36 protein-coding genes (1 of these 36 cut by a window edge) are annotated in these 57,671 nt (G+C 74.4%); 21 read left to right on the top strand and 15 right to left on the bottom strand.

The features are described 5' to 3' along the window. Nucleotides 1–1,243 carry the 3' portion of an FAD-dependent monooxygenase gene (locus ACFY15_RS28120; RefSeq protein ID WP_390826294.1) on the top strand. It extends 344 nt beyond the left edge of the window, so only the last 1,243 of its 1,587 coding nucleotides appear in the window; the start codon falls outside the window, past its left edge; it ends in the stop codon at nucleotides 1,241–1,243. A 184-nt stretch (nucleotides 1,244–1,427) separates the two neighbouring features. Here the strand turns inward: ACFY15_RS28120 and ACFY15_RS28115 are convergent, their stop codons facing one another. Further along, nucleotides 1,428–2,276 carry a hypothetical protein gene (locus tag ACFY15_RS28115; protein ID WP_390690399.1) on the bottom strand — a complete coding sequence of 283 codons (849 nt, stop codon included), beginning with the start codon at nucleotides 2,274–2,276 and terminating at the stop codon, nucleotides 1,428–1,430. 70 nt (nucleotides 2,277–2,346) lie between these two features. Next, the gene (locus tag ACFY15_RS28110) at nucleotides 2,347–3,477 is read right to left on the bottom strand and encodes a hypothetical protein (RefSeq protein WP_390690398.1); all 1,131 of its coding nucleotides are present in this window, start codon (nucleotides 3,475–3,477) and stop codon (nucleotides 2,347–2,349) included. Nucleotides 3,478–3,830: 353 nt separating this feature from the next. On the opposite strand from ACFY15_RS28110, the gene ACFY15_RS28105 reads away from it, so the two are divergent. Next, on the top strand, nucleotides 3,831–7,757 hold the full coding sequence (locus tag ACFY15_RS28105; RefSeq protein ID WP_390826293.1) for a type I polyketide synthase: 3,927 nt from the start codon (nucleotides 3,831–3,833) through the stop codon (nucleotides 7,755–7,757). A gap of 152 nt (nucleotides 7,758–7,909) precedes the next feature. Next, nucleotides 7,910–8,533 carry a TetR/AcrR family transcriptional regulator gene (locus ACFY15_RS28100; RefSeq protein WP_390690396.1) on the top strand — a complete coding sequence of 208 codons (624 nt, stop codon included), beginning with the start codon at nucleotides 7,910–7,912 and terminating at the stop codon, nucleotides 8,531–8,533. A 66-nt stretch (nucleotides 8,534–8,599) separates the two neighbouring features. On the opposite strand, the gene ACFY15_RS28095 is transcribed toward ACFY15_RS28100, so the two are convergent. The 3 genes from ACFY15_RS28095 to ACFY15_RS28085 all read right to left on the bottom strand — a co-directional run bounded on the left by ACFY15_RS28095 (nucleotide 8,600) and on the right by ACFY15_RS28085 (nucleotide 11,354). Then, entirely contained in the window at nucleotides 8,600–9,445 is an 846-nt protein-coding gene (locus tag ACFY15_RS28095) for an alpha/beta fold hydrolase (RefSeq protein ID WP_390690395.1), read from the bottom strand. After that, nucleotides 9,442–10,029, bottom strand: coding sequence for a TetR-like C-terminal domain-containing protein (locus ACFY15_RS28090; protein ID WP_390690394.1), 588 nt, complete (start codon nucleotides 10,027–10,029; stop codon nucleotides 9,442–9,444). The genes ACFY15_RS28095 and ACFY15_RS28090 overlap by 4 nt, the downstream gene beginning before the upstream one ends. Nucleotides 10,030–10,130: 101 nt before the next feature. Continuing rightward, nucleotides 10,131–11,354, bottom strand: coding sequence for an FAD-dependent monooxygenase (locus tag ACFY15_RS28085; protein WP_390826292.1), 1,224 nt, complete (start codon nucleotides 11,352–11,354; stop codon nucleotides 10,131–10,133). Nucleotides 11,355–11,443: 89 nt separating this feature from the next. Here ACFY15_RS28085 and ACFY15_RS28080 point away from each other — a divergent pair, with 89 nt between their 5' ends. Both ACFY15_RS28080 and ACFY15_RS28075 read left to right on the top strand, forming a co-directional pair. Further along, on the top strand, nucleotides 11,444–11,587 hold the full coding sequence (locus ACFY15_RS28080) for a hypothetical protein (protein WP_390690392.1): 144 nt from the start codon (nucleotides 11,444–11,446) through the stop codon (nucleotides 11,585–11,587). A gap of 217 nt (nucleotides 11,588–11,804) precedes the next feature. Next, complete coding sequence (locus tag ACFY15_RS28075) at nucleotides 11,805–12,488, top strand: LmbU family transcriptional regulator (protein ID WP_390826291.1); 684 nt, start codon at nucleotides 11,805–11,807, stop codon at nucleotides 12,486–12,488. A gap of 150 nt (nucleotides 12,489–12,638) precedes the next feature. Here the strand turns inward: ACFY15_RS28075 and ACFY15_RS28070 are convergent, their stop codons facing one another. From ACFY15_RS28070 to ACFY15_RS28060, 3 genes are all read right to left on the bottom strand, one after another. Further along, nucleotides 12,639–13,463, bottom strand: coding sequence for a dimethylarginine dimethylaminohydrolase family protein (locus tag ACFY15_RS28070; protein ID WP_390690390.1), 825 nt, complete (start codon nucleotides 13,461–13,463; stop codon nucleotides 12,639–12,641). Nucleotides 13,464–14,404: 941 nt separating this feature from the next. Continuing rightward, entirely contained in the window at nucleotides 14,405–17,326 is a 2,922-nt protein-coding gene (locus ACFY15_RS28065) for a BTAD domain-containing putative transcriptional regulator (RefSeq protein WP_390690389.1), read from the bottom strand. A gap of 69 nt (nucleotides 17,327–17,395) precedes the next feature. After that, complete coding sequence (locus ACFY15_RS28060; protein ID WP_390826290.1) at nucleotides 17,396–18,160, bottom strand: SDR family NAD(P)-dependent oxidoreductase; 765 nt, start codon at nucleotides 18,158–18,160, stop codon at nucleotides 17,396–17,398. 223 nt (nucleotides 18,161–18,383) lie between these two features. On the opposite strand from ACFY15_RS28060, the gene ACFY15_RS28055 reads away from it, so the two are divergent. Beyond that, complete coding sequence (locus ACFY15_RS28055) at nucleotides 18,384–18,923, top strand: phosphotransferase (RefSeq protein ID WP_390826289.1); 540 nt, start codon at nucleotides 18,384–18,386, stop codon at nucleotides 18,921–18,923. On the opposite strand, the gene ACFY15_RS28050 is transcribed toward ACFY15_RS28055, so the two are convergent. From ACFY15_RS28050 to ACFY15_RS28040, 3 genes are all read right to left on the bottom strand, one after another. Next, nucleotides 18,920–19,765: a tyrosinase family protein gene (locus ACFY15_RS28050; protein ID WP_390690386.1), complete on the bottom strand. Its 846-nt coding sequence runs from the start codon at nucleotides 19,763–19,765 to the stop codon at nucleotides 18,920–18,922. The two genes, ACFY15_RS28055 and ACFY15_RS28050, sit on opposite strands and share 4 nt — an antisense overlap. Next, nucleotides 19,762–20,184 (bottom strand): tyrosinase family oxidase copper chaperone, encoded by a 423-nt coding sequence (locus tag ACFY15_RS28045; protein ID WP_390690385.1) that lies wholly within the window; start codon nucleotides 20,182–20,184, stop codon nucleotides 19,762–19,764. Before ACFY15_RS28045 ends, ACFY15_RS28050 begins: the two co-directional genes overlap by 4 nt. Before the next feature lie 190 nt (nucleotides 20,185–20,374). Next, nucleotides 20,375–22,210 (bottom strand): protein kinase, encoded by a 1,836-nt coding sequence (locus ACFY15_RS28040; protein WP_390826288.1) that lies wholly within the window; start codon nucleotides 22,208–22,210, stop codon nucleotides 20,375–20,377. Nucleotides 22,211–22,436: 226 nt separating this feature from the next. Between ACFY15_RS28040 and ACFY15_RS28035 the strand changes: the two genes are divergently transcribed. Together ACFY15_RS28035 and ACFY15_RS28030 are read left to right on the top strand one after the other, a co-directional pair. Beyond that, nucleotides 22,437–23,258, top strand: a complete 822-nt coding sequence (locus ACFY15_RS28035) for an endonuclease/exonuclease/phosphatase family protein (protein WP_390690383.1) — start codon at nucleotides 22,437–22,439, stop codon at nucleotides 23,256–23,258. 218 nt (nucleotides 23,259–23,476) lie between these two features. Continuing rightward, nucleotides 23,477–23,713, top strand: coding sequence for an MbtH family protein (locus tag ACFY15_RS28030; RefSeq protein ID WP_390690382.1), 237 nt, complete (start codon nucleotides 23,477–23,479; stop codon nucleotides 23,711–23,713). 87 nt (nucleotides 23,714–23,800) lie between these two features. On the opposite strand, the gene ACFY15_RS28025 is transcribed toward ACFY15_RS28030, so the two are convergent. Continuing rightward, on the bottom strand, nucleotides 23,801–25,147 hold the full coding sequence (locus ACFY15_RS28025; protein ID WP_390690381.1) for a lysine N(6)-hydroxylase/L-ornithine N(5)-oxygenase family protein: 1,347 nt from the start codon (nucleotides 25,145–25,147) through the stop codon (nucleotides 23,801–23,803). Between the two features lie 171 nt (nucleotides 25,148–25,318). Between ACFY15_RS28025 and ACFY15_RS28020 the strand changes: the two genes are divergently transcribed. Next, nucleotides 25,319–26,011 carry an FMN-binding negative transcriptional regulator gene (locus ACFY15_RS28020; protein ID WP_390690380.1) on the top strand — a complete coding sequence of 231 codons (693 nt, stop codon included), beginning with the start codon at nucleotides 25,319–25,321 and terminating at the stop codon, nucleotides 26,009–26,011. 49 nt (nucleotides 26,012–26,060) lie between these two features. Here the strand turns inward: ACFY15_RS28020 and ACFY15_RS28015 are convergent, their stop codons facing one another. Continuing rightward, entirely contained in the window at nucleotides 26,061–26,645 is a 585-nt protein-coding gene (locus ACFY15_RS28015) for an LmbU family transcriptional regulator (protein WP_390690379.1), read from the bottom strand. Nucleotides 26,646–27,011: 366 nt separating this feature from the next. On the opposite strand from ACFY15_RS28015, the gene ACFY15_RS28010 reads away from it, so the two are divergent. Then, nucleotides 27,012–28,166 (top strand): serine hydrolase domain-containing protein, encoded by a 1,155-nt coding sequence (locus tag ACFY15_RS28010; RefSeq protein ID WP_390826287.1) that lies wholly within the window; start codon nucleotides 27,012–27,014, stop codon nucleotides 28,164–28,166. On the opposite strand, the gene ACFY15_RS28005 is transcribed toward ACFY15_RS28010, so the two are convergent. Continuing rightward, on the bottom strand, nucleotides 28,163–29,170 hold the full coding sequence (locus ACFY15_RS28005; RefSeq protein ID WP_390690377.1) for a BTAD domain-containing putative transcriptional regulator: 1,008 nt from the start codon (nucleotides 29,168–29,170) through the stop codon (nucleotides 28,163–28,165). The genes ACFY15_RS28010 and ACFY15_RS28005 overlap by 4 nt on opposite strands. Before the next feature lie 33 nt (nucleotides 29,171–29,203). Next, nucleotides 29,204–29,950: a thioesterase II family protein gene (locus tag ACFY15_RS28000; RefSeq protein ID WP_390690376.1), complete on the bottom strand. Its 747-nt coding sequence runs from the start codon at nucleotides 29,948–29,950 to the stop codon at nucleotides 29,204–29,206. A 410-nt stretch (nucleotides 29,951–30,360) separates the two neighbouring features. Between ACFY15_RS28000 and ACFY15_RS27995 the strand changes: the two genes are divergently transcribed. The 11 genes from ACFY15_RS27995 to ACFY15_RS27945 all read left to right on the top strand — a co-directional run bounded on the left by ACFY15_RS27995 (nucleotide 30,361) and on the right by ACFY15_RS27945 (nucleotide 57,535). Then, complete coding sequence (locus ACFY15_RS27995; RefSeq protein WP_045946089.1) at nucleotides 30,361–30,576, top strand: MbtH family protein; 216 nt, start codon at nucleotides 30,361–30,363, stop codon at nucleotides 30,574–30,576. A gap of 157 nt (nucleotides 30,577–30,733) precedes the next feature. After that, a complete protein-coding gene (locus ACFY15_RS27990) occupies nucleotides 30,734–31,456 on the top strand; it encodes an LmbU family transcriptional regulator (protein WP_390690375.1) in 723 nt (240 codons plus the stop codon). Between the two features lie 110 nt (nucleotides 31,457–31,566). Continuing rightward, entirely contained in the window at nucleotides 31,567–33,132 is a 1,566-nt protein-coding gene (locus tag ACFY15_RS27985) for an amino acid adenylation domain-containing protein (protein WP_390826286.1), read from the top strand. Next, complete coding sequence (locus ACFY15_RS27980) at nucleotides 33,132–33,350, top strand: phosphopantetheine-binding protein (RefSeq protein ID WP_366455414.1); 219 nt, start codon at nucleotides 33,132–33,134, stop codon at nucleotides 33,348–33,350. Before ACFY15_RS27985 ends, ACFY15_RS27980 begins: the two co-directional genes overlap by 1 nt. A gap of 11 nt (nucleotides 33,351–33,361) precedes the next feature. Further along, the gene (locus ACFY15_RS27975; protein WP_390690373.1) at nucleotides 33,362–34,555 is read left to right on the top strand and encodes an NAD(P)/FAD-dependent oxidoreductase; all 1,194 of its coding nucleotides are present in this window, start codon (nucleotides 33,362–33,364) and stop codon (nucleotides 34,553–34,555) included. Between the two features lie 44 nt (nucleotides 34,556–34,599). Next, entirely contained in the window at nucleotides 34,600–42,399 is a 7,800-nt protein-coding gene (locus ACFY15_RS27970) for an amino acid adenylation domain-containing protein (protein WP_390826285.1), read from the top strand. Beyond that, nucleotides 42,396–51,197, top strand: a complete 8,802-nt coding sequence (locus tag ACFY15_RS27965) for an amino acid adenylation domain-containing protein (protein ID WP_390826284.1) — start codon at nucleotides 42,396–42,398, stop codon at nucleotides 51,195–51,197. The genes ACFY15_RS27970 and ACFY15_RS27965 overlap by 4 nt, the downstream gene beginning before the upstream one ends. An 11-nt stretch (nucleotides 51,198–51,208) precedes the next feature. Continuing rightward, nucleotides 51,209–55,018: an amino acid adenylation domain-containing protein gene (locus ACFY15_RS27960; RefSeq protein WP_390826283.1), complete on the top strand. Its 3,810-nt coding sequence runs from the start codon at nucleotides 51,209–51,211 to the stop codon at nucleotides 55,016–55,018. Nucleotides 55,019–55,052: 34 nt separating this feature from the next. Further along, nucleotides 55,053–55,787 carry a thioesterase II family protein gene (locus ACFY15_RS27955; protein WP_390826282.1) on the top strand — a complete coding sequence of 245 codons (735 nt, stop codon included), beginning with the start codon at nucleotides 55,053–55,055 and terminating at the stop codon, nucleotides 55,785–55,787. A gap of 36 nt (nucleotides 55,788–55,823) precedes the next feature. After that, nucleotides 55,824–56,777, top strand: coding sequence for a daunorubicin resistance protein DrrA family ABC transporter ATP-binding protein (locus ACFY15_RS27950; RefSeq protein WP_042811509.1), 954 nt, complete (start codon nucleotides 55,824–55,826; stop codon nucleotides 56,775–56,777). Beyond that, on the top strand, nucleotides 56,774–57,535 hold the full coding sequence (locus ACFY15_RS27945) for an ABC transporter permease (protein ID WP_390690368.1): 762 nt from the start codon (nucleotides 56,774–56,776) through the stop codon (nucleotides 57,533–57,535). Before ACFY15_RS27950 ends, ACFY15_RS27945 begins: the two co-directional genes overlap by 4 nt. Nucleotides 57,536–57,671: the final 136 nt, after the last annotated feature.

Below are 57,671 nucleotides of genomic sequence, written 5' to 3'. Positions count from 1 at the left end.
CCGCCGGCTGCTCTCCCTCGGGGGCAAGGTCGAGCACGGCGTGCGCCTGCTCACCCTCGAGGGCATCGACTTCTCCGGCCGCATCGACGGCACCGACCCCGTCACCGCCGTACTGGAACACTCCGACGGCCGTATCGAGCGCACCCGCGCCCCCTTCGTCGTGGGCACCGACGGAGCCTCCAGCGCGGTGCGCGCCCAGCTGGGCAGCGGCTTCGACGGGAGCACGTACGAGAGCGCCTTCGCCCTGGTCGACGCGCGGATCGAGGGCGACCTGCCGTCCGACCAGGCCCTGTACTACCAGTCGCCCGCCGGGGCCCTCGTCATCGTGGCGCTCCCCGACGGGGTCTACCGCTTCTTCTCCAGCCTCGCCCCCGGCGAGGCGTCCGGCCTGGAGCGGATGCAGCAGATCGTCGACGAGCGGGGCCCGCGCGGGGTCCGTCTCGTCGAGCCCCTCTGGGAGACGGTCTTCCGCATCCACGCCCGACACGCGAGCACCTACCAGCTGGGCCGGGTCTTCATCGCGGGCGACGCCGCCCACGTCCACAGTCCCGCCGGCGGCCAGGGCATGAACACCGGCATGCAGGACGCCCACAACCTCGCCTGGAAGATCGCCGCGGTCGTCCGGGGCGAGGCCCCGTCCGCTCTGCTCCTCGGGTACGGGGCCGAGCGTTCCGCGGTGGTCCGGCGGGTGGTGCGCGACACCGACATCCAGACCCGGGGCTGGCTGGTCCGCGGCCGGCTCGCCGTCGCCGCCCGGGACGCCGCGTTCCGCGCCGCCGAGCGCACCGGCGCCTTCCGGCTCTACGCGCCCGTCATGGCGGGCCGGCGCCTGTCCTACCCCGCCCTCCGTCCCAGTCAGCTGCCGTCCGGCCGCACCGGCTGTGCGGCCCGAGCGAAACTGCCCGGAGCGCTCGAGGTGGGCGCGGTCTTCCCCAGGGAACTGGCCCTCCCGCACGGGATCGCCGGGCCGGCGGCGGAGGCTCCGTCCTGGACCCTCGCCGTGGTCGGCCGGGGCAAGGCCGCGGCCTGGCGCACCCAGCTGCGCGCCCTCGCCTCGCCCTGGCCGCAGGTGCGTGCGGTGGACCTCGCCGCCGGATCGGTCCGGCGTTCGACCGGCTGCGGCCGGACCGGCTACTACCTGATCCGGCCCGACGGGCACATAGCCGCGCACGGCCACGAGCGCGACACCGGCCACCTGCTGGAGGAGCTCACCACCTGGCTGGGCCCGGCCGCGGGTGCCTGACGCCCGGCACGGCACGGACGGCGCCGCCCCCGACACCGCGACACGGTGCCGGGGGCGGCGCCGTGTCGGGGCAGGGACAGCGTTTGGGGTCCCGCCCGGGGGTCCCGTCCGGCGGGCAGCCCGAAGGGGGCGGCCGCACGGCCGCCCCCTTCGTCGGTGCCCGGGCCCGCACGCCCGGGCCGGATCAGACCGCGGCCCGCTCCCCGTCCCGGGCGCAGGACCGCCCGAGGGAGAGCCCACCCGTGGTCAGCAGGTCCAGCAGCTGGGCCAGTTCGCGGTCCTCGGGCGTCGCGGTACGGAAGACGAAGTGCCTCAGCCCCGCCTGCTCGGGACCGCCGAAGAACCGGAAGAAGCCGATGTCCGCGCCCTGCGGAGCGAAGCTCTCGTAGAGGAACACCAGCCCGCCGTCGGCGGTCAGCCCCCGTCCGGCGGCGATCAGATCACCCGCGGCCGCCTCGTACACGATGTCGAAGGAGCCCTCGAAGCCGTCGGAGACCGCGTCCGGGGTCATCACCCGACGGGCACCCAGCCGGGCCACCTCGGCGGCCTCGCCGGCGTCCCGCACCACGGCGGTCACCTCGGCGTCCAGCGCGGCCGCGAGCTCCACCAGCAGCCGGCCGATGCCCCGGCCCGCTCCGGTGACCAGCACCCGGCGGCCGGTCACCGAGCCGGCGCCGCGCACCATGCGCAGCGCGGTCAGCACCGCGACCCGCAGCGCCGCGGCCTGCTCGAAGCTGACGTGGTCGGGCAGGACCACGGCGTACTCGGAGGGCAGGGTCATGCACGATCCCCACTCGGTACCCGTGGCCACGCCCACCACCCGGTCGCCGGGCTGCGGGCTGAACCCCTCGGGGGCCGCCTTGAGGACGACCCCGGCGACGTCCCAGCCCGGCAGCCAGCCCTCGGGGAGCGGCTCGGCCCGGATCATCTCGTCGATTTCGGGGGCCACCGCGCGCACGGCGATCAGGATCTCGTCCTCGGCCTGCTCGGCGGCGCCCTGGAGGGAAGGAAGGGTGGGGGACTGGTAGGACATGGAAGTTCCTCTCGTACCTGGTGGTGTTTCCTCGTACGGCTCGTGATCCAGCGTGGGGTGGGGCGGTGTGTCAGAACTCATCGGCGGCCAGCGCGGAAGTGCCGTCGAGGCGCTCCACGGAGACGACGTCGAAGACCTCGGGCTGGTCCAGGACGAAGGCGGGCAGGCTCAGCCGGCTCTCCAGGACCTGGTACCGGATCCAGTCGTGCGTGTAGTGGTCGTCGGGTACGCCGGGCGCCAGGAGCACCCGGAGCTGCACCCGCTGCCCGCGGCCCACGGCCACCTGGGCGGCCGTCACCTCCCCCGTGGCCAGGGCCGAATCGACCAGCTCCCGGGCCGAGACCCCGCGCCCGTGGAGCCGGAAGTGCGGGTCGGCGGGGCCCAGCAGCCGGATGGCCGGACCCGCGGCGCCGCAGACGCAGGAGGCGTACTCGGCGCGCTCCTCGGTCGCGTACCGGATCAGCGGGGGGTCGCGGCGGGCGTCGAGGGTGGTGACGAGGACCTGCCCGTCGACCACCTCGAGGTGCTGGTGCGGCAGCGGGTGGTAGAGCCCCGTGAGGCAGTGGGGCCCGTGCCGTCCGGCGACCCCGGTGGCCGGAGTCCCGTACAGGCGCCAGACCTGCGTGTACGGGAAGCGGTCGGAGAGCAGGGAGTCGGAGGTGGTGTCGTGCAGGGTGCCGCCCAGCAGCAGGGTGCGCAGCCAGGGGAGCGGCCGGCCGGCCCCGGCGGCGCCCGCCAGCCGTGCGACGGTCTCGGGCGGGGCGCTCAGGGCGGTGACCCCCGTACGGGCGAAGAAGTCCAGCCACGCGTCCTGGGCGCCGTCCGGCAGTGGGCCGAGCGGCAGACAGGCGGCGCCCGACGCGGCGGCGAAGCGGTTGAAGAAGTGGTGGTCGGGGCGCAGGCGTTCGCAGGAGTGCAGGTTCGTCAGGACGTCGGACGGGCCGAGCGGGCGCCACGCGCCGCGCACCCGCTCGGCGAACAGGTCCGCCGGCAGCAGGCTCAGCGAGGGCGTGCGGACGGTGCCGCCGTCCGCCCAGATCAGCGAGGCGGCCGGCCGGGACCCGGAGACCAGCGCCTCCTCGGTCGCCAGCGCCAGCTCCTGACGGGTCAGTACGGGAAGGTCCGTCAGCCGTACCGGGCCGTCGGCCAGGACGGGGGCGTACTTCGCCCGGAGCGAGGGGACCCGTAAGGCCCGGCGCAACAGGTCCGGCAGTTCACCGGGCCCCTCCGGTGCCTCCGCCCGCGTGCCTGCTCCTGCCCCTGCTCCGGTGCCTGGTGACGCCGTGTGCTGTGACGTGCGCGGAGCCAATGGAGTTCACCCCTTCTCGCTCACAGGTCTCTCAGATCTGACTGGAGTTCATTTTTGGGCTTGGATCTAACTTTCTACTACAGGTCAACAAGTTTGGGAAGCGGGATAGTTCGCGGAGTGCTCCCATCCGGATATGGCCTCCGATCCATCATTGTTCTCAAGTACAGACTTGAACTACGATCGAGGGGCGGTGGAGCTGCGGGGGAGGCGGCTCCCGCGCACTCACATCGGACGAGGGGGCAGTCGTGGAATCGTGGAAAGAAGAGACGACCGTGGCGGTCGTCGGCATGGGATGCAGGTTTCCCCAGGCCAACAGCGTCGGGCAGTTCTGGGACAACCTGGTCGCCAACACCGACTCGGTGACCGAGGTACCGCAGGACCGCTTCGACATCGACGCGTACTACGCACCCGGGCCGGGGGTCCCGGGCAAGACGGACTCCCGCTACGGCGGTTTCCTGGACGACCTCTTCGGCTTCGACACGGAGTTCTTCGGGATCTCCCCCGCCGACGCGGCGGCCATGGACCCGCAGCACCGCCTCCTGCTCCTCGTGCTGCGCGAGGCGCTGGACGGGGCGGGCATCCGGCCCTCGTCGCTGGCGGGCACCCAGGCCGGGGTCTTCATCGGCCAGGCCACCGCGGAGTACGCCCGGGGCGAGGACCTGAACGTCCACACCCTCAGGGAGGTCGCGGGCAGCGGCGTACGGGCGATGGCCGCCGGCCGCATCTCCTACGATCTCGACCTGCGCGGCCCCAGCGTCACCCTCGACGCGGCCTGCTCCTCGTCGCTGGTCGCCGTCCACATGGCCCGGCAGAGCCTGCTCACCGGGGAGAGCGACCTCGCCGTCGCCGGTGGGGCCAACGTCATCCTCTCCCCCCACGAGGCCGTGGCCTACTCCCAGGCCGCGATGCTCTCACCGGGCGGACGCTGCCGGTTCGGCGACACCGCCGCCGACGGCTTCGTCCGCAGCGAGGGCGTCGCCGTCGTCGTCCTCAAGCGCCTGCGCGACGCCCTCCACGCCGGCGACCCGGTCCTCGCCCTGCTCCCCGGCAGCGCCGTCACCAACGACGGCCGCGCCAGCGGTTCCCTGATCCGCCCGGCCGTCCCCGGCCAGACCGCGATGATCAGGGGTGCCTGGCGCAGCGCCGGGGCGGACCCCAGCCGGCTGGACTACGTCGAGGCCCACGGCACAGGGACCCCGACCGGGGACGAGGTCGAACTCCTCGCGCTCGCCGAGGCCGTGAGGGGCCACCGTCCCGCCGACCGGCCGCTGAGGATTGGCTCGGTGAAGACCAACATCGGCCACGCCGAAGCGGCGGCCGGCATCGCGGGCCTCGTCAAGACGGTGCTGATCACCCAGCACCGCCTCGTCCCCGCCTCGCTGCACGCGACCAGCCCGCACTCCTTACTCGCGGGGCAGGACGCTCCCCTGCGGCTCGTCACCCGCAACGAGCTCGTCCCCGCCCAGGGCGGCTCCGACACCGTCGTGGCCGGCGTCAGTTCCTTCGGCCTGTCGGGCACCAACGCCCACGTCGTCGTCGCCTCACCCGCCCCCCGGCCCGACGTACCCCGGCACGGCCTCAGCGAACTGCCCCCGGACCGCCCCACCCACCTGCTGGTCCTCAGCGCGCACTCGCCCGCCGCCCTGCGCCGCCTCGCCGCGGCCCACGCCGCCCACCTCGCCCCCGGCGGGGCGGGCCGCGAACACCCCCTGTGGGACCTGTGCGCCACCGCCGCCCTCAAGCGCGACGCCCACCCGTACCGCCTCTGGGCGACCGGCGCCGACCACGACGGACTCGCCCGCACCCTGCGCGCCCTCGCCGAGGACCGCCCCACCCCGGACGGCGGTACGGGAGAAGCCGGGTTCGCCGGCCCGCGCCGCCCCGTCTTCGTCTTCCCCGGCCAGGGATCCCAGTGGTCCGGCATGGGCCGTTCGCTGCTGGCCTCCTCGCCCGCGTTCCGCGCCGCCCTGGACGCCTGCGACACCGTCGTCCGGGCCGAGACGGGCAGGTCCGTGCGCGAGGTCCTCGCCGAGGAGGGTGACGACTCCCTCCCCGACCGGGTCGACACGATCCAGCCCCTGCTGTGGTCGGTCCAGACGGCCCTGGCCGCGCACTGGCGCGACATGGGCGTCGAGCCCGAGGTCTGCGTGGGCCACAGCATGGGCGAACCCGCGGCCGCTGCCGCCACCGGAGCGCTCTCCCTCGCCGACGCCGCCGCCGTCATCTGCCGCCGCAGCGCCCTGCTGCAACGCACCACCGGCCAGAACGCCATGATGGCCGTGGAACTCCTGCACGAGAGAGCCGAGGCCCTCGTCGCGGACGAACCCGGTGTCTGCGTGGCCGCCGAGAATGCCCCCACCAGCACCATCCTGGCCGGAGACCGCGCCGGACTGCGCCGGATCGCCCGTCGCCTGGAACAGCAGGGCGTCTTCCACCGCCTCGTACGGACCAACGTCGCCTCGCACTGCCCGGCCATGGACCCCCTGCGCGACGACCTGCTCGACCTGCTCGCCCACGTCACACCCCGCCGCGCCCGCACGGCGATGCACTCGACGGTCCGCACCGCCTACCTCGACGGGACCGAACTCGACGCCGGGTACTGGGCGGACAACCTCCGCCGCCCCGTCCACTTCGCCGACAGCGTCCGGCACCTGGCCAAGGAGGCCGAGCACGTCTTCGTCGAGATCAGCCCCCACCCCCTGCTGAGCCCCGCCGTCGAGGAGACCCTCCAGGAGCTGGGAGCCCCCGTCGCCGTCGTCACCTCCACCACCCGCCGGCTGCCCGAGGGCGAGGCCCTGTCCCTCGCTCGCTCCCTCGGCGCCTACTTCACCCTCGGCGGTCCCGTGCGCTGGGACCGCTGGTTCCGCGACCGGGCCCGCCCCGCCCCGCTCCCGGCCTACCCCTGGGAGGCCGAGCCGCTGCGCCGCCGCCTCCCGGCCGCGGTCCACGCCCCCGCCGCGGGGAGCCACGTCGCGGACATCCCCTACGACCACCGGATCGCCGGGATCAGGCTGCGCGGCCTCACCCCCGTCCCCCCGGTCGCCCACCTCGCCCACCTCCACGACCTGGCCCGCGCCTCCGGCCACGCCGAAGAGGTGACCCTGACCCGCGTCGTCGTGGGCGGGGGGCTCGTGGAGGCCCCCGCCGAAGGGGCCGTCCGCACCGTCCGGATCCGGCTGGATCCCGGCCGCCCCGGCACGTACACCGCCCGCGCGGACGCCCTCGGCGGGGACCCCGTCCCCTGCCTGCGCGCCGAGCTGCACACCACCCCCGCACCGCCCTCCCGCCACGGCCGGGCCACTGTCGACGACGCGCTCGCCCGCTGCCGCCGGCACCTGACGCCCCGGGAGTTCCTCGCGGGCGCCGCCCGCCGCGGGTACGAGGTGCTGCCCGCGATACGGACCCTGCGCCACCTGTGGCTGCGGGGTGGCGAGGCCGTCGCCCAGATGTCCCGGCCCGGGTCCGGCATGCCCGCCCACGGAGCCTGGGAGGCCTGCTTCCTCCCGCTGATCGCGGCCCTGCCCCATACTCCCGGGGACCACCGGGCCTACACGGCGGAGGCCTTCGAACAGGTCCGTTTCCACGCGGACCTCACCGAGGAGTTCTGGGTCCACGTCACCGTCGCCCCCCTCCTGCGGGGGAACGCCGCGCGCGCGGAGGTCCACGTCCTCGGCCCGGACGGGCGCCTGCTGGCCGAGTTCCGCGGCATCCGGCTGCGCCGCGTCGGCGTCGCCCCGCCCCTGGCCGTCCGGCTCCAGTCGGCCCTCGCCGTCCCGCTGCGGACCGCCTCGGCCGCCGCTGGCGTGCTGCGCGGCTCCTCGGGAGCCCTCGGCCGGCTGCGCGGTGAGGCGCAACCGCGGCCGTACCCGGCCCGTCCCACGTATGAGCGGACGCCCCCGTCGCAGGGGACGGAGAGGAGAGCGGAGGCGGACCTGCGGGAGGAGCGGCCCGAGGACCGCACCGGCCTGTTCGTCGACCGAGCGGCCCGGGTCCTGGGAATGGTGCCCGAACGCATCGACGTCCGGCGGTCGTTGCGCGACTACGGCATCGACTCCCTGACCGCCACACAGCTCAGCCGTGACCTGCGCAGCACCCTGGACTGGGAGATCCCGATGCGCCAGCTCCTGGGCGGCGAGAGCATCCGGGACCTCACTGCCGGAGCGGCCGCGTGACGTGTGATCGACCACAGAAGATGGACTGTGATTCATAAATTGATCGTGATACAAAAGGTCGAAGGTGCCGGTGCGGCGGGACGTCTCCCGTCGCTGGTCACGTCAGGAGGCCAGCGGCCTTGCGCGCCGGCGGTCGCGCGACAGGAGAGCACATGACCAGCACCATCGCCGCAGATGCCCCACAAGGCCGCAGGGAGCGCAACAAGCAGCGCGTCCGGGACAGCATCTACGACGCGGCCATCGAGCTCTTCGCGAGCCAGGGCTACGACCAGACCACGGTCGACGAGATCGCCCACAAGGCCGACGTGGCGCGCGGGACCTTCTTCAACCACTTCCAGAAGAAAGAGGACCTCATCACCGAATGGGGGGCCAAGCGCCGTACCGTCCTGCGCGAAGGCCTCGCCGTCACCACCGAGGACGACCCCCGCCGCGCACTCCTGGAGTGCATGGCCCTGCTCGCCGACATCAGTCTGCGCGACAGCGCCCTGACCCGGGCCCTCACCACGGCCTGGGTCAAGGCGGGCTACGTCCTCCAGGAGGAGCCCTTCCTCAGCGACATGCTGAGCGAGTTCGTGAACGAAGCCCGCCGGCGGGGCCAGGTCGCCGAAACCGTGGACCCGCGCCTCGCCGGTCTCCTGCTGCGCGACGTCTACCTCGGCACCGTCTTCCGCTGGGCGCGGAGCCCGGAGGGCGAGCGGGACCTGGCGGCCGACCTGCGCACCGCCTGCGAAACCGTCCTCGACGGCATCATGCCGCTGCCGGCCCGCCGTTCCTGACGCCCCGCCGCTGTCCCCACCGGACAGGGGCGGGGACGGACGGGGGCGGCAGGGACGGCAGGGGCCTCAGTTCCCGCCCAGGACCTCCAGGAGCCGGGCGGCGAAGCGGGACGGGTGCTCGGCGCAGCCCACGTGGCCGCCCGGGAACTCCGCGAAGCGGGCGCCGGTCAGGTCCGCCAGCCGGGTTGCCGGGCCGTACAGGGCCGGGATCGACCGCGAGTCCTCCCCGGCCGCCAGGACGAGGCGGGCGGCGGAGGCCGTCAGGGCGGGGACGTCCGGGTTGCTGCCGGTGAACGGGGCCAGGACGTGCTCCAGGAAGAACGGCTGGTTGGCGTACATGCGCGGCGCCATCTCCAGGATCTCGGGCGGCAGTTCGGCGGGCTCCTCCCGCCGGGCCGGCTCCCCGCCCAGACCCTCGCCCAGGCGGGCCATCGCCTCGCCCGGCCCCCGGGTCCGCGTCAGCTCGCGCACCTCGGCGAAGAGCGCCCGGTACGGAGCGGGATCCTCCAGCACCTCCACCAGCGGCGGCTCGTGCGCCACCACCCGGCGCACCCGCTCCGGGTGGCGGGCCAGCAGCCCGAGCGCGGCGACGGCGCCCGCGCTGCACCCGAGGACGTCCGCGGGCTCGCCGGGGGAGACCAGCTCCAGCACCCGGCGGGCGTCGTCGGCCCAGTCCTCCACGCGCTGGTCGGCGGCCGGGCCGTCGAGGGTGCTGCGGGACTGGCCCCGGGGGTCGTACGAGACCACGGTGCGCCCGGCGGCGGCCAGGGCCGGTGCCATCCCCGCGTACAGGCCGGCGTCCGCGCCCCCGCCCGGGATCAGGAGCAGGACGGGGCCCTCGCCCCGCCGCTCGTGGTACAGGGTGGCCCCCGGGACGGCGAGCGTCCCGCCGGCGGGTGTGGTGGTGGTCATTCCTTCTCCCCCTCGTGTGTCGTCGGCCAGTTCTCCAGGGCCACGTGGAGTGCGTCGAGCCCGCGCGCCCAGGACGTCCGCACCTCGCGGGAGTGCCCGAAGGCCCCGCTCAGCTCCAGGTGGACGTAGCCGTGGAAGGTGCTGCGCAGCAGCCGGGCCGCGTCCGTCAGGTCCGGGTCCTCCAGCCCGTAGGCGCGCAGCATCCCGTAGGTCAGCTCCACGCTGCGCAGGAGCCCGGCCGAGCCGGCCACCTCCTCCGGGTCGAACCGCATCTGCGAGGCGGCGTACCGGCCCGGGCGTTCCAGGGCGTACGCCCGGTAGGCGTCGGCGAACGCGACCAGCGCGTCCTTGCCCGACCGCCCGGCGACGGCGACCGCGATCCGGCCGGTCATCTCCTCGCCGGCCAGCAGCGCCACCCGCACCCGCAGGTCCCGCAGGTTGCGCACGTGCGAGTACAGGCTCGCGTCCTTGACGCCGAACCGCCGCGCGAGCGCGGACAGCGACACGTTCTCGATGCCGGCCTCGTCCGCCATCTCGGCGGCCGCCTCCGTGAGCCGTGCGGCGCTGAGTCCCGCGCGCACCATACGGCGCCTCCCCTCGGGTCCTGGCACAAGCCTTGGCTGGTTGTTCCAGGCTTGAACCTAGGGGGTCTAGGTTTTGGTGTCCAGCCGGTTTCCGGACCGGGCTAACGGGCGGTCAGTTCGGCGGTGTAGTCGCGCAGGGTGATGTTCTCGGCGGCCTTGCGGGCCATCCGCGCGGGCAGGTTCTTCCCCGGCAGGTACGGCATGACCTTGTAGTAGCGGTTGAGGAACGCCGCGAGCAGCCGGCTCTGGGGGACCATCAACCTGGCGACCCCGTCGCCCGTCTTCTGGCAGCCCTCCGCGTACGCCCGCATCTCCCGCTCGTACCGGGCGAAGGCGGTGCGGTGGTCGCCGCGCGCGGCGGCGAGCTCGCCGGCGAGGACGTACGCGCCCACCAGCGCGAGCCCCGAGCCCATGCCCGACAGGGGCGACGGGCAGTACGCGGCGTCGCCGAGCAGCGCGACGCGGCCGCGCGACCAGCCGTCCATGCGCACCTGGCCGACCGAGTCGAAGTAGAAGTCCGGGGCGTGGCGCATCTGCTCCAGCAGGTGGTCGCTCTGCCAGCCGTTGCCCGCGAACCGCTCGGTGAGCAGCGCCTGCTGGCGCGCCACGTCGCGGCGGTCGAGGTCCAGCAGCGGCGAGCCGAAGTAGAAGACGCCCTTGGCCTCGGTGTTCCCGCGGGCGCTGTACATCGACACGAGCCGGCCGGGGGTGAGGTAGGCGTGCCCGGTGTGGTCGAGGCCGAGGTGGTTGGCCGTGGTGAAGACGGCGCAGTAGACGCCGAGGTGCCGGACGAAGCGCTCCTCCGGCCCGAAGACCAGGGAGCGGGTGCGCGAGTGCATGCCGTCGGCGCCGACGACCAGGTCGAAGCGGCGGGGCGCGCCGTGCTCGAAGGTGACGTGCACGCCGTCGGCGTCCTCGGCGAGGGAGGCGATGGAGTCCCCGAAGACGTACTCGGTGTGCTCCTTCGTGGCGTCGTACAGGATCCGGGCCAGGTCGCCCCGGAGCACCTCCAGGTCCCCGGCGAACAGGTCGGCGGGGAGGTCCGCCAGCCGCCTGCCCGCGCTGTTCACGTACGACATCGAGCCGGTGCCGGTCCGGGCGGCCTCCAGGGCGTCCAGGATCCCCATGCGGCGCAGCACCGCCAGGTGGGCCTCGCCGCGGAAGTCGACCGCGTAGCCGCCGTCGCGCAGGGCGGGGGCGCGCTCGACGATGGTGGGGGCGAAGCCGTGGCGGTGGAGCCAGTAGGCCAGCGCGGGGCCGGCGACGGAGGCGCCGGAGATCAGGACGGTCCGGGCGGGGGTGGTGTGCGCGGTGGTGTTCGTCATGTGCCCCAGGGTGCGCGGGGGCGCTCACCGCGCGGTCACCGCCGGCTCACCGCCGGGCCGCTGCCCGTCCGCTGCCGGTGGCAGCCGGTGTGGCGTGGCTCGACGTCACCTCCCGCCTGGGCAGGGTGCACAACGCCCTCGGCGCCGCCGGCGGCCCCGAGGGCTCCGACGGCGTCGTCGAGGTCCGGGCCCGCACCTCCATGGGCGACATCGTGATCACCCGGGCCGCCTGACGGCCGCCGCCCGGGACCGGCCGCCAGGCAGGTACCGGGACCGGCCGCCAGGCGGGGACCGGCCGCCGGACAGGGCCCGGCTTCCTCCGCAGGATTGCTCAGATCGCCGTCAAGTCCGTCTCAACCTCCGTGATGGCGTGCCCGCGCCTGCCTAGTGTGGCCAGCCGGAAGGCCATGACGTGCCGAGTGGCCGGTCGAGCCGCAGGGGGATGATGCGATGTCCGGCATCCGCACACGAGAAGAGCCGACGACCACCCGGGAGACCCGCGTCCCCGGCCAGCGCAGGGTGACCCTCAGCCGACTGCCCTGCCTGGAGGGGCTGACCAGGTCGGGCATGACCTTCGCGCCCGCGATGCCGCAGCGGACCTGGGAGGAGATCGGCACCCAGCTCCGCGACCTGGCGAGCTCGTCGGCGTGGTGGCTCGGTGACTGGCTCCTGTTCGGGGAGAACGCCTACAGCGGCCGGTACCGGGACGCCGTGGAGCGGACCGGGCTCGACTACCAGACCCTGCGCAACTACGCCTGGGTGGCGCGCAGGTTCGAGCACGGCCGGCGCCACCACGCGCTCAGCTTCGCGCACCATGCCGAGGTGGCCCGCCTGGCCCGGCCGGAGCAGGACTACTGGCTGCGCCGCGCCGAGGAACAGCGGTGGTCGCGCAACGAGCTCCGCAGACAGCTCCGGGCCGGCCTCGCCGAACAGTGCGGCGGGGCGGCGCCGGACACCGCCGACGAGGCGGCGACGCTGCGGATCGAGCTGCCGAGACCGGACCTGGAACGGCTCCTGGAGGTGGCGGCCGCCTGCGGGCTCAGCCTGAACGACTGGGCGGCCCATGTCCTCCAGTCCGCCGTCCAGGACCGGGCCGGACTCCCCGCTGTGCCCCAGGGGGCGTCCGCGACGTAGCCCCTGCCCCGCGGCGCTCCCCCAGCTACCGCTGGGGGGTGCCCCCAGGCATGCCCCCTCGCCACACCGGGCGTCCAGTACGGGGGCTTGCACCCGGCACGCCGAGAGCACGCCCCGGCCGCCGCGGGCCCGCCCTTCGGGCGGACGGCGCTACGGTGCGGACACCCCCTGGCGGCCCCCCGGGACGGGGTTGTCGAGAGTGAGGGCGGTGCAGCGGACCCCGCCGCCGCCCTTGCGCAGCTGCGCCGTGTCGAGTTCGATCACGGTGGAGCCCCGCTCCCGCAGGGTCGCGGCCAGCCGGGGCGCGCCGGTGGTCATCGTCACGGTCGTGCCGTCGCTGATCAGGTTGAGGGCGAAGGCCCGGGCTTCCACGGGGGAGACCTCGATGAGCTCCAGCCCGAGGGAGCGCAGCACGCCGACGCTCTCGGCCTCCAGCGCGCCGGGGTAGTAGGCGAGCGTGCCTTCGTCGATCACGGCCACGGCCAGGTCCAGGTCGTACCACTCGGCCCCGGCCGTGCGCAGCGGCACCACCTGGTGGCCGGTCAGGTCCGCCAGGACGTCGTGCATCCGGCGGTCCGTGCGCTGTCCGTGGCCGGCCAGCAGCAGGTCCCCGCAGGCCAGGGTGTCGCCCTGGCCGCTGAAGGCGTACGGGGCGTCGAACACGTCGATGCCGTTCTCCTTCAGCCACGACCGGAAGTACGGGATCTCGGCGGCGCGGGCGGCGGGCGGGTCGCCCAGCACGGCGCGGTCGCCGCACACCCAGGCCCCGTTGGCCGTGTACACCATGTCGGGGCACTCCGGAGCGGACGCCATCCGGCGGACCGTGCGGCCGGCCGCGACGTGGGCGGCGGCGATCGCGTCGTGCTCGGCGACGGCGGCCCCGGTGTCCGGCTGGACGCCGGTGTCCATGTACGGGTTGATCACGTAGTCGATGCGGAAGTGGGTGGCGTCCGACATCAGCAGTTCGGTGTTCATCCATGGGCTCCAGGGGCGGGGTTGAGGGGCCTGGGGTGGCGGGACTGGTCTGGACGGTGGCAGAGCCGGGCGGACCCGAGCGGAACGGAAGGCGACCGGCGGGTGGTGTCCGTTTGGCCCGCACGGGTCGGCCGCGGCGGCGGGTCCGGCGCCGGACGGCGGTCGCGGCTCCCCGGCCACGGGCCGCGCCGTCCGGGGCGCCGCCGTGCCCGAACCCTTCGCGCCCGCCCGGCCGGTGGTTCGGTGGCGGTCGGCCGTGGCCGCGTTCGAGCATGGCAAGGGCGCCCTCGATCGGGCAATGCCCGAGCCCCTCCACCCCCCCCACCTGTCCCGCCGGCGGGACACGCACCGCGCCTGCCGCGCCGCGCCGCGCTGTGCCGTCCGCCGAGCCTGCCGCCCCGCGCTGCTGCCCAGCGCCTGCCGCCTCGCGCGGCCGCGCCTGCGTGCCGCACCTGCCGCCCCGCGCTGCCGCACCTGCCGCCCCGCGCTGCCGCGCCGCCCCGCCCCGCGCTGCCGCGCCGCGCCTGCCGCCCCGCGCTGCCGCGTCGCGCTGCCGCGCCGCCCCGCGTCGCGCTGCCGCGCCGCCCCGCGTCGCGCTGCCGCGCCGCCCCGCGCTGCCGCGCCGCCCCGCGCCGCGTTGCCGCGCCGCGCCTGCCGCCGTGTCCCGCTGTGTCCGATCGCCCCGGCCCCGGGTCCCTTCGGATTCCGGCTGCCGTTCCCGATGTCCGGGTTCGCTGTGCGCTTCGCCCCGACGGGGGTGCTCCGGGGACCCGTGGTGTGCCGGCGGCTGCGGACGGGTGGCCCGGGGCTCGTGGGGGTCGCCCGGTCGCGGCCGATAGGGGCCGGGGCGGCGGGTGTTCGGGACGGCCGGCCGGGGCGGGGGTGCCGGGCGGGGGCCGGCGGCGGCACAATCGGGGCGGGGTGCTCTGCCCGGCCGGTCGTCAGGCCGCGTGCGCGACCAGCGTGTCGACGACCTCCTGCGGCAGGCCCAGCAGCCGCAGCGCCTCCGGCCCGGTACCGCCCACCACGGCCGACGCGGCCGCGGCGGCCTCCGCGTAGCGGGCCCGGGCCGCCGCCCGGTTGCCGTGCGACTGCGCCACCCGGCCCAGTCCGACGAGGGCCCGGACCCGGCTCCCCGCGCTCTTGACCCAGTGCGGGTCGATCCGCTCCAGGGCCTCCCCGTACAGGCGTTCGGCCTCCGCAGGGTCCCCGTCCCGCAGGGCCAGGTCGCCGAGCCCGCGCAGGGCCGCCGCCAGGGCCGCGGAACCCCCGGCCCGGCGGGCGAGGGCCGCCGCCCGGGCGTAGGCGGCGCCGGCCTCCGCCGGGTCCCCGTCCACGACGTGGTCGCCCCGGTTGACCAGCAGGTCGGCGCTGTCCTCCAGGGCGCCGAGCCGCTCGGTCAGCGCCAGCGCCTCGTCGGTCAGCGCCACCGCCCCCGCGCGGTCCCCGCGAGCCGCCGCCATCCCGGCGAGCACGTCCAGGACCAGCGCGCCGCCCCAGCGGTCACCGGCCGCCCGGAACCCCTCGGCGGCCTCGGCGAAGGCCCGTTCGGCGCCGGCCGGGTCACCCGCCCCGAGGGGCCCGAACCCGGCCACGTACGCGGCCACCGCCCGGACCCACGGATCGGGGCGGTCGCGCTGCGCCGACACCAGGGCGAACGCCTCCAGCGGATCGGCCTCCGCCGCGTTGCGCATCATCCACAGCAGCAGCACCACCGGATACCGCCCGCCGGCCCCGCCGTCCTGCTGCCAGGCGGCGGCCAGCAGGCGGCCGGCCCGCGCCCGGTGGCGCCGCCACGGCGCGAGCCCGCCGGGACCGGCCGCCGCCAGCAGCAGGCACGCCGCGTACTCCTCGCCCAGCCCGGCCGGGGGAGCGTCCCCGACGGCGTCGAGCACCGCGGCGGCCTGTGCCGCGACCGACCCGGACACCCCGCGGATCCACAGGTACGCCGAGGCCGGCGCCAGGAGTTCCAGGGCCGTCTCCCAGAGGCCCTCCCCGACCGCCCGGCGCAGCGCGGCCAGGAGATCGTCGTGCCCGTCCGCCATCCGCTCCAGCCAATCCAGCTGCCCGGCCCCCCGCAGAAGCGGATCGGCCGCGCGGGCCAGCTCCAGCACGTACCGCGCGTGCGCACCGCCCGCGGACGCGGTCTCGCCCGCCTCCTCCAGCCGCTCGGCGCCGTACGCGCGGATCGTCTCCAGCATCCGCAGGCGCCCGCCCGCGAACTCCAGCAGGGACTTGTCCACCAGGGACTCCAGCACCTCCGACCCCAGCTCCTCGCCGTCGGCCCGGCACACCGCCAGAGCCGCCCCGGACGTCGCGCCCGCGGGGAACACGCTGAACCGCCGGGCGGCCCGCTGCTCCTGCCCGGACAGCAGGTCCCAGCTCCAGGCGACCACCGAGCGCAGCGTGCGGTGCCGCTCGTCGGCGCTGCGGTTGGCCCGGGCGGAGGCCACCCCGAGCCGGTCGTCGAGCCGGCCCGCCAGGTCCTCCACGTCCATCGTGCGCAACCGGGCCGCCGCCAGCTCGATGGCCAGCGGCAGGTTGTCGAGCGCCGCGCAGATCCGTTCCACCCGCCCGGGGGTGGCCGTGAACCCGCGCCGGACCGCCGAGGCCCGCTCGGTGAACAGCCGTACGGCCGCTCCGTCCTCCAACGGCCGCACCTGCCACAGGTGCTCCCCGATGACACCCAGCGGCTCCCGGCCGGTGGCCAGGATCCGCAGCCGGGGGCAGACCGCCAGCAGCCGCCCGGCCAGCGCGGCGGCCTCCCCGGCCAGGTGCTCGCAGTTGTCGAGGACCAGCAGCAGCACCCGGTCCGCCAGGGCCGTCGCCAGCCGCTCGAAGGGGCCCTGCCCGCCGTGGGGCCGGAGCCCGCTCCCGCGCAGCCCGAGCGCCGCCATCACCGCCTGCGGCAGGCCGGCGCCGTCGCGCAGCGGGGCCAGCTCCACGAAGCACACGTCATCCGCGGCGGCCCCCGCCACCTCCACCGACAGCCGGGTCTTGCCGACCCCGCCCGGTCCCACCAGCGTCACCAGCCGCGCCACCCGCAGCATCCCGGCCACCTCGGCGACCTCATCGGCGCGGCCCACGAAGGAGGTCAGCTGGGCGGGCGGCCCGACCTGCGCGGGGGAGGGGTCGAAGTCCAGCAGCTCCCGGTGCAGGGACACCAGTTCGGCCGAAGGGTCGCTGCCGAGCTCGTCGGCCAGCCGGCCGCGGGTCTCCTCGTACACGGCCAGCGCCTCGGCCTGCCCGCCCTCGGCGGACAGGGCCCGGATCAGCAGGGCCGCGAGGCGCTCGCGCAGCGGATGGCGGCCGGTCAGCTCCCGCAGCTCCGCCACGGCGTCCCGGTGGCCGCCGAGCCGCAGCTCGGCCTCGATCCGGTCCTCCAGCGCCCCGAGCCGGAGCTCCTCCAGCCGTACGCCGGCGGCCCGGGCGGCGTCGGCCTCCGTCAGGTGCGCCAGATCGGCCAGCGCCGGTCCGCGCCACAACTCCAGTGCCCCACGCAGGAGTTCGGCCGCACGAAGGGGGTCGTCCCCGGCCAGCGCGGCGCGGCCCTCGCGGACCAGCCGCTCGAACCGGCCCGCGTCCACGTCCTCCGGGTCCACGGCGGCCCGGTAGCCGGCCCCGGCCCGCTCGATCACGGCCGGTCCCAGGGCCGCGCGCAGGCGGGACACCTGGGACTGCAGCGCGTGCGCCGACATCGCGCCGTCCGGGGCCATCTCGTCCGCCAGCCGTCCGGCCGCCACCACCTCCCGGGGGCGCACCAGCAGCAGGGTCAGCAGGGCGCGCCGGGCGGGTCCGCCGAGGGGGACCTCGGTGCCGTCGTCGCGCAGGGCCAGAGTCTCGCCGAGGATGGAGAACCGCATGGCGGTGATTATCCACGGGAGTTGATCACCGGGAGCCGGTCGTCCGGTGACCGCCCGAAGGGGCTGTGATCAGCCGAGAGGGCCGAGCCAGCTGCCCCCGGAGACGTCCACGGTCTGGCCGGTGATCCACCGCCCCTGCGGCCCCGCCAGGAAGCCGACCACGTCGGCGACGTCCTCCGGCTCGCCGAGCCGCCCGAGCGCGGTGATCCCCTCCAGCGCGGCGACCACCTCCGGGACGGCCGTGTAGCCGGCGGTCATGTCGGTGCGGACGGCGCCCGGCGCGACCGTGTTCACCGTGATGCCGCGCCTGCCGAGCTCGTTGGCCAACGAGGGGGCCATCGCCTCCAGGGCCGCCTTGGTGACGGTGTACCCGATCTGGCTCGTCACCGCGAAGCGGCTGGCCGTCGACCCCATGTTGACGATGCGCCCGCCGTCGTTCAGCAGCGGCAGCGCGCGCTGGATCACGAAGAACGGGGTGGTGACGTTGACCGCCAGCAGCCGGGCGAACTCCTCCTCGGTGACCTGGCCGATCGAACTGCCCGATCCGATGCCCGCGTTGTTGACGAGGATGTCCAGCCCGCACCCCGCGAGCCCGGCGGTCAGTTCCTCGAACAGCGCGTCCACCGCCCCCTCCTCCCCGAACCGGGCCCGCACCGCGAAGGCGAGGCCGCCCGCCTCCTCGATCAGCGCCACCGTCTCCAGGGCCGCTTCCTCGTTGCCGCCGTAGTGGACGGCGACCAGGGCGCCCTCGGCTGCCAGCCGCAGTGCCACCGCCCGGCCGATCCCCCGGGAGCCGCCCGTCACCAGTGCCGTCCTGCCGTTCAGCGTGCCCATGACCTGCTCCTCGTTGCGGGCCGGACCTCCGTGGTCCGGCGACGGGAACCACGGTTGCCCGGCCCGCTCACCGGGCGCTCACCGTCCGCTCACCGCGGCGGGTGGAGCCGTGGTGGGGCTCCGGCGTACGGGCCCGTACGCCGCCGAAAAACCCTCGCCCCCGCGCGCCGGCGCCGCATAGGCTCCAGGCCGCCCGCACCCCCGCACCACCCCGAGGAGCCCCATGGCAGCCGGCGCGAAGCTGCACGAGGACGAGGCCGACACCGACGAGGCCCTCGTCGCCGCGCTGATCCGCGCCCAGTTCCCCCGGTGGGCCCGCCTCCCTGTCAGCAGAGTGGTCTCCGCCGGCACGGACAACGCCATGTACCGCCTGGGCCACGACCTGGTGGTGCGCCTGCCCCGGATCCCGGGCGCCGCCGCCGACGTGGCCAAGGAGCACCGCTGGCTGCCGCACCTCGCGCCGCAGCTGCCGCTGGACGTCCCCGAGCCGCTGGGCGGGGGCGTCGCCGGCGAGGGCTTCCCCCATCCGTGGTCGGTCTACCGCTGGCTCGACGGCGAGAACCTCTTCGACGAACCCGTCGCCGACCTGTACGAGACCGGTCTGCGCGGGCGGAGTCAGCTCAGGCATCGACGCGGCCCTGTGGCTCCTGGAACGCGAACTCGGTGCCGAGGCCGCCTCCGGGGTGGAGGCGCTGCTGGAGTTCGAACGCCGCGGCACCGTCCTGCGCACCGCCCGGTAGCGCCGCCCGGCTGCCCGGCCTAGTAGCGCTGCTGCCCGCCGGCCTCGGTGTCGAACGTGTAGAACTTGTGGTGGTCGAGCATGTCGGCCGGGGTCACGTTGTTCCACGGGCTCAGCACGGACCGCAGGTCGACCACGTTCGCCGTCCGGGTGGCCGGCAGGTAGCCCGACTTCGGGTTCTTCGCCTGCCACTCGGCCCACAGCTTGTCGATGAAGGCGTGGTGCAGCCAGAACACCGGGTCGTTGGGGGAGGCGGCGGAGGTCATCTGGCCGCCCACCCAGACGTGCACCCGGTTGTGCAGGTTCACGCCCCGCCAGCCCTCCAGGGCGTTGCGGAACCCGCCGGAGGCGCTGTTCCAGGGGGCGGCGTCGTACACCGGCATGGCGATCACGGAGTCCACGTCGGCCCGCGTCGGCAGCTGCGGGGTCCCGGAGCCCAGGCCGCGCCGCAGGTAGGTGCGGCGGTCCACGCCCACCGTCAGCACCCACTTGCCGCCCTGGGCGCCGAAGGGCCCGTCGAGCACCTGGCCGTCGCGCCCCCGGCGGGTGCCGCCCATGAAGTCGGAGGCCCACAGGGAGGAGTTGGCCGTGCGGTCGACGGTCCAGTCCCAGTAGGGGAGCGAGACGTTCCGGTCGATCCGCTGGAGGGCCGCCTCGAAGTCCAGCAGGAACCGGCGGTGCCAGGGCAGGAAGGACGGGGAGCGGTGGCCTATCCGGTCGCCGAAGTCCGAGTCGTTCAGCAGGAACCAGTTGTGGGCGTTGACGTACCGGTCGTAGATGCCCGTCCGCTTCAGTTCGAGCACCGCGTTGACGAAGGCGCGCTTCTCGTCCGGCGTGAGGGTGGCCTGGTTCTTGCGGACGGTCACAGCTTGGCTTCCTTAGCGACGAACGGGACGAGGTCGGCGCCCTGGAGTTCACGGACGGCGGCGCGGGCGGCCGAGATGGGGTCCGGGAACGTCTCGTAGTGGTTGACGACGCTGACCCAGCTGCCGTCGGCGTTGGGCATGAGGTGCAGGTCGTTGCCGTCGATCTTGACGACGGGCATCGCCATGCCGTGGTGGCCGCCGGGGCCCACGGTGATCTGGATGCGGTGGCCCTCGTAGGTCTCGTCGATGGTGCCGGTGGGCAGGGAGAAGGGCATCCCGGAGGGGCCCGGTGCCCCCGACGCGCCGGAGGCACCGGCCGCCGGGGCGGGGGTCGACTTGGACGAGCAGGCGGCCAGTCCGATGGCTGCGGCCACACCGGAGCCGAGCCCCAGCGCCTGCCGGCGAGTGATCATGTTCATGGCTTGAATAGGTATCAGAAGTACGGGAACACCTGATCGGTGCCCCGCGCATCCACTTCCCGCGGGCAGGGCGGAGCGCCGGTGGGGCTCGTCGGTGCCGCCGTTATCTTACGTGGTCATGACAGTCGGTTCCCGGCCAGTGTGCCGCCCTCCGGTCCTTCCCGTCCTTCCGGTCCTTCCGGCGTGACGCTCAGGACTGGCGCGTCCAGCGCTGCGAGGCGTCACCGTCGCACGCGGACGTCACCAGGCCGCCGCCGAACCCCAGGTCGAGGCAGGCGCCCGCGGAATCGCGGAGGCTCCCGTTCGCCCCTGTGCGCCACAGCCGGCCGATGTCCTGGGCGCAGTCGCCCACGAAGACGGCCTGGTTGGGCCCGTTGGAGTACAGGCACTGGCCGCTCTGCTCGTTGACGAGCTTGAAGCTGCCGTCCGGCCTGCCGCGCACGGCCCACCGGGCGGATCCGCTCCCGCAGTCGCCGGGGGCCGAGGACCCGAAGACCTGGACGACGCACTCGCCGTTGTTCCCGTTGCGGTAGCGCCCCACCGTGGAGGCGGGCGGCTGGGGTGCGGCCGACGTGGACCCGCCCCCGCCGGAGGGGGTGCCGCCGCCCGCGCCGTTCGCCGTACCGGGGGCCGGGCCGGTGCCCGTACCGGCCGCCGCTCCCGTCCCGGGGGCGCTTGCGGGGCCGCCGCCCTGGGGCGCGCCCGCCGCGCCCTGTCCCGCGCTCCCGGGGTCCTGTCCGCCCTGGACCGCCCCGCCCGGGGCCTGGGCGTCCGCCGGCGGGGCCGTGCCCGACGGGGAGGCGCCCGGCGCCGACGCGCTCGCGGACGCCGGGGCCGAGGGGCCGCCCGGCGCGGGGGAGGAGGCCGGCCCGCCCTCCCGGGGCGCGGCCCCCGCCTCCGCCTTCGCGGGCGGCGCGGAGGCGAACGGCAGGTGCTGGACGGCGAGCGTGGTCCCGCTCGCGACCACGACCACGGGGACGACGGCCAGCAGGATCCGGGCGCGCCGGCTCCGCCCGGCCGGCTCGGCCCGCCCGGTCCCGGCCTCCGGCTCCGGTTCCGGTTCCCCGGGATCCTTCCCGCCGAGCGGAAGGGTCGGTACGTCGACCTCCTGCACCCGCGCCGCGAAGGCGGCCCGCGCCGACAGCCGCGCGGTGACGGCCTCCGGCCACAGGGGGCCCTCGTCGGTGACGTGCCGGGAGGCCAGTGCGAGCAGTTCGGCCGCCCCGGGCCGGTCCCCCGGATCCTTGGCGAGGCAGGCCCCGACCACCTCGGCGAGCTCCGCGTCCAGCTCGCGCAGCGGCTCCAGGCCGGGCTCCTCGTGCACGATGCGGTACAGCACCCCGTGCCCGGACTCGTCCCCGAACGGCGGCTCCCCGCAGGCCGCGTACGCGAGGACCGACCCCAGCGCGAACACGTCGGTGGCGCCGCTCAGGCCCCGCGCCCCCGACGCCTGTTCGGGCGCCATGTACGCGGGTGTGCCGACGACCATGCCGGTCCGGGTGAGCCGGCTCTGCTCGGCCGCCCGGGCGACGCCGAAGTCGATGAGGGTGAGCCCGTCGAGGGTCAGCATGACGTTGGACGGCTTCAGGTCCCGGTGCACCATGTCCAGCGCGTGCACCGGCTCCAGGCCCGCGGCCGCCTCCCGCAGCAGCCGCCACAGCGAGCGCACGGGCAGCGGGCCGCCGTGCACGTCGAGGGCCTCGCGCAGGGTGAGCCCGGGTACGTAGGCGGTGGCGAACCACGGGGGCCGCGCGGTGCGGTCGCTCGCGAGCAGCGGCGCCGTGGCCCCGGCGGGCAGCCGGGCGAGGTTGTCCAGCTCGTGCCCGAACCGTCGTACGAAGTCCTCGTCCTCGCCGACGACGGAGGCCAGCAGCTGCTTGACCGCGACGTACCGGCCCTGCGAGACCCCCAGGAACACCCGGCCCATGCCCCCGGCCCCGAGCCGTCCGACCAGCGCGATCTCCCCGATCCGGCGCGGATCGTCCGCCTCCAGCGGCCCGGCCCCGCTCCCGTCCAGCTCCACCACGTCAGCCCCAATGGGATCGAGATCGGTTACCGGGGAAAGCTACCCGACGCCCCCGCCGCCACGACAGCCGCTCCCCCGCCCGATTCCCGCCCCGCGCACGGCAGTTCGCCCCGCGCCGGGGGCGCGCACCCGCCGGCATGCGTATGCGCGCCGGAGCCGGGGACCTGACCGGTGACAGCCCTGCCCCCCGCCCCCGCCCGCACCCAGCCCGAAGGGGAGCCCCGCCATGCGCTGCCGCCTTCCACGCCCCCTGCACGCCGCCCTCACGGCCTCGGCCGCCCTCCTCCTCGCCGCCCCCTGCACGGCGCCGCCCGCCCGCGCCGCCGAGGCGCCGCCGCTGCGCGTCGTCACCTACAACATATGCGGCAACATGTGCGCCGCCGCCCCCTATGACGACGACCGGCGCATCGACAGCGTCGTGGCCCAGGCGGACCCCGCCGGCTGGAACGCCGACCAGCTCTTCCTCCAGGAGGTCTGCGAGCCCCAGTACGACGAGATCCTCGCCCGGCTCGCCCCGCAGGGCTTCCAGGGCCACTACGGCCCCACCCTCTCCGGCCTGCCGCACGTCTGCGGCGGCCACCCCTACGGCAACGCCGTCCTGGTGAGGGGGCAGGTGAGCGCCACGGCCGACCTCGACCTGACCGTCGGCGGCGAGTCCGAGCCGATCAGGGTGCCCTGCGTGCGCAACGCCCTGCACGGCCTCGCCAACTGGGCCTGCTCCGTGCACCTCTACTGGGACGACGGCACCCGCGGTGCCCCCGAGGCGCGCAGGCTCGCCGCGCGGGCCGGCGCCTGGCGGGACCAGGGCCTCCCCGTCCTCCTGGCCGGCGACTTCAACCACTCGCCCGGCACGGCCTCCACCGAGCCCTTCTACTCCGCCGGCTACGCCGAGGCCGACCCCGACTCCAACCCCACCTGGAACGAAAAGAAGCTCGACTACGTGTTCTTCGGCTACCCGGACCTCATCCGGCGCGAGGCCGAGGTCCTCCCGCTCGACCCGGCCGTCTCCGACCACCGCATGCTGCGCGCCGTCGGCCTGAGGGGCTGAGGTCCGGTCGACGGGACAGCGGGCCGCGGACGTCGGGGAAGCCGGGGAAGCCGGGGAAGCCGGGGAAAAGAATCCCCAGCCCCCACGGGATTCCCGAAAGGTGCCATGATCGGGCCTGGCGGAATTGCCGGCACCATCCGCACCGTCCCCCTGACCGATGACGCGGCCCGCTCTCCGTTCGACGGCGGACCGCGGACGGCTTGAATTGGAGTGGTTCGATGAGCAGCAACCCGTTCGACGATGCCGAGGGCCGTTTCCACGTGGTGGTGAACGACGAACTCCAGCATGCGCTGTGGCCCGCGTTCGCCGAGGTTCCCGCCGGCTGGCGCGCCGTGTTCGGCGAGGAGAGCCGCGAGAACTGCCTCGCGTACGTGGAGGAGCACTGGAGCGACCTGCGGCCGCGGAGCCTGCGGGAGGCGATGGAGGCCGGCGCGGCCGCCGCCGGCGCCGCGTGAGCTGACGGGGGCTCGCCCCCGACGGCCACGGGGCGGGCCCCGGCGCTGCCGCCGCAGCACCGGGGCCCGCCCCGTGGCGTACCCGCCTCAGGCCGCCGAGGGCGCTTCCTCCGCACGGCGCCCCAGCTCCCGCTCGGTGCGCCGCAGCACGATCGAGTCGGCGATCTCGCCGCTGCGGATCGCGATGTTCGACAGCAGCGCCGAGGTCAGGCCGTGGCTGTGCTCGGTGCCGCCCTGGAGGTAGACCCCGCAGGTCAGCCCCGAGGTGGAGACCAGCCGGTAGTCGCGCTCCACCCGGTGCCGGCCCGCCGCGTCGCGCTGGAAGTGCCGGTCGAAGTCCTCACCGAGCAGGCGGGCCGGGTCCAGGCCGTCGTAGCCGCTGGCGAACACGAGCGCGTCGACGGCCAGTTCCTCCCGGCTGTCGTCGAGCAGCGAGCGCAGGACCACCCGCGCCCCGCTCCCGGAGCTCTCGACCCCGTCGACCCGGGTGAGGTTGCGGAAGTGCAGCCGCCGGACCCCGCGCACCTGCTCGTCGTACCAGCGCTGGTACAGGGAGCGGATGACGTCGGCGTCGACCACCGAGTAGTTGGTGTTGCGGTGGTAGCGCCAGAACGCGTCCCGTGCGCCCTCGGTGCCGAAGTAGTACTCGTCGACCGTGTCGGGGTCGAACACCTGGTTGGCGAAGGGCGTGTCGTCGGCCACGGAGTAGCCGTACGACGGGATCACGGCGGAGACCTCGGCGTGGGGCAGCGAGTCGTAGAGGAACCGGGTGACCTCGGCCGCGCTCTGCCCGGCGCCGACCACCGCCACGCTCTTGAGCTCCGCCGGGTCCTGCGCGTTGAACCGGGTCAGGAACTCCGAGCTGTGCCACACCCGCTCGCCGGCCGGCACCCCCTCGGGCATGCGCGGCACCAGCCCCGTGGAGACGACCACGTTGCGCGCGGTGACCACGCCGACCTCGTCGCCGGTGCGCACCTCGACCTCCAGCAGGTCCGGCGTGTGGGACCCGGCGCCGGTGACCGGGCGGACCGAGGTGACCTCGGCGCCGTAGGTGACCTGCTCGCGCAGGCCGGCGGCCGCCCATTCGAGGTACTGGTGGAATTCCTGCCGGGTCGGGATGAAGCTCTGGTTGTTCACGAACTGCACCAGCCGGTTCGAGGCGTGCAGGTATGCGACGAAGCTGAACCGGGACATCGGGTTCCGGAAGGTCGCCAGGTCCTTCAGGAACGAGATCTGCATGGTCGTCGACGGCAGCAGCATGTTCCGGTGCCAGCCGAACGTGGGCTGCCGCTCGAAGAAGTGGGACCTGACCGGGTGCAGCGGGACGCCCGGCCCGTGCTCCTGCAAGGCGATCGCGAGCGACATGTTCGACGGGCCGAACCCGATGCCGATGACGTCGTAGATCTCTTGGTCGCGCCTGCCCGTTATGCCCATAGGAAATTCTCCCCCTTGCGTCTGGAAAACTCGGCCGGTGGCCCGAGAGACCGTTCTGAAGTGTTGCCCGGAGGAAGCCCGGAGGCAACTCGAAAACTGCATGAAGAGCGTTTGAAGGGTTATCGGGGCGAGCTGTATCCGGAATCGTTGTCCTGTCGGCGGGACGCCGGTATGGTCGGCGGAGATTTCAGGAGGCAATTGCCGAAAGGGGGAATCCGGGTGTTCGTGCCCAGCTTTTACCGTGAACCGGACAGTTCGTGGATGGTCGACCTCATCCGCGGAAATCCGATGGCGCTCGCGGTGGCCAACGGCCGCGCCGAGGACGGTCCGTTCGCCACGCACCTCCCGGTCATCTTCGATCCCGTGACCTCCGGCGAGTGGACCGGCGAGCTGCCCGGGGCCACGCTGCTCGGCCACATGAACCGGGCGAACCCGCACTGGGCGGCCCTGGAGACGGGCGGCGTCCTGCTGCTGACCTTCACCGGCCCGCACTCCTACGTGTCGCCCACGGTGTACGCGAAGAGCCCGGCCGCTCCCACCTGGAACTTCACCTCGGTGCACGCCCGGGGGGTGGTGGAGAAGATCGACTCGACCGAGGAGACGCTGGAGGTGGTGCAGTCCACCGTCCGTGCCTTCGAGGGGGCGTTCGGCGACGGCTGGGACATGACCGGGTCCCTCGACTACTTCAGGAAGATCGTGCCCGACGTGGGCGCCTTCCGGTTCACGGTGACCGGGGCCGAGGGCATGTTCAAGCTCAGCCAGGAGCAGCCCGACGAGGTGCGCGAGCGGGTGCGCGAGTCGTTCGGGCAGAGCGCGTGCACGTACAAGCGCGAGACCGCCGGACTGATGGGCCGGCTGCCCTGACGCGGCCCTGACCTGCCCCGGCCCCGGGGGGTGACCCCGCGCCCGGGCCTCAGGCGCTGACCGCCTCCTTGCGCCCCTCCCGCCCGCCGAGGTCCTCCAGGGCGCTCGCCGCCGCGCTGTCCAGGGTGGTCATCACCCACTGCTCGAAGTCCACTCCCAGCTGCTCCGCCGCCTTGTGCCACCACTGGACGCGGCTGCCGGGGACCTCCAGGCGGCGGCTCGGCTCGATGGGCGCGCGGGTCGGCTGCCCGCTCTGGCGCGCGGCGCGCAGGGCGGCGCGCAGCTGCTTGGTGCTCCACTGCCGCTGCTCGGCCCGGTCCAGCCAGAGGTCCTGCTCCCCGACCGGCATGGACGCCAGCTCGGCGTGGTGCTGGAAGCTGAGGGCGGGCCGGCGCCGGCCGAGCTCGAAGCGTCTCGACACCCACGCGTAGTTGCGCAGCGTCTGGTACGAGAGGCCGGCGGCGCGGATCCCGCGCTGGTACCGGTCGGTGTAGTGGTCCTTGCCGTACTTGAGCCAGTCGCCCAGCCACCAGCAGGACGAGTCGAGCACGCCGACGAGCTGGTGCCCGGCACGCTCCCACTCGTCGTAGGCCATCCCGGCCGGCATCTGCAGGCCCACCTTGGTCGTCAGCACTTGGCCCCTGCGCGGAGCGGCTCCCGCGGTCTGCGGCTGCCACGACGGGGGTTGTGGGGGAGCGGTCGCCGGGCTGCCGTGCGCCGCCGCGGTGTGACCGGCCTGACGTGCCATCGTGCCTCCAGGAGAAGGGGCGTACACAACCGGCGAGAACTGTTGCGGGGCGGGCTGGAGGGCTGCCGGAGCAGCGTTCGAACGGCCGCGTGCCGCGCGGTGCCCCAGGGCTGTCCCGTCGACGGGACAGCCCTTTCGCCTGTGCGGATCGATTTCAGCCCCCCATGTCTGGGAATTCGGCCGCCAAGGCCGAAAAGAACCTATGGGCAGGTATTTTTCCGACCAGATGAATTTCCGGAGAGGGGTATGACGATGCGGAAGAGACCCAGAGCCGGCGTGGTCGGACTCGCGGCGGTCGCACTCATGGCCACCGCCTTCACAGGACCCGCCCGGGCGGCATGGGAGACACCCCCGGCGGCCGGCCACCAGGCGACGCAGCGGGCGATCGAAGCGGCGGTCGCCGCCGGGGTGCCCGGCATCGCCGCCGAGGGGCGGGACGGCGGCGGGGTGTGGAAGACGGCTGCCGGCGTGGGCGACCGGACGACGGGGGCGCCGCGCGGCAAGAACGACCGGTTCCGCATCGGCGGCATGACCAACACCTTCGTGGCGACCGCCCTGCTCCAGATGGAGGCCGAGGGGAAGATCGGCCTCGACGACACGGTGGACCACTACCTGCCCGGCCTGGTGACCGGCAACGGCAACGACGGCCGCGCGATCACCGTGCGCCAGCTCCTCAACCACACCAGCGGCCTCTTCGACTTCCTCGCCGACCAGCAGTACGCCGAGACCTACCTGACGGGTGACGGCTACCTCCGGCACCGGTACGACACCCTGACGCCCGAGCAGCGCGTGAAGGTGGCCCTCTCCCACGAGCCGCCGTTCCGCCCCGGCGCCAGGCACTGGTACTCCAACACCAACGACGTCCTGGCCGCCATGGTCCTGGAGAAGGCCGCCGGCCGGCCGTACGCGGAGGAGGTGCACAGGCGCATCATCGAGCCGCTGGGGCTCAAGGCCACGTCCAACCCCGGCACGAGCGCCCTCCTGCCCCAGCCGAGCGCCCGCGGCTACTCCCGGCTCTTCGCCGCCCAGCCCGACCGGATCGACGACGTCACCGAGACCAACCCGTCGCAGAGCTGGGGCAACGGCGACATGATCTCCAGCGCGGGCGACCTGAACCGGTTCTACGAGGCCCTCATGCGCGGGCGCCTGCTGCCGCCGCAGCAGCTGGCCGAGATGAAGACGACCGTCGACAACCCGGACTTCCCGGGCGCCTCCTACGGACTCGGCATCGAACGGCTCACCCTCGGCTGCGGCACCGTCCTCTGGTACCACGACGGCGGCGCCCTGGGCTGGATCTCCCTGTCCGCCTTCACCGAGGACGCCCGCCACCAGCTCACGTTCAACTACAACGCCAACTGGGGAGCGGAGACCATCCTCCCCATCGTCAACGCCGAGTACTGCCCCTAGTACCCGGGTCCCGCCCCGGCCGTCACCGCCCGCGCGGCCGCACCGGTCAACTCGTCGAAACGGCACAGGAGCCGGTTCTGCTCCTGCTGGAGCTGCTCGATGCGGCGCTGGAGGCGGGCGATCTCCTCGAAGAGCGGGAGCACCGCGCCCCCGCCCGCCGCGTCCGCCTCGGCGGGCGCCGTCCCCGCCCGGGACGGCCCGGCCGGGAGGGCGACCGCCGACACGGCGAGGGCCGGGTCGTGGTGGAGGATCGCCTGCATCAGGCCGCGCAGGACGGGGCCCGGCTCGACACCGAGCTCGTGCACCATGCGGCTGCGCGCCCGTTCGTACACGCCGAGCGCCTCCGCCTGCCGCCCGCAGCGGTAGAAGGCGACCATCAGCAGGTCGTAGAACCTCTCCCGCAAGGGGTTGTCGGTGGTGAGCACCATCAGCTCGCCGGTGATCTCGCCATGGCGCCCGGTGCGCAGGTACGCGTCGTACATCATCTCCAGCGCGGTCAGCCGGTGCTCCTCCAGCTGGGCGGCCCGGCCCGCGCAGATGTCGCCGAGCACGCTGCCCTCCAGGGCCGGGCCGCGCCACAGTGACAGGGCCCGGCGCAGCAGCTCGCCGGCCCGCCCCGGGTCCTCGTGCAGGACCCGCCGGGCGGTGTCGGTGAGCTGCTGGAAGCAGGCGGCGTCCGTCTCGGCGGGGGCGATCCGCAGGGTGTACCCGCACGAGGTGGTCGTGATCCACGGCGGCCGCTCCCGCCGCCGCGCGTCCCGGCCGTCCTCCGGTCCGGACAGCAGCCGGCGCAGCCGGGCCACCTGGACCTGGAGCGCGTTCGCCGCGTTGGCGGGCGGCCGCTCGCCCCACAGTTCGTCGATGAGCTGCTGCACGGAGACGTGGTGCCCGGCCTTCACCACCAGGGCCCCCAGCAGCGCGCGCTGCTTGGCGCCCGTGGGCAGCAGGTGCAGGCCGGCCTGTTCGTCGCGGACCTCCACCAGACCGAGAATGCCGAACTGCATGTCTTCTCCTCGCACGGGCCGGCAACGCAAGGGTCAGGAGGAGCGCGCCGCGCCCGCCGCGTCGAGTGCCGCCGTCGCGTCCCGTTCGATCTGCCGCAGCAGCGGCCCGGGATCGTCCTGGAAGTAGAAGTGGCCGCCGTCCAGCACCCGCAGGCCCAGGAAGCGCTCGGTGTACGCCGCCCAGCCGGCCATCCGCGCCGGCGAGGCGTGCGCGTCCCCGGCGCCCGCGTACGCGGACAGCGCCACCGGCAGCGGGCCGGCCCCGGGAGCCGGGCGCCACTCCTCCACCAGCCGCAGGTCGGCCCGGATGACCGGCTCGAACACGGACCACAGCTCGGGGTCGTCGAAGATCCCGTCGGGCGTGCCGCCGAGCAGGTTCAGACGGGTCCGCAACTCGGCGTCGGGCAGCTCGTGGTACGGCCGGTGCGGCCCCGCCGGCCGCGGCGCCGTGCGCGCGGAGACACCGACCCACACGGGCAGCGGCAGCCCCCGGCCGGCGGCCCGCCGGGTCATCTCGTAGGCGACGAGGGCGCCCATGCTGTGGCCGAAAAGGGCATAGGGGACCGTGAGTTCGGCCTCGATCCCGCTCAGCAGGAAGTCGGCTAGGCGGCCCGCGTCCGTGATCGGCGGCAGGTCGAGGAGGAAGCCGTGGCCCGGGGCGTCGAGCAGCCGCACGTCCCAGGTCTCGGGCAGTCCGGCGGGCCAGTGGCGGTAGGGCAGGTGGGAGCCGCCCGCGTGGTGCAGGACGAACAAGCGCAAGGCAGGACGTGTGCTGTCCATCTCTCTCCCTCGGATCGGGCCGCGCACCCTCGCACCATAGAGCGGCGCCCGGCCGGCGGTGTGCGCGCATCAGGTGACCTGTGCCGCAGGTGTGGCGGCTCTCCAACGATCCTCAGGCGGTGCGGCGCGGGCGCGCCGCGACCGGCCTGGCCCGGCCTCCCGAGCGGGACTCGACCGTGTCTCAAAAGGGCCGTGTATACAGTGGGCGCCGAGTCGGACCGGCAACGCGGGCAGCCCAGCCCGAACGGTCCCCGCGATCCGGCCCGCAAGGCCGGGATACCGCACCACCGCTCCAACCGGAGCGCCGGACACCCTGTCGCGACGCCGATCGGCGCCCCGCGCCCGCTTCCCCTCCCCGGCCCGGCGATTCCCCTTCCCGAGTCATCCCATGACAGTTAAGGAAGTGTCACGTGAGCACGAACCCCTTCGACGACGGGGACGGCCGCTTCCACGTCCTGGTCAACGACGAGGACCAGCACTCCCTGTGGCCGGTGTTCGCCGAGGTGCCCGCGGGCTGGCGGGTGGTCTTCGGCGAGGCGGACCGGGCCGCATGCCTGGAGTACGTCGAGCGGAACTGGACCGACCTGCGCCCCAGGAGCCTGCGCGAGGCCATGGCGGCCGACTGACACCGGACGGAAGCCGCCCGCCCACGGGCCCCGCACACCCGCGTCCCGCCGCCGCCCGCGCACACGGGCGGGCCGGACGCGGCGCAGCGACAGCGACCGCCGCCCGGACACCGGGCGGGCGGCCGGCTGGCGCCCAGCAGACACTCTGATTTGGGGGATGAGGATTGTGAGCGGCGCTGCGAGAACCGCGGGCGGTCACCGGGCCCGGCCGGTCGGCAACGGCGGCGGGCCCGCGCACGGGGACGTGGTCCTGTCCTTCGCGGGACCACAGGCCGAGGTGCGCAAGACGGGGATGATCCTCCCGGCGAACCTGCCGGAGCGCTCCTGGGAGCAGATCGGCACCAACCTCCGCGAGCTCGGCAACTCCTCGGCCTGGTGGCTCGCCGACTGGCTCCGCTTCGGCGAGGCCGCCTACGGGTGGCGCCGCTACAAGGAGGCCATCGAGCGCACCGGGCTCGACTACCAGACCCTGCGCAACTACGCCTGGGTCGCGCGGCGGTTCGACCACCACCGCAGGCGCGACGCCCTCAGCTTCGCCCACCACGCCGAGGTGGCCCGCCTGGCCCCGCCGGAGCAGGACTACTGGCTGCGCAAGGCCGAGCAGCAGAAGTGGTCGCGCAACGAACTCCGCAGGGCGGTCCGCGCCGCCCTCGCCGTCCAGAACGACAAGGCGTCCCTCCCGTCGGCCGCGGACGGCGAAGAACCCGGCGTGTCCCGGCTGGCCGACTCCGCGGCCAAGCGCCGCCAGGTCACGACGCTCACGATCGAGCTCTCCGCCGACCAGCTGGAACACCTCTCGAAGACGGCGGCCGCCCACGGCCTGCCCGTGGACCAGTGGGTGACCCGGCTGATCGAGACCGCCGACCGGAAGACCGCCTAGCACCGGAAACCCGCCCGGCGCCGCGCCGCCGCGGGGGCGGGCCGGTCCCGTTTCCCCGTGGTGCGCCGGCGGCCCGCCCCGCCGGACACCTCTCACACCGGAGCCAGTTGATGATCCTTCAGGGAAAGCGGGTCGCCCTGCCCTCGGCACCCGTCGTCCACCGACAGTTCGAGGCGCACGCCCGGGCCACCCCCGACGCCGTCGCCGTCTCCTGCGCCGGCCGGCAGGTGACGTACGGGGAGCTGGACGCGCGGGCGAACCGGTTCGCGCACTTCCTCGCCGCGCGCGGGACCAGCCGGGGCGCGAAGGTCGGCGTCTGCCTCGACTACTCGGCCGACCTGCTCGTCGCGATCCTCGGCACGCTCAAGGCGGGCGCGGCCTACGTGCCGTTCGACCCGGCCTACCCGCCGGCCCGGCTCCGGCTGCTGCTGGACCAGGTCCCCGACCTGGCCCTGATCGTGGTCTCCCCGGCCACGGTCGGGCTGATCGGGCAGGCGCCCGTCGAGGTTGCCGGCTTCGAGGAGCTGTCGGACCGGCTGGCGGCCCTCCCGGACACCGCCCCCGCGGTCGAGGTCGCCGGCGACGACCTGTGCTACGCCGTCTTCACCTCCGGATCGACCGGCACTCCGAAGCTCACCGCCGTGCGCCACGAGGGCTGGTTCAACCTGATGAACTGGCTGAGGCTCGAGTACGGCCTGCACCGGGGCTCGCACAACCTGGTCGTCAGCGCATTCGGGTTCGACCTCTCCCAGCGCGCCCTGATGACACCGCTGTTCTGCGGCGCCACCCAGTACCTCATGGCCAGCCGGAACTTCGACCCCATGCTGGCCTACCGCACCCTGAACGAGCACGACATCCGCACCGTGCACTGCGCCTCCAGCACCCTGTACCTGCTGGTCGACTGGGAGACCGCGCGCGGCGGCGACGCGCTGACCCGGCTCGACTACGTGCTCTTCGGCGGCGAGCCCCTCAAGACCGAACGGCTGGCGGACTGGGCGCGGCGCGAGGGCAACACCTGCACCCTCCTGCACCAGTACGGCGTCGCCGAGTGCACGGACGTCGCCACCTCCTACGACCTCGCCGGATACCGGCCCGGCGCCCACGAGGTCGCCCCGGTCGGCAGGCCCGCCCACAACACCGACATCCACCTCCTCGACGAGGAGCTGCGCGGCGTCGCGGCGGGGGAGCAGGGCGAGATCTGCATCTCCGGGACCGGCGTCGGCGCCGGCTACCTGGGCGGCAGCGGCCCCGAGAACGCGAAGTTCACCACGATCGAGGTCGACGGGGTGCCGCGCCGGGTGTACCGCACGGGCGACCGCGGATACGTGGACGCCGACGGGGAACTCGTCGTCCTGGGGAGGATCGACGCGCAGGTGAAGGTGCGGGGCATGCGCATCGACCCCTCCGACGTCGAGCGCGCCCTCGGCCGGCTGGCCGGAGTCCGGGAGGCCGCCGTCGCGGTCGTCCACACCCGCTCCGGCGAGGCCGAGCTGTCCGCGTTCGTCGTCCCGGCCGGAGGCGACCTCGCCGAGGACGACCTGCGCGCCCGCCTCCTGGAGAGCCTGCCGCGGAACATGGTGCCGGCCCGGTTCACCAACGTCCCGCGGATCCCGCTCAGCCCGCACGGGAAAGTGGACCGCGCGGCGCTCGTCGATGCCCAAGCGAGAGGACTGTGATGATTGCCGACGGTGTGCGCGCCATCTGGTGCCGTGAGTTCGAGCGCGACGACATAGCGGCCGACGACGACTTCTTCGCCCTCGGCGGCCAGTCCCTGATCATGACCAAGATCCAGGGCGCCTACATCGAGGAACTGGGCGTCGAGGTCCCGATGGACCAGATGTTCCTCAACCCGACGATCGCGTCGATCTCCGCCTACATCGAATCCAACCGGTGAGGGGGGACGCCGTGTCCGACTACGACGTCATCGTCGTCGGCGCCCGCTGCGCCGGCTCGCCGACCGCCATGCTCTTCGCGCAGCGGGGCTACCGCGTCCTGCTCCTGGAGAAGGCCCGCTTCCCGCAGGACACGCTGTCCTCGCACTACATCCACATGCAGGGCGTGGCCCTGCTGGGCCGGTGGGGCCTGCTGGAGCGGATCCGCGACACGGGCTGCCAACCGATCACCCACGAGCGCTACGAGGGCCCCGGCGTCCGCATCGACGGCTTCTCCCTTCCGATGGACGGCCTGACGACCACGTACGCGCCCCGGCGCTACGTGCTCGACCCGATCCTCGCGGAGGGCGCCGTGGCGGCGGGCGTGGAGTTCCGCGAGGGCTGCGCGGTCAACGACCTGCTCTGGGAGGACGACCGCGTCGTCGGCGTGCGGTACACCACGCCCGGCGGCGCCGAGGCCACCGACCGGGCGCGCCTGGTCGTCGGCGCGGACGGCATGCGGTCGCTGGTGGCCCGCAAGGCCGGGGCGCCCTACGTCATCGAGCACCCCCGGGCCACCTGCGTCTACTACAGCTACTGGTCCGGTGTCCCCTCCAGCTTCGAGCTGTACGAGCGGCCGGGGCGCTGGGTCGCCGCCGTCCCCACCAACGACGACCTCAAGCTGATCATGACCTACTTCCCGCAGGCCGACTACAACACGGTCCGCAGGGACGTCGAGCCCGCCTACCTCGAAGCCGTCCGCACCACCGCCCCCGACCTGTACGAGCGGATGCGGGAGGGCAGCCGCGTCGAGCAGATGTACGGCACGGGGCACCAGGAGAACTTCTTCCGCAAGGCCTACGGGCCCGGATGGGTCCTGGTCGGCGACGCGGTCAACCACAAGGACTCCATCACCGCCCGCGGCATCACCGAGGCCTTCGTCCAGGCACAGTCGCTCACCGGCCTCATCGGGGAGCGGCTGCACGAGGACGCCGCCCTCCGGTCCGCCCTGCGCCGCTACGAGAACAACCTCGGCAACGAGGCGCACAGCCAGTACCAGGGCGCCCTCAACGTGGCCGAGCTCAAGCCCGAGGGGCGGACGGAGATGCTGCGCAAGCTCGTCGGCCACCAGGAGCACATCGACCGGTACTTCTCCACGCTGTCCGGGGCGATCTCCATCGACGACTTCTACAACGAAGAACTCTTGACCTTGCTCGACCAGAGCTGAGCGACGACCGACCTGCTCCCTGGTTCGCCGAATTTGGAGACACAATGATCCCGTTGTCGTTCGCGCAGCGCCGGCTGTGGTTCGTGGACCGGTTCGATGGCCCCTCGCCGACCTACAACGGCGCCTTCGCCCTGCGGCTGACCGGTGAGCTGGACGCGGGCGCGCTCGAGGCGGCGCTCCGCGACGTCGTCGACCGGCACGAGGTCCTCCGCACGGTGATCGTCGAGGGCGACGACGGGATCCCGCACCAGCGGGTCCTGGCGTCCGGGGAGAAGCCGTTCGGCCTGCCGGTCCTCGACATCGCGCCGCAGGACCGGGCGGCGGCGGTCGACCGGGCGGCCAAGGAGACCTTCGACCTGGCCGCCGACGCGCCGATCCGCGCCACGCTCCTGCGGACCGGCCCGGGCGAGCACACCCTCGTGCTCGTGGTGCACCACATCGCCCTGGACGGGGAGTCCCTCGGGCCGCTGCTGCGCGACCTCGCCGAGGCCTACGCGGCCCGCCGGGACGGTGCGGCCCCCGCGTGGGAGCCGCTCCCCGTCCAGTACGCGGACTACACGCTGTGGCAGCGGGACGTGCTCGGCGACGAGACCGACCCGGACAGCCTGGCCGCCGGACAGCTGGCGTACTGGCGCGAGGCCCTGGCCGGCATGGCGCAGCCGCTGGCCCTGCCGACGGACCGCCCGCGCCCCAAGCGCACGGGCCCCGACGGCGGTCTGGTCCGCTTCCCGGTCGAACCCGGTCTGCTCGCCGCCGTGGAGAAGCTGGCCGCGGAGCAGGACATCACCGTCTCCATGGTCATGCACGCGGCGCTGGCGGTGCTCCTGCACCACCTCGGCTGCGGCGACGACATCCCCATCGGCGCGCCCATCGCCGGCCGCACCGACGAGGAACTGCGCGACCTCGTCGGCTTCTTCGTCAACACCTGGGTGCTGCGCGTCGACCTCTCCGGGAACCCGACCTTCCGCGAGCTGCTCCTGCGTGTGCGGGACCGGGCGCTGGCCGCCTACGACCACCAGGACATCCCCTTCGAGAGGCTGGTGGAGCTGCTCAACCCGGACCGGTCCACCGCCTACCACCCCTTCTTCCAGGTGATGCTCGCCTGGCAGGAGCCCCTGGGGAAGCTGGAGTTCGCCGGTCTCACGGCCGAGTCCGAGACGCTGGAGACCGGAACGGCCAAGTTCGACCTGTTCTTCAACATGATCCCGGACGCCTCGGGCGGGGCGGAGGTCCGCCTGGAGTACGCCACCGACCTGTTCGACGGAAGCACGGTCGAGACCCTCGCGGCCCGGTTCGTACGCGTGCTCGGCGCCCTCGCCGCCGACTCGGGCCGCACCGTCGGAGCCGTCGACGTCCTCGGCGACGCCGAGCGCGAGCTGCTCCTCGACCGGTTCAACGACACCGCCGCCGAACTGCCCCCGCTGACCGTCCCGCAGCTGTTCGAGGAGCAGGCGGCCAGGACGCCGGACGCCCCGGCGCTGGTGTGCGACGGCCGGACGCTGACCTACCGCGAGCTCGACGAGCGGGCCAACGGCGTCGCGTGGGAGCTGATCCGGCGCGGCGTCGGCCCGGAGGACCTCGTGGTGCTGGCGCTGCCGCGCACCGAGGACCTGGTCGCCGGCCTGCTCGGCATCCTCAAGTCCGGTGCCGGCTATGTGCCGGTGGACCCGCAGTACCTCGCCGGACGGGCGCGGACCGTGCTGTCCGAGGCCCGCCCGCGGCTCGTGCTCACGGACACCGCGACCGCCCGGGAGCTGCCGGAGCACGAGGTCCCGACCGTCAACCTCGACGACCGCGCCGCCTGGCAGACCGCACCCGTGGGGGCGCCGGACGACGACGCCCGCACCGCGCCGCTGGCCCCGGACAACCTGGCGTACGTGATGTACACCTCCGGCTCCACGGGCAAGCCGAAGGGCGCGGCGATCACCCACCGCAGCGTGGTCAACGGCGTACGGGAACTGGTGCGCGTCCTCGACGCGCCGCCCGGCTGGAAGATGCTCTCGGGCACCTCCGTCAACTTCGACGTCTCGGTCTTCGAGCTGCTGACCACCCTGTCCACCGGCGGCACCGCCGAGGTCGTGGCGAACGCGCTGGCCCTCGCCGAGCGGGACGGCTGGGACGGCCACGTCCTCAGCGGCGTCCCCTCGGTGCTCGGCGAGCTGGTCGGCCACCTGGAGAAGGCGCCCGACGTGCGCTCGGTCGTCTTCGCGGGCGACGTGCTCCCGGCCCGGCTGGTGCGGCAGGTGCGCGAGGCCCTGCCCGGCGCGCAGATCGTGAACTCCTACGGGCAGAGCGAGAGCTTCTACGCCACCGCGTTCTCCGTCGCGGCGTCCGAGGAGTGGGAGCGCGGCGAGGTCGCGCCCATCGGCACCCCGCTGGGGAACATGCGCGCCTACGTGCTGGGCCCCGGCCTCACCCCGGTCCCGCAGGGCGTGATCGGCGAGCTGTACGTGGTCGGGACCTGCCTCGGCCGCGGCTACCACGGCCGCCCCGGGCTGACCGCCGAGCGCTTCGTGGCCAACCCGTTCGGCCCCGCGGGCGAGCGGATGTACCGCACGGGCGACCTGGCCCGCTGGAACGCCGACGGCCGGCTGGAGTGCGTCGGCCGCGGCGACGGACAGGTCAAGGTGCGCGGCTTCCGCATCGAGACCGCCGAGGTCGAGGCCGCGCTCACCGCGCACCCCGGCATCAGCGAGGCCGTGGTCATCGGCCGCGAGGCGCCCTCGGGCGGCAAGCGGCTCGTCGCCTACGTGGTCCACACCGGCGAGGGGGCCGTCGGCGACGACGGCGCCGGCGGCATCGGCGACGTGGACGTCCAGGCCGGCGCCTCGGCCGCCGAGCTGCGCCGGTTCACCGCGGCCCGGCTGCCCGACTACATGGTCCCCTCGGCCTTCGTGGCCGTCGGCCGGCTGCCGCTCGGCCCGACCGGCAAGCTGGACCGCTCGGCGCTGCCCGAACCGGAGTTCCTGGGCGAGGCGTACCGGGAGCCGCGCACCGAGGCCGAGAAGATCATCACCGCGGCCTACGCGGACGTGCTCGGCGTCGACCGGGTCGGCGTCGACGACGACTTCTTCGCCGTGGGCGGGGACAGCCTGCGGTCGATCCAGGTCGTGGCGCGGGCCCGGGCCCGGGGCCTGGACCTCACCACGCGGGAGATCTTCGAGTGCCGCACGGCGGCCCGGCTGGCCGAGGCGGCCGCCGACCGAGGCGACCGGGCGCCCGTGCTCGCGGAGCTCGACGGAGGCGGCGTCGGCCCGATGCCGCTCCAGCCGGTGGCCCGGCACGTGTTCGAGCACGGCGGCGGGCTGAACCGTTTCGCCATGTCGATCGTGCTGGACCTGCCCGAGAGCATCGACGAGGCCGGCCTGGCCGCGACGCTCGACGCCGTGCTCGACCGTCACGACCTGCTGCGCTCGCGGCTCGTGCGCGACGGAGGGGAGCCCTCCCTCGTCGTGCGCCCGCAGGGCTCCGTACGCGCCGCGGACCTGGTCCGCCGCGTCCGCGTCGCCGGCGGGTGGGACGACCCCGCGGCGCTGGAGGCGGCCAGGGCGGAACTGGACGCCTCGGCCGGCCGGCTCGACCCCGCTGCCGGGACCATGGCGGACTTCGTCTGGTTCGCCGCGGACTCCGGCGAGGGCCGGCTCCTCGTGGTCCTGCACCACCTGGTCGTCGACGGGGTCTCCTGGCGCATCCTCATGTCCGACCTCGCCGAGGCCTGGCAGGAGGTCCGCTCCGGCCGCACCCCCGACCTGCCCGCAGTCGGCACCTCCGCCCGCCGCTGGGCGGCCGCCCTGGAGTCCGAGGCGCTCTCCCCGGAGCGGGAGGAGGAGCTGGACCACTGGCGCGACGTGCTGGAGTCCGCCAACCTCCCGCTCGGCGAACGCGCCTTCGACCCGGCCGTGGACCTGATGTCCACCCTCGACACCGTACGGGTGCAGCTGCCCGCCGACGTCACCGAGGCCGTGCTGACCCGGCTCCCCGCGGCGTTCAAGGGCACCGGCACCGACGTGCTGCTCGCCGCCCTCGCCCTCGCGGTCAACCGCTGGCGCGGCGACGACCGCTCGACCCTGGTCCGGCTGGAGGGCCACGGCCGCGAGGAGGACGCCGTCCCCGGCGCCGACCTCTCCCGCACCGTCGGCTGGTTCACCAGCATGTACCCCGCCAAGGTCGACGTGCGGGGCGTCGACCTGGACGGCGTCCTGGCCGGCGGCCCCGCGGCAGGAGAGGCGGTCAAGCGGGTCAAGGAGCAGCTGCGCGGCGTCCCGGACAAGGGCCTCGGCTACGGTCTGCTGCGCTGGCTGAACGAGGAGACCGCGCTCCAGCTGGAGGAGTACGCGGCCCCGCAGATCGGCTTCAACTACCTCGGCCGGATCTCCGACGCCGACGTGCCCGAGCACCTGCGCGGCCAGGGGTGGGCCCCGTCCGGCTGGTCCTCCGAACTGATCCCGATGCCCGACCCGGACCTGCCCGCGCTGTCCGCGCTGGAGGTCAACTCCGTCGTCACCGACACCGCGGAGGGCGCCCGCCTCCAGACCGTGTTCATGTTCCCCACCGGCGTGCTCTCCCGCGAGCGGGCCTCCGCGCTGGCCGGCCTGTGGGCCGAGGTGCTGCACGGCATGGCCGCGTACGCCGCCCGCCCGCGGATCGGCGGGCTCACGCCCTCCGACGCTCCGCTGGTCCCCGTCGGCCAGGACGAGATCGACGGCTGGGAGGAGCGCTACGGCCGGCTGGTCCAGGTCTGGCCGCAGGCCCCCGGCCAGTCCGGCATCCAGTTCCAGGCGGCCCTCGCCGACGGCAGCTTCGACGTCTACCACATGCAGTTCGTACTGCACCTGTCCGGACCCGTGGACCCGGCGCGGATGCGGGCGGCCGGGCAGGCCCTCCTCGACCGCTACCCGAACCTGCGCTCCGCGTTCCTCGCCACCGCCGGCGGCGACCCGGTCCAGATCGTGGCCGAGCACGTCGCCGTGCCCTGGCGTCACCTCGACCTGACCGGCCGCGACGAGGCCGAGCAGGACGCCGCGCTCGACGCGGCCCTCGCCGCCGACCGGGCCGACCAGCTCGACCCCGCGCGGCCGCCGCTGATCCGCCTGGCCCTGCTCACCTGCGGGCCGCAGCGCTCCAAGCTCATCGTCACCGCCCACCACACCCTCTTCGACGGCTGGTCGTCGCCGCTGGTCATCAAGGACCTCGTCCGCCTCTACGCCGGCGACGAGGAGCTCCCCCCGGTGCGCGGCTACGGCGACTACCTCGCCTGGCTGTCCCGGCAGGACCGGGAGGCCTCCGCCGCCCGGTGGAAGGAGGAGCTCGACGGCTTCGAGCAGCCCACCCTGGTGGCCGCCGACCGCACCGCCCGGGGGGAGGCCGAGGCCCTCGGCCGCGTCGAGGTCCCGCTCTCCATCGACAAGGGCCGCGAGCTCGCCCGCCGCGCCGCCGAACTCGGCGTCACGCTGAACACCCTCCTCCAGGGCGCGTGGGCGGTCCTGCTCTCGAAGCTCACCGGGCAGCACGACGTGGTGTTCGGCGCCGCCGTCAACGGCCGCCCGGCCGACCTGGCCGGCTCGGACGAGATGGTCGGCCTGTTCATCAACACCCTGCCGACCCGCGTCCGCTGCCGGCCGGGCGACACCCTGGCCGAGGTCGTCACCGACCTCCAGGACCGGCAGGTGTCCCTCCTCGACCACCACTACTACGGCCTGGCCGACATCCAGCGCGGCGTCGGGCTGCCCTCGCTGTTCGACACCATCGTCGTCTTCGAGAACTACCCGATCGACCGCGAGGGCATCGTCGAGGCCAACGAGTCGGCGGGCTTCACGATCGACGCCATCCGGCCCTTCGCCGGCTCGCACTACTCGCTCACCCTCAACTCCTCCGACCCCTACCTGCGGCTCTCCCTCGACTACCAGACCACCCTCTTCGACCGCGACGCCGCCGAGGTCCTCGCCGCCCGGCTCGTACGGGTGCTGGACCGGGTGCTGGAGGACCCCCGGACCCCCGTCGGCGCCGTGGACGTCCTGTCGGACGAGGAGCGCCACCGGCTGGTCTCCGGGGTCAACGACACGGCGCACCCCGTCACGGCGGACACCCTCCCGGGGGCCTTCGAGGCCCAGGTCCGGCGCGAGCCCGACCGGGTGGCGCTGATCGGCGAGCACGAGACCCTGACCTACGCCGAGTTCAACCGCCGCGCCAACCGCCTGGCGCACTGGCTGGTGGAGCAGGGCGCGGGCCCCGAGCGGCTGGTCGCCGTGAGGGTCCCCCGCTCCGTGGACCTGATGGTCGCCGTCCACGCCGTGGTGAAGGCCGGCGCCGCCTACGTGCCGATCGACACCGAGCTGCCCGAGGACCGGGTCCGGCTCGTGCTGGAGAGCGCCGACCCGCTGCTCGTGCTCGACGCGGACCTCCCGGACGTCTCCGGATACCCGGAGACGGACCCCGAGCGCGTCCTGTCCCCGGACCACGCCGCGTACGTCATCTTCACCTCCGGCTCCACCGGCCGCCCCAAGGGCGTCCAGGTGGCCCACAGGGCCATCATGAACCGGCTGGAGTGGGGCCTGTCCCACTTCGGCGTGGGCCCGCAGGACCGGGTCCTGCTCAGCACGACGGCGAGCTTCGACGTCTCGGTGCCGGAGATCTTCGCACCGCTCCAGGCGGGCGCCGCCGTGGTCATCGCGCGCCCCGACGGCCGCCGCGACCCGGCCTACCTCGCCGACCTGATCCGGCGCGAGCGGGTCACCGGCGCGGACTTCGTGCCCTCCCTGCTGGAGGCCTTCGCGGGCGAGCCCTCGGCCAGGGACTGCGGGAGCCTGCGCTGGATCGAGGTCGCCGGCGAGGCGTTCCCGCCCGCCCTGGCCAACAAGGTCTCCGGCCTCCTGCCGGACCTCGGCGTGTACAACCTCTACGGCCCCACCGAGGCCTCCGTCGAGGTCACCGCCCACCGGCACCGGCCGGGCGCGGACCGGGTGCCGATCGGCGCACCCGTGTGGAACACGCAGGTGTACGTGCTCGACGCGGCGCTGCGCCCCGTCGCCCCCGGCGTCGCCGGCGAGCTCTACCTGGCCGGCACCGGGCTCGCCCGGGGCTACCTCGGCCAGACCGGCCTCACCTCGGAGCGCTTCGTCGCCTGCCCGTTCGGCGCGCCGGGCAGCCGGATGTACCGCACCGGCGATGTCGTGCGCTGGAACGGGGACGGCGAGGTCGAGTACATCGGCCGGTCCGACTTCCAGGTCAAGCTCCGCGGCTTCCGCATCGAACTCGGCGAGATCGAGCAGGCGATCGCCGCGCACCCGGACGTGGACAACGCCGTCGCCCTGGTCCGCGAGGACCGCCCCGGCGACCAGCGCCTCGTCGTGTACGTGGTCCCCGCGGCCGGCCGGACCCCGGACCGGCTCGACCCCACGGCCCTGACGGACCTGGCCCGCGAGCACCTGCCGGAGTACATGGTCCCCTCCGCCGTCGTACCGCTCGCCGGGCTCCCCTCCACGCCGAGCGGGAAGCTCGACCGCAAGGCCCTGCCCGCACCGGACCTCCCCGCGCGGACCGAGCCCGGACGGGGCCCGCGCAACCCCACCGAGGAAACCCTGTGCCGGCTGTTCGCCGAGCTGCTGGGCGTGGAGGAGATCGGCATCGACGTCGACTTCTTCGACCACGGCGGGCACTCGCTGCTGGCCACCCGGCTCACCGGCCGCATCCGCAACGCCCTCGACGTCGACGTGAAGGTCACGACGGTGTTCCGCAATCCGACCGTCGCCGGGCTGGCGGAGCAGATCGCGGAACTGGCCGAGTCGAACCGCCCGCAGCTGCGCCCCCGACTGGGCCAGATGACCGTATCGGAGACCCGTCGATGATCCCGCTCTCCTTCGCGCAACGCCGGATGTGGTTCCTCCACCGCCTGGAAGGCCCGACCGCGACCTACAACATCCCGTTCGTCCTGCGCCTGGACGGGCCGCTGGACACGCGGGCCCTGGCCGCGGCGGTGCGCGACGTCGTCACCCGGCACGAGAGCCTGCGCACCCTGATCGCGGAGGACGCGGACGGCACGCCCGAGCAGCTGATCCTGCCCCCGCAGGAGGCGGACCCGCAGTTCCGGGTGGCCGACGTGGCCGCCGACGCCGTGGACGCCGCGCTGCGCGCGGCCGTGGCCGAGCCCTTCGGCCTGGACACCGAACTGCCCCTGCGGGCGACCGTCTTCCGCGTCGCCCCGCAGGAGCACGTCCTGGCGTTCGTCTTCCACCACATCGCGGCGGACGGCGCCTCGATGGGCCCGTTCCTGCGGGACCTGATGCAGGCGTACGCCGCCCGCCACGCGGGGAGCACGCCGCACTGGGCGCCGCTGGAGGTGCAGTACAAGGACTACACGCTGTGGCAGCAGCAGCTGCTCGGCGACGAGGCCGACCCGCAGAGCATCGCGGCGGGACAGCTGGACTACTGGCGCCGGGAGCTGGCCGACGTGCCGCAGCCGGTGAACCTGCCGCTGGACCGGCCCCGGCCGGCGGTGGCGAGCCACCGCGGCGGCCACGTCTCCTTCGAGCTGGAACCCGGACTCGTCGCCCGGCTCGGGAAACTGGCCGCCGCGCACGGCGCCACGGCCCCGATGGCCGCCCAGGCCGCGCTGGCCGTACTGCTCCAGAAGCTGGGCGGCGGCGACGACGTGACGATCGGCAGCCCCATCGAGGGGCGCACCGAGGAGGCCCTGGCCGATCTGATCGGCTTCTTCGTCAACACCTGGGTGCTGCGCGCCGACCTGTCGCGCAACCCCTCCTTCGGCGAACTCCTGGAGCAGACGCGGGACAAGGCCCTCGCCGCCTACGACAACCAGGACGTCCCCTTCGAGCGGCTGGTCGAGCTGATCGGACTGGACCGCTCCACCTCCTACCAGCCGCTGTTCCAGACCATGCTGGCCTGGCAGTTCGTCTGGCCGGAGATGGAGATGCCGGGCCTGCGGGTCACCCCCGTCGCCCTGGGCACCGACACCGCCAAGTTCGACCTGTTCTTCAACATCGTCCCGGACGCCACCGGGCGCGCGCACGGCCGCCTGGAGTACGCGGCCGAGCTCTTCGACCACCCCACGGCCGTCGCCGTCGTCGACCGGTTCGTGCGCATCCTGGAACAGGCGGTCGCCGATCCCGCCGTGCGCGTCGCGGACCTCGACGTCCTCGACGCGGCCGAGCGCGCCTGGCTGCTGGACACGGCGAACGACACCGCCGAGCCCACCCTGGAGCCGGGCCTCGTCGAGGCCGTCGCCCGGCAGGCCCGCACCGCACCGGACGCCCCCGCCGTCATCGGCGAGGAGGAGACGCTGACCTACGCGGAGCTGGACGCCCGGGCCAACCGGCTGGCGCACTGGCTGATCGGCCGCGGAGTGCGCCCCGAATCCCCGGTGGCCGTCCGCCTGCCCCGCTCGCCGGAGCTCGTGGTCGCCCTGCTCGCCGTCCTCAAGGCGGGCGCCGCCTACGTCCCGATCGACCCGGACCACCCCGAGTCCCGGATCGGCCACATCCTCGCCGACTCCCGCCCCGCCCTCGTGCTCGACCCCGGGACGCTGGCCGGTGCGCACGGCGGCGCCGGACACCCCGACACGGCCCCCGCCCCGCGCGTCACGCCCGACCACACCGCCTACGTCATCTACACCTCGGGCTCCACCGGCGCCCCCAAGGGCGTCTGCGTCCCGCGCGGCGCACTGGACAACTTCCTCGCCACGATGGGCCGGCGGGTCCCGCTGTCGCCCGCCGACCGGTGGCTCGCGGTCACGACCGTCTCCTTCGACATCGCCGCCCTGGAGCTCTACCTGCCGCTGGTGTCCGGCGCGGCCGTCGTGCTCGCCGGCAAGGACACCCTCGCCGACCCCTCGCAGGTCGTGGCCCTGCTGCGCCGCCACCGGGTCGGCGTGGCGCAGGCGACCCCGGCGTTCTGGCAGATGCTGCTCACGCACGAGCCGGACGCCGCGAAGGGCCTGCGCGTCCTCACCGGCGGCGAGGCCCTGCCGGCCCGGCTGGCCGGGACGCTCGCCGCCGCGGCCGACGAGGTGTTCAACGTCTACGGCCCCACCGAGACCACCATCTGGTCGACGATGGCGCCCGTCGGGCCGGACGCCGGCGTGGCCATCGGCACGCCGATCGGCAACACGCGGGTGTACGTGCTGGACGCGCGGCTGCGCCCGGTCCCCCGCGGCGTGCAGGGCGAGCTGTACATCGCCGGGGACGGCCTGGCGCGCGGATACCAGGGCAGGCCCGGGCTGACCGCCGAGCGGTTCACGGCCTGCCCCTTCGGCCCCGACGGCACCCGCATGTACCGCACCGGCGACCTCGTCCGCTGGTCCGGGGACGGCCGCCTGGAGTACGTCGGACGCACCGACTTCCAGGTGAAGGTGCGGGGCTTCCGCATCGAGCTGGGCGAGATCGAGAACGTGCTGGCCGGCCACCCCGGCGTGGCCCAGGCCGTGGTCGTCGTGCGCGAGGACCGGGAGGACGACAAGCGCCTCGTGGGCTACGTGGTGCCCGGCCCGCAGGGCGCGGCGGCCGACGCCGATGCCGACGCCGAGGACGCCGCGAGGGTGGACGAGTGGCGCCAGGTCTACGACGACACCTACGCCGGCTCCGGCGACGAGGCGCTCGGCGAGGACTTCGAGCTGTGGACCTCCTCCTACGACGGCGAGCCGATCCCGCGCGGGCAGATGCTGGAGTGGCAGGACGCGGCGGTGGCGCAGGTGCTGCGGTACGCGCCGCGCCGGGTGCTGGAGATCGGCGTCGGCTCCGGCCTGCTGCTGGCGAAGATCGTCGGCCGGGTCGAGGAGTACTGGGGCACCGACATCTCGGCCACCGTCGTCGACCGCGTCCGCCGGCAGGCCGAACAGGCCGGCCACGGCGACCGGGTCCGGCTCAGCGCCCAGGCGGCGGACGACGTGTCCGGGCTGCCCCGCGGCGCCTTCGACACGGTCGTGCTGAACTCGGTGGTCCAGTACTTCCCGAGCGCCGACTACCTGGACCGGGTGCTGCGCGAGGCCGTGGAACTGCTCGCCCCCGGCGGCCGGGTGATCGTCGGCGACGTCCGCAACGCCGCCACGCTGCGGACGCTGCTCACCGCCACGCAGCGCGCGGCGCACCCCTACGCGGCGCCCGAGGAACTGCGCGGCCTGGTGGAGAAGGCGCTGTTCGCCGAACGGGAGCTGGTCGTCGCCCCCGAGTGGTTCACCGACTGGGCGCAGGGCCGCCGCGTCGGCGTCGACATCCGGCTGAAGGCGGCGTCGGCGCACAACGAGCTGACCCGGCACCGCTACGAGGTCGTCCTGCACAAGGAGCCGGCCGACGCGCTCGACCTCGCCGGCGTACCGGCCGTGTCCTGGAGCGGACCCGAGGACCTCGCCGGACTGGCCCTGCGGGTGGACCGTTCGGGCCCGGTGCGCGTGACCGGGATCCCCAACGCACGGCTGGCCGAGGAGTCCGCCGCGGCCGTCGCGGCGGGCGTCCTCGACCCGGCGCCCGGACAGGGCGCCGGACCCGCCGACCCGGAGGAACTGCGCCGCGCGGCCCGCGACCACGGCCGGGACGCGGTCGTCACCTGGTCCGGCGCGGACGCACGCCTCTTCGACCTGCTCCTGCTGCCCGCGCCGCAGGCCGGCCCGCGGCCCGTCACCGGAGCCTTCGCCGCCGGCACGGGCGGGCGGACCCGGGCGAACGACCCCTCGCTCGCCTCGTCGATCGGCCCGCTGCTCGCCCGGCTGCCCGAGTACCTGCGCGAACGCCTCCCCGACTACATGGTCCCCACCGCGATCGTGCCGCTCTCGCAGATCCCGCTGACCCCGAACGGGAAGCTCAACCGCAGGGCGCTGCCGGTACCGGACTACGCGCAGGCCTCCACCGGCCGGGCGCCGCGCGACGAGCGCGAGGAGACCCTCTGCGCGCTCTTCGCCGAAGTCCTCGGCCTGGAGCGGGTCGGCATCGACGACGACTACTTCGCCCTCGGCGGCGACAGCATCCGCTCCATCCAGGTCGTCGCCCGGGCCAAGGCCCGCGGCACGCTCATCACCGTGCGGGAGATCTTCGAGCACCGCACGGTCGCCCGGCTCGCGGAACTGGTGGACGGGCGGGACGAGGAGACCCCGGCCCTGGCCGAGCTGCCCGGCGGCGCCGTCGGCCGGGCCCCGCTGCCCCCGGCCGCACGGGACCTCCTCGCGCGCGGCGGCGGCATCGGCCGGCTGTGCACCTCCAGGGTGCTGACCCTGCCCGAGGGCGTCGGCCGCCCGGACCTGACCGCGGCGCTCCAGGCCGTCCTCGACCGGCACGACGTGCTGCGCGCCCGGCTCGACCGGGACGGGCCCGGCCTGTTCGTGGAGCCGTCCGGCAGCGTGGACGCCGGCGCGCTGCTGCGGGAGGTCCGGGGCGACGCCGTGCAGGCCGAACTCGACGCCGCCGCCGGCCGGCTCGACCCCGACGCGGGCGTCATGGCGCAGTTCGTCCGGCTCACCCCCGGCTCGGGCGCCGGCCGGCTGCTGATCGTCGCGCACCGCCTGGCCGTGGACGCGGTGTCCTGGCCGATCCTGGTCGCGGACCTGGTCCGCGCCTGGCAGCGGGCGCGCGACGGCCGCACCCCCGAACTCCCCCGGACGGGCACCTCGTACCGCCGGTGGGCCCACGCCCTGGCCGACGGGGCGGCCGGCCCCCGGTCCGCCGAGACGCAGCCGGCCCCGTACGCGGACGAGCCCCTGCTCGGGGCGCGCCGGCCCGACCCGGCGCGGGACCTCGCCGCCACCGCGGACACGGTACGGGTCCGGGTCCCGGCGGACGTCACGGCGGCCCTGCTGGACCGGCTGCCCGCCGCCTACCGCACCGGCGCCGAGGACGGGCTGGTCACCGCGCTGGCGCTGGCGCTGGCCCGCCACCGCGAGACCCGCGCCCTGCCGGGGGCGCCGGCATCGGTCCGGCTGGAGGGGCGGGACCGGGCCGGGCACGCGGTGCCCGGCGCCGACCTGTCCCGTACGGTCGGCTGGCTCACCGCGGTCTTCCCGGCCCGCCTCGACCTGGCCGGCGTCGATCTCGCGGACGCGTTCGCCGGCGGACCGGCCGCCGGACGGGCGCTCAAGGCCGTCAAGGAGCAGGTGCGCGCGGCGGCCGGCCACGACCTGCCCGATACCCCCGCCGCACCGCAGATCGGGTTCGGCTACCTCGGCCGGAGCTCCGGCGAGGAGCTGCCCGGGGAGCTGAGCGGCCTCGGCTGGGCGGCCGACCCCGCGTACCGGGACCTGACCGCCGCGCCGGACGCCGACATGCCGGTGCCCTCCGCCCTGGAGGTCGGCGTCGTCGCCGTCCCCGCCCCCGGCGGTGACGAGCTGGCCGCCATCTTCGCCTTCCCCGCCGGGGTGCTCCCCCGGGAGGAGGTGGCCGAGCTGGCCGGGCTGTGGGTCCGGGCGCTGACCGCCCTGGCCCGGCACGCCGCGGCCCCCGGCGCCGGCGGACTGACCCCGTCCGACGCGCCCCTCGTCGGCGTGAACCAGGAGGAGATCGACACCTGGGAGGCCCGCTACGGCAGGCTGGCCGAGATCTGGCCGGCGACCCCGACCCAGTCCGGGATGCTCTTCCACACGATGCTCGCCGGAAGCGCGTTCGACCCGTACCACAACCAGCTGGTGTTCCACCTCTCCGGCGAGGTCGACCCGGAGCGCATGCGCCGGGCCGGGCAGGCCCTGCTGGAGCGCCACCCCAACCTCCGTGCCGCGTACGTCGACCGGGCCGACGGCGACGTCGTCCAGGTGGTGCCGGCCGAGGGCGTGGCCCTGCCCTGGCGGTACCTCGACCTGACCGGCGCCGACGCGGCCGGGCGCAGCGAGGCGTTCGAGCGGTTCCTCGTCGAGGACCGGGCCGCCCACTTCGCCGTGGACGCCCCGCCGCTGATCCGGCTGTCCCTCGTCGTCACCGAACCGGGCCGCGCCGACCTCGTGATGACCTCCCACCACGTGCTCTTCGACGGCTGGTCCACGCCCCTGCTGATGCGGGACCTGCTGCTGCTCTACGGCTCCCGCGGCGACCCGGCCGCCCTGCCCGCGGCCCCCGACTTCGGCGCGTTCCTGGCCTGGCGCGCCGGGCAGGACGAGGAGGAGTCCGCCCGGGCGTGGACGGCCGAGCTCGACGGGGTCGAGGAGCCGACCCTGCTCGCCCCCGGCGCCGAGGGCATCGGGGACGAGGGCGTCGCACAGCTCGACGTGCCGCTCCCGGCCGAGGAGGCGCGGGCCCTGGCGGTGCGCGCAGCCGAGCTGGGCGTCACCGTCAACACCCTGGTCCAGGGCGCCTGGGGGCTGCTGCTGGGCCGGCTCACCGGCCGACGGGACGTGGTGTTCGGCGCGACCGTCTCCGGGCGCCCGCCCGCGGTGACGGACGTGGACGCCATGGTCGGGATGTTCATCAACACCCTCCCCGTACGCCTCGCGTACGCCCCCGGCGACACCCTCGCCGAGATCCTCACCCGGCTCCAGGGCCGGCAGGCCGGCCTGCTGGACCACCACCACCGCGGACTCACCGAGGTCCAGCGGGCCGTCGGCCGGCAGACCCTCTTCGACACGCTGTTCGTCTTCGAGTCCTACCCCGTCGACCGGGAGGGCCTCGCCGCCGCGAGCACAGCGGCGGACGGCATCGCCTTCACGGGCCTGCGCCCGGCCACGGCCACCAACTACCCGCTGGCCCTGATGGCGGCGGCCGACCCGCACCTCCAGCTGATCTTCCAGTACGCTCCGGGCGTCTTCGGCCGGGACGCGGTGGAGGTGATCGCCGACCGCCTCGTGCGCGTCCTGCGGCAGGTGGCGGCCTCCCCGGAGCTGAAGGCCGCACAGCTGGAGGTCCTGGAGCCGGCCGAACGCGACCGGCTGCTCTCCGCCTTCAACGACACGGCCGTGCCCACTCCGGACACCACCGTGGGCGGCCTCGTCGAGGCGCAGGCCGCCCGGACCCCGGACGAGCCCGCCGTGGTCGCGGGGGACGAGACCCTCACCTACCGCGAACTGAACTCGCGGGCCGACCGCCTGGCGGCCGAACTCGCCCGCCGCGGCGTGGGGCCGGAGTCGCTGGTCGCGCTGGCCCTGCCGAGGACGGCGGAGCTCGTCGTCGGACTGCTCGCGGTCCTGAAGGCGGGCGGCGCCTACCTGCCGGTCGACCCCAGGTACCCGAGCCACCGCCTGGCGGCCATCCTCGCCGAGGCGGGCCCGCGCCTGGTCCTGACGGACTCCGCGACGGCCGCGGCGCTGCCCGGGCACGAGGCCCCGGACCTCCTCCTCGACACGCTCGACCCGGCCGGGGACGCCACCGGGCCCGCCCGGCCGCCCCACCCGGACCAGCTGGCCTACGTGATGTACACCTCCGGCTCCTCGGGCACGCCCAAGGGGGTCGCCATCACCCACGCGAACATCGTCAACGGCGTGCTGGAACTCGCCTCCCGGGTGGGGATGGAGCCCGGCAGGCGGCTCCTCGCGGGCACGTCCGTCAACTTCGACGTCTCGGTGTTCGAGATCTTCACGACCCTCGCCGCCGGCGGGGTCGTCGAACTGGTCCGGGACGTCCTGGTGCTGGGCGAGCGGAAGGAGGGCTGGAGCGGCAGCGTCATCTCCACCGTCCCCTCCGCCTTCGCCGAACTCGTCGACGGCATCGCCGGCCGCACCGCCGTGGAGACGGTCGTCTTCGCCGGCGAGGCCCTGCCCTCCTCGCTCGTCGAGAAGGTGCGCGGCGCCTTCCCGGGCGTACGGGTCGTCAACGCCTACGGGCAGAGCGAGTCGTTCTACGCCACCGCCCACACCGTCTCCGGCGAGGCCGCGGACCGGGCCGGCAGCGCGCCCGTCGGCACCCCGCTCGGCAACATGCGGACCTACGTCCTGGGCCCCGACCTGGCACCGGTGCCCCAGGGCGCGGTCGGCGAGCTGTACGTCGGCGGCAACGTGGGCCGCGGGTACCAGGGCCGCGCCGACCTGACGGCCGACCGCTTCGTGGCCGACCCGTTCGGCCCGGCCGGCTCGCGCATGTACCGCACCGGCGACCTGGCCCGCTGGAACGGCGAGGACCGGCTGGAGTACGTGGGCCGCGCGGACGCGCAGGTCAAGGTGCGCGGCTTCCGCGTCGAACCCGGCGAGGTCGAGGCCGCGCTCACCGCGCACCCCGCCGTCGCCCAGGCGGCCGTCATCGCCCGGCCGGCGGCGTCCGGCTCGGGCGGGCAGCTCGTCGCGTACGCCGTCCCCTCGGGCGCGACGGACGCCGAGGAGCTCCGCCGGTTCACCGCCGGACGGCTGCCCGAGTTCATGGTGCCCTCCGCCTTCGTCCTGCTGGAGCGGCTGCCGCTGATGCCCAACGGCAAGCTGGACCGGGCCGCCCTGCCCGAGCCCGAGTTCACCGGCGCCCCCTACCGCGCGCCCCGCACCGCCCGCGAGGAAGCGCTGGCCGCACTGTTCGCCGAGGTGCTCGGGCTGGAGCGGGTCGGCATCGACGACGGCTTCTTCGAGCTCGGCGGGCACTCCCTGCTCGCCACCCGGCTCATCAGCCGCGCCCGGACCGAGCTGGGGCTGGAGATACCCATCCGCAAGATCTTCGACCTGCCGACGGTGGCCGCGCTCGCACCGTGGCTGGAGGAATCGGCCGTCCCGCGTCGCCCCAGTCTGCGCCAGATGTTCGTATGAGGAGTGAAGCAATGATTCCGCTGTCCTTCGTGCAACGCCGCACATGGTTCCTGCACCAGCTGGAGGGTGCGGAGACCTGGAACATCTCCTCGGCGTTCCGGCTGACCGGGCGACTGGACGAGGACGCCCTCCTCGCCGCGCTCCGCGACCTCGTCGACCGGCACGAGATCCTGCGCACCACCTACCTGACGGACGACGACGGAGAGCCCTACCAGCTGATCCTGCCGCTGGAGCGGGCGCTGGAGCAGGTCCGGGTGCCGGTGGCCGAGGTGGCCCCCGAGGACGTGCCCGCCGCCGTCGACGAGACCGTCGCGCACTGGTTCGACCTGGAGACGGAGATCCCCCTGCGGGCACGCCTGCTGCGCTCCGGACCCGAGGAGCACGTCCTGGTCCTGGTCGTCCACCACATCGCCTCGGACGGCAGCTCGGGCGCGCCGCTGGCCCGCGACCTGGCCGCGGCCTACAACGCGCGCCGGTCCGGCCGGGCCCCGGACTGGGAGCCGCTGCCCGTCCAGTACAAGGACTTCACGATGTGGCAGCGCGAGGTCCTCGGCGACCTGGCCGACCCGGGCAGCCTCGGCGCGCAGCAGATCGCCTACTGGCGGCGGGAGCTGGAGGGCGTCCCGCAGCCGCTCGACCTCCCGCTCGACCGCCCCCGCTCCGTCGAGGCGGGCACGGACGGCGACGCGGTGCCCATCCCCGTCGCCGCCGAGGTGATGGCCGGACTGCAGAGGCTCGCCGACGGGCGCGGGCTGACCATGTCGATGGTCATGCAGGCCGCGCTCGGCGTGCTGCTGGGCAAGCTCGGGGGAGGCGAGGACATCCCGGTCGGCACCCCGATCGCCGGCCGCACCGACGAGGCGCTGAACGACCTGATCGGATGCTTCGTCAACAACCTGGTCATCCGCATGGACCTCTCCGGCGACCCGACCTTCGCCGAACTGCTCGCCCAGGTGCGCGACAAGGCGCTGGCCGCCTACGAGCACCAGGACGTGCCCTTCGAGGTGCTGGTCGAACAGCTCAACCCCGACCGCTCCGCCGCCTACCGGCCGTTCTTCCAGGTGATGTGCGGCTGGCAGAACACGGAGAAGTGGTCCCTCGAACTCGACGGCCTGACGGTCGAGTACCGGCAGGCCCTCCTCGCGACCACCCAGGTCGACGTGTTCTTCAGCATGACCACGGACGAGACCGGAGCCCTGCGCGGCGACATCTCCTACGCCACCCACCTCTTCGACCGGGACACCGTCGAGGACATGGCCGCCCGCTACGCCCGCGTCCTGGAGCAGCTCGCCGCCGACCCGCAGGCCCGCATCGGCGACGTCGACGTCCTCGTCGACGGCGAGCGGGAGCGGCTGCTCGTCGAGGTCAACGACACCGCCGAGCCCACCCTCGAAGGCGGCCTGGTGCAGGCCCTCCGCCGGCAGGCCGAGGCCGCCCCGGACGCCCCCGCCCTCGTCTCCGAGGAGGAGACGCTCACCTACCGCGAACTGGACGCCCGCTCGAACCGCCTCGCGCACTGGCTCGTCGAGCGCGGCGTGCGCCCCGAGTCCCTGGTCGCCGTGTGCCTGCCGCGGACCGCGGACCTGCCGGTGGCCCTGCTCGCCGTGGTGAAGGCCGGCGGCGCCTACGTGCCGATCGACCCGGACCACCCGCGCTCGCGCATCGACTTCGTCCTCGACCAGGCGAAGCCGGCGCTCGTGCTCGACGCAGACACCCTGGCCGCCGCGGACTACGGGCGGTACCCGGACTCCGCCCCCGAGGTCACCGTCCGCCCGGACAACACCCAGTACGTCATCTACACGTCCGGCTCGACGGGCACCCCCAAGGGTGTGGCGGTCCCGCGCGGCGCGGTGGCCAACTTCCTGGCCGCGGCCGGGCGCCGGTTCCCGCTGACCGCCGCCGACCGGATGCTGTTCAGCACGACCGTCTCCTTCGACATGGCCAACACCGAGCTGTACCTCCCCTTCGTCTGCGGCGCCGCCATGGTCCTGGCGAAGAAGGAGACCGTCACCGACCCGTCGGCCATGGTGGCCCTGCTGCGCCGCCACGACGTCACCGTGGTCCAGGCCACCCCCGGCTTCTGGCAGATGCTGCTCACCCACGAGCCGGACGCCGCCCGGGGCCTGCGGATCATCACCGGCGCGGAGGCCGCCCCCGTCCGCCTCGCCGACACCCTGGCCGAACAGGCCGCCGAGGCCGGCAACTGGTACGGACCGTCGGAGACCACCACCTGGTCCACCACGGCTCCCCTCAAGGCGGGCGCCGGCGTCGCCATCGGCACGCCGATCGGCAACACACAGGTCTACGTGCTCGACGCCCGGCTGCGCCCGGTCCCGCGCGGGGTGCAGGGCGAGCTGTACATCGCCGGCGACGGACTCGCACGCGGCTACCAGGACCGTCCGGAGCTCACCGCCGAGCGGTTCGTGCCCTCCCCGTTCGGCCCCGCCGGCGCCCGCATGTACCGCACCGGCGACCTCGTGCGCTGGAACAAGGCGGGTCAGCTGGAGTACATCGCCCGCACCGACCACCAGGTCAAGGTCCGCGGCTTCCGGATCGAGCTCGGCGAGATCGAGCACGTGCTGGCCGGACACCCCGCCGTGTCGCAGGCGGCCGTCGTGGTGCGCGAGAGCCGGCAGGGCGACAAGAGCATCGTCGGCTACGTGGTGCCCGAGGCGGACGCCGACGGCGCCGCCGCACTGCTCCCGGAGCTCACCGCGTACCTGCGCGGACGCCTCCCGGACTACATGGTGCCGTCCGCGCTGATCCCGCTCACCGCGATCCCGCTGACCCCCAACGGCAAGCTCGACCGGCAGGCCCTGCCCGCGGAGCACACCACCGCCCCGGCCGGCGGGGCGCCGCGCAACTCCCACGAGGAGAGGCTGGCCGCCGTCTTCCGCGAACTGCTCGACCGGGAGGACGTCGGCGTCGACGACGACTTCTTCGCCCTCGGCGGCCACTCGCTGCTCGCCACCCGCCTCAGCGTCCGCATCCGCAAGGACTTCGACGTCGAGCTCCCGCTGAGGACGATCATCAAGTTCCCGACGGTGGCCGAGCTCGCCGCGCTGCTGCTCGCCGGCGCCGTCCCCGACGAGGTCGCCGACCCGTTCGGCGTCGTCCTGCCGCTCAACAGCGACCCCGGCACCGGCAGGAAGCCGCTGTGGTTCTTCCACGGCGGAGGCGGCCTGGGCTGGGCGTACTTCAGCTTCGTGACGCACGTGCAGGGCCGGCAGGCCTACGCCCTCCAGTCGCGCGGTGCCGACGGCCGGGCCCCGCTGGTGGAGTCCATCGACGAGATGGTCGACCACTTCATCGGGGAGATGCTGGAGATCCAGCCGGAGGGCCCCTTCAACCTGGTCGGCTGGTCCTACGGCGGCACCCTCGTCCAGGCCGTGGCGGCGGGCCTCGCCCGGCGCGGCCACGAGATCGCCCTCACGGCGATCCTGGACTCCCAGCCGGGCGGCCAGGGCTGGTCGGAGATCCACCGCAACAAGACGGTGGACGACTACCGCGACGAGCTCGAGGACTTCTTCGGCCAGTACATCGGCACCGGGAACCAGCAGGACTTCCTGGACAACATGGCTCAGGTCCTGGCCAACAACACGAACCTGATGATGGATTGGGAGTCCCCCGTCTACGACGGCGACGTCGTCTTCTTCCACGCCACCCTCAAGGACGAGATGTACGCCCACCTGTGGCGCCCCTACGTCCTCGGCACCATCGAGGAGCACGACGTGGCGGCCACCCACCACGAGATGAACCTCCCCGGACCCGTGTCCGAGGTCTTCGAGGTCCTCAACCGGAAGCTGGCGGACCTGGCATGACGAACCGTCGGACGGATGATCGGAGCTGGTCGCGATGACGGAAACCACACTGCTCTGCGTGCCCTTCGCCGGAGCGGGCCCCTCGTTCTTCCACCCCTGGAGGGAGCTGGCCGCCGGCCGGTGGCGCGTGACCTCGGTCGAGCTGCCGGGCCGGGAGCGGCGGATCATGGAGGAGCCGTACCGCAACGTCTTCGAGGCGGCCAAGGGCTCCGTCGACGACGTGGTGGCCGACCTCGGCGAGGGGGCGCGGACCGTCCTGTTCGGGCACAGCCTGGGCGCGGTTCTCGCCTACGAGCTGGCCCACCTGCTGGGCGAGCGCGGGGTGCGGGTCGAAGGGCTGGTCGTCAGCGGTTCGCCGGGTCCCTGGACCCAGCGCGAGCGGCGGGCGGCGGGGCTCCCGGACGAGGAGTTCCTCGCCCGGGTCGAGGAGTTCGCCGGGTTCCGGCACGAGGCCCTGGACCACCCGGAGATGCGCGAGCTGATCCTCCCCGTGCTCCAGGCCGACTGCGAGATGCATGAGAGCTACGTACCGAGCACCGACGTACCGCTGGCGGTGCCGATCTGCTCGCTGCGCGGGGCCGTCGACGGTCTGGTCACCGAGGAGGAGGCCCGGCAGTGGCAGGCGGCGACCACGGCCGGCTTCACCTATGCGGAGTTCCCCGGCGACCACATGTACCTGGTCGACGCCGGCCGGGAGGTCCTCGACGTGATCGCGGCGCAGTCCCTCAGATCAGCGGAGACGGACTCCAGCACCGTGTCAGGGGCGTGACAGGTGGATGACAGGCCCGGAGAGGAAAGTGGAGGCATGAGAAGTTCAGCGATCGCAGTTTCAGGGCTGCGCAAGGCATACGGTGACAAGGTCGTGCTCGACGGCATCGACTTCGACGTCGCCGCGGGATCGGTCTTCTCCCTGCTCGGCCCGAACGGGGCGGGCAAGACGACGACGGTCAACGTCCTGACGACGTTGATGAAGGCCGACGCCGGCACGGTGCGCGTCGCCGGGCACGACGTGGCGACCGAGACCAAGCGGGTGCGGGGGGCCATCGGCGTCACCGGCCAGTTCGCCGCGGTGGACGAGCTGCTGTCGGGCCGGGAGAACCTCCAGCTGATGGCGGACCTGAAGCGCGTGCGCGACGGCGGCCGGGTGGTCACCGGGCTGCTGGAGCGGTTCGACCTGGCGGAGTCGGCGGACAAGCAGGCCTCGACCTACTCCGGCGGCATGCGCCGGAAGCTGGACCTGGCGATGACCCTGGTCGGCAACCCGCAGGTGATCTTCCTGGACGAGCCGACGACGGGCCTCGACCCGCGCAGCCGGCGCACCATGTGGGGGATCGTCCGCGAGCTGGTGGCCGAGGGCACCACCATCTTCCTCACCACCCAGTACCTGGAGGAGGCCGACCAGCTCGCCGACCGCATCGCGGTCCTCAACCAGGGCCGGCTGGTCGCCCAGGGCACCCCCGAGGAGCTCAAGCGCCAGATCCCCGGCACCCACGTCCGGTTCCGCTTCGCCGACGTCGTCGAACTCGACGCCGCGGCCCGGGTCCTGACCGAGGCCGTCCGGGACGAGGAGGAGCTGACCCTGCGCGTTCCCGGCGACGGCGAGACGCGTTCGGTGCGGGCCCTGCTGGACCGGCTGGACGCGCACGCGCTCGACGCCCAGGAGTTCTCCGTGCAGCGCCCGGACCTCGACGACGTCTTCCTCGCCCTGACCGACCAGTCGGGCACCGAGCACACCAGCAAGGAGGCGATCGCACAGTGAGCACGGTCTCGACGCCGTTGGCCGATTCGGCGATCATGCTGCGCCGCAACCTGAAGCACACCGTGCGCAACCCCGTCACGGTCTTCAACGCGGTGCTGTTCCCCATCATCATCATGCTCATGTTCGTCGGGGTGTTCGGCGGCGCCTTCAGCGTCGGCGAGGACTACGTCGACTACGCCACCCCCGGCCTGCTCGTCATGGCCATCAGCTACGGTCTGGGCGCCACCGCCACGGCCGTGAACGACGACATGACCAAGGGCATCATCAACCGCTTCAAGGTCATGGACGTCTCCCGGGGGGCGATGCTGACCGGACACGTCATCATCACCTCGGTGCGCTGCCTGGTGGCCTGCGCCGCCATCGTCGGCGTGGCCTTCGCGATGGGCTTCGACCCGGCCGCGAGCGCCCTGGACTGGCTCGGCGTCGTCGGCGTCATCGTGCTGCTGAGCTTCGCGGCCGGCTGGCTCACCGTCGCCACTGGCCTGGCCGCCAAGACCGTGGAGTCGGCCGGCCTGGCCACCGTCCCGCTGATCATGCTGCCGTTCCTCAGCACCGCGTTCGTCCCCGCGGAGACCATGGGTACCGGCATCCGGCAGTTCGCCGAGTACCAGCCCTTCACCCCGATCATCGAGACCCTGCGCGGGCTCCTCACCGGCCACCCCTCGGGCGGCGACGCGCTCGCGGCCGTCGCCTGGTGCGTCGGGCTCGCCCTCCTCGGCTACGTGTGGGCGGTCTCCACGTTCAAGAAGCGGGCGTGACCTGGGCCTGAGAGCGGACGACGGAGGACGGCGGCCGCCGGCCCCCCCCCCCGGGGGGGCCGGCGGCCCCCCCCCCCCCGGGGCCCCCCCCCCCGCGGGGGCGGCCCCCCCCCCCCCCGGGCCGGGCCGCCCCCCG

Source organism: Streptomyces sp. NPDC001373, assembly GCF_042895815.1.
In the GTDB taxonomy this organism is placed as follows: domain Bacteria; phylum Actinomycetota; class Actinomycetes; order Streptomycetales; family Streptomycetaceae; genus Streptomyces.
Note: the sequence above shows the minus strand (reverse complement) of the source record. Positions and strands in the feature narration are given on the sequence as shown.

Excerpts from the sequence above, each read along its gene's own strand:
- ACFY15_RS28115 (WP_390690399.1), bottom strand. The coding sequence starts at position 2,276 with ATGTCCTACCAGTCCCCCACCCTTCCTTCCCTCCAGGGCGCCGCCGAG.
- ACFY15_RS28100 (WP_390690396.1), top strand. The coding sequence starts at position 7,910 with ATGACCAGCACCATCGCCGCAGATGCCCCACAAGGCCGCAGGGAGCGC.
- ACFY15_RS28095 (WP_390690395.1), bottom strand. The coding sequence starts at position 9,445 with ATGACCACCACCACACCCGCCGGCGGGACGCTCGCCGTCCCGGGGGCC.
- ACFY15_RS28090 (WP_390690394.1), bottom strand. The coding sequence starts at position 10,029 with ATGGTGCGCGCGGGACTCAGCGCCGCACGGCTCACGGAGGCGGCCGCC.
- ACFY15_RS28085 (WP_390826292.1), bottom strand. The coding sequence starts at position 11,354 with ATGACGAACACCACCGCGCACACCACCCCCGCCCGGACCGTCCTGATC.
- ACFY15_RS28075 (WP_390826291.1), top strand. The coding sequence starts at position 11,805 with ATGTCCGGCATCCGCACACGAGAAGAGCCGACGACCACCCGGGAGACC.
- ACFY15_RS28070 (WP_390690390.1), bottom strand. The coding sequence starts at position 13,463 with ATGAACACCGAACTGCTGATGTCGGACGCCACCCACTTCCGCATCGAC.
- ACFY15_RS28065 (WP_390690389.1), bottom strand. The coding sequence starts at position 17,326 with ATGCGGTTCTCCATCCTCGGCGAGACTCTGGCCCTGCGCGACGACGGC.
- ACFY15_RS28060 (WP_390826290.1), bottom strand. The coding sequence starts at position 18,160 with ATGGGCACGCTGAACGGCAGGACGGCACTGGTGACGGGCGGCTCCCGG.
- ACFY15_RS28055 (WP_390826289.1), top strand. The coding sequence starts at position 18,384 with ATGGCAGCCGGCGCGAAGCTGCACGAGGACGAGGCCGACACCGACGAG.
- ACFY15_RS28045 (WP_390690385.1), bottom strand. The coding sequence starts at position 20,184 with ATGAACATGATCACTCGCCGGCAGGCGCTGGGGCTCGGCTCCGGTGTG.
- ACFY15_RS28035 (WP_390690383.1), top strand. The coding sequence starts at position 22,437 with ATGCGCTGCCGCCTTCCACGCCCCCTGCACGCCGCCCTCACGGCCTCG.
- ACFY15_RS28030 (WP_390690382.1), top strand. The coding sequence starts at position 23,477 with ATGAGCAGCAACCCGTTCGACGATGCCGAGGGCCGTTTCCACGTGGTG.
- ACFY15_RS28025 (WP_390690381.1), bottom strand. The coding sequence starts at position 25,147 with ATGGGCATAACGGGCAGGCGCGACCAAGAGATCTACGACGTCATCGGC.
- ACFY15_RS28020 (WP_390690380.1), top strand. The coding sequence starts at position 25,319 with ATGGTCGGCGGAGATTTCAGGAGGCAATTGCCGAAAGGGGGAATCCGG.
- ACFY15_RS28010 (WP_390826287.1), top strand. The coding sequence starts at position 27,012 with ATGCGGAAGAGACCCAGAGCCGGCGTGGTCGGACTCGCGGCGGTCGCA.
- ACFY15_RS28005 (WP_390690377.1), bottom strand. The coding sequence starts at position 29,170 with ATGCAGTTCGGCATTCTCGGTCTGGTGGAGGTCCGCGACGAACAGGCC.
- ACFY15_RS28000 (WP_390690376.1), bottom strand. The coding sequence starts at position 29,950 with ATGGACAGCACACGTCCTGCCTTGCGCTTGTTCGTCCTGCACCACGCG.
- ACFY15_RS27990 (WP_390690375.1), top strand. The coding sequence starts at position 30,734 with ATGAGGATTGTGAGCGGCGCTGCGAGAACCGCGGGCGGTCACCGGGCC.
- ACFY15_RS27985 (WP_390826286.1), top strand. The coding sequence starts at position 31,567 with ATGATCCTTCAGGGAAAGCGGGTCGCCCTGCCCTCGGCACCCGTCGTC.
- ACFY15_RS27980 (WP_366455414.1), top strand. The coding sequence starts at position 33,132 with ATGATTGCCGACGGTGTGCGCGCCATCTGGTGCCGTGAGTTCGAGCGC.
- ACFY15_RS27970 (WP_390826285.1), top strand. The coding sequence starts at position 34,600 with ATGATCCCGTTGTCGTTCGCGCAGCGCCGGCTGTGGTTCGTGGACCGG.
- ACFY15_RS27965 (WP_390826284.1), top strand. The coding sequence starts at position 42,396 with ATGATCCCGCTCTCCTTCGCGCAACGCCGGATGTGGTTCCTCCACCGC.
- ACFY15_RS27960 (WP_390826283.1), top strand. The coding sequence starts at position 51,209 with ATGATTCCGCTGTCCTTCGTGCAACGCCGCACATGGTTCCTGCACCAG.
- ACFY15_RS27955 (WP_390826282.1), top strand. The coding sequence starts at position 55,053 with ATGACGGAAACCACACTGCTCTGCGTGCCCTTCGCCGGAGCGGGCCCC.
- ACFY15_RS27950 (WP_042811509.1), top strand. The coding sequence starts at position 55,824 with ATGAGAAGTTCAGCGATCGCAGTTTCAGGGCTGCGCAAGGCATACGGT.